Annotated in this window: 55 protein-coding genes (2 of these 55 cut by a window edge); 30 read left to right on the top strand and 25 right to left on the bottom strand. The window is 73.0% G+C overall.

Annotation, left to right across the window (positions count from 1 at the left end; translation table 11 throughout):
- Nucleotides 1-647: the 3' portion of an ATP-binding protein gene (locus IH80_RS0112620; protein ID WP_234432215.1), read on the top strand. It extends 1450 nt beyond the left edge of the window; 647 of the gene's 2097 nt are visible here — the last part of the coding sequence; the start codon falls outside the window, past its left edge; the stop codon is at nucleotides 645-647.
- A 152-nt stretch (nucleotides 648-799) separates the two neighbouring features.
- Here the strand turns inward: IH80_RS0112620 and IH80_RS0112615 are convergent, their stop codons facing one another.
- Complete coding sequence (locus IH80_RS0112615) at nucleotides 800-985, bottom strand: DUF5999 family protein (protein WP_030960139.1); 186 nt, start codon at nucleotides 983-985, stop codon at nucleotides 800-802.
- Nucleotides 986-1140: 155 nt separating this feature from the next.
- Here IH80_RS0112615 and IH80_RS0112610 point away from each other — a divergent pair, with 155 nt between their 5' ends.
- Nucleotides 1141-1578 carry an SRPBCC family protein gene (locus IH80_RS0112610; protein ID WP_030960137.1) on the top strand — a complete coding sequence of 146 codons (438 nt, stop codon included), beginning with the start codon at nucleotides 1141-1143 and terminating at the stop codon, nucleotides 1576-1578.
- A 311-nt stretch (nucleotides 1579-1889) separates the two neighbouring features.
- On the opposite strand, the gene IH80_RS0112605 is transcribed toward IH80_RS0112610, so the two are convergent.
- A complete protein-coding gene (locus IH80_RS0112605) occupies nucleotides 1890-3119 on the bottom strand; it encodes an acyl-CoA dehydrogenase family protein (RefSeq protein WP_030960135.1) in 1230 nt (409 codons plus the stop codon).
- Nucleotides 3120-3334: 215 nt separating this feature from the next.
- On the opposite strand from IH80_RS0112605, the gene IH80_RS0112600 reads away from it, so the two are divergent.
- Complete coding sequence (locus IH80_RS0112600; protein ID WP_030960134.1) at nucleotides 3335-3979, top strand: TetR family transcriptional regulator; 645 nt, start codon at nucleotides 3335-3337, stop codon at nucleotides 3977-3979.
- 197 nt (nucleotides 3980-4176) lie between these two features.
- Here the strand turns inward: IH80_RS0112600 and def are convergent, their stop codons facing one another.
- On the bottom strand, nucleotides 4177-4731 hold the full coding sequence (gene def / locus IH80_RS0112595) for a peptide deformylase (protein WP_030960133.1): 555 nt from the start codon (nucleotides 4729-4731) through the stop codon (nucleotides 4177-4179).
- A gap of 123 nt (nucleotides 4732-4854) precedes the next feature.
- On the opposite strand from def, the gene IH80_RS0112590 reads away from it, so the two are divergent.
- The 6 genes from IH80_RS0112590 (at nucleotide 4855) to IH80_RS0112565 (ending at nucleotide 10135) form a co-directional block, all read left to right on the top strand.
- Nucleotides 4855-6093 carry a MurT ligase domain-containing protein gene (locus IH80_RS0112590; protein WP_030960131.1) on the top strand — a complete coding sequence of 413 codons (1239 nt, stop codon included), beginning with the start codon at nucleotides 4855-4857 and terminating at the stop codon, nucleotides 6091-6093.
- 28 nt (nucleotides 6094-6121) lie between these two features.
- Entirely contained in the window at nucleotides 6122-6850 is a 729-nt protein-coding gene (locus IH80_RS0112585; RefSeq protein ID WP_030660438.1) for a type 1 glutamine amidotransferase, read from the top strand.
- Nucleotides 6851-7065: 215 nt separating this feature from the next.
- Nucleotides 7066-8091, top strand: a complete 1026-nt coding sequence (locus IH80_RS0112580; RefSeq protein WP_030960129.1) for a 6-phosphofructokinase — start codon at nucleotides 7066-7068, stop codon at nucleotides 8089-8091.
- Nucleotides 8092-8192: 101 nt separating this feature from the next.
- On the top strand, nucleotides 8193-9149 hold the full coding sequence (locus tag IH80_RS0112575) for a cytochrome c oxidase assembly protein (protein ID WP_030960128.1): 957 nt from the start codon (nucleotides 8193-8195) through the stop codon (nucleotides 9147-9149).
- A 32-nt stretch (nucleotides 9150-9181) separates the two neighbouring features.
- Nucleotides 9182-9340 (top strand): hypothetical protein, encoded by a 159-nt coding sequence (locus IH80_RS45330; protein ID WP_030960127.1) that lies wholly within the window; start codon nucleotides 9182-9184, stop codon nucleotides 9338-9340.
- A gap of 84 nt (nucleotides 9341-9424) precedes the next feature.
- Complete coding sequence (locus tag IH80_RS0112565; protein WP_030960126.1) at nucleotides 9425-10135, top strand: lysophospholipid acyltransferase family protein; 711 nt, start codon at nucleotides 9425-9427, stop codon at nucleotides 10133-10135.
- 49 nt (nucleotides 10136-10184) lie between these two features.
- Here IH80_RS0112565 and IH80_RS0112560 read toward each other — a convergent pair whose 3' ends face one another.
- The 8 genes from IH80_RS0112560 to IH80_RS0112525 form a co-directional block, all read right to left on the bottom strand.
- Nucleotides 10185-11858, bottom strand: a complete 1674-nt coding sequence (locus tag IH80_RS0112560; protein ID WP_078906477.1) for an alpha/beta hydrolase — start codon at nucleotides 11856-11858, stop codon at nucleotides 10185-10187.
- A gap of 182 nt (nucleotides 11859-12040) precedes the next feature.
- Entirely contained in the window at nucleotides 12041-12826 is a 786-nt protein-coding gene (locus IH80_RS0112555; RefSeq protein WP_234432214.1) for an urease accessory protein UreD, read from the bottom strand.
- A complete protein-coding gene (ureG, locus tag IH80_RS0112550) occupies nucleotides 12823-13518 on the bottom strand; it encodes an urease accessory protein UreG (RefSeq protein ID WP_030960120.1) in 696 nt (231 codons plus the stop codon). Before ureG ends, IH80_RS0112555 begins: the two co-directional genes overlap by 4 nt.
- A 102-nt stretch (nucleotides 13519-13620) precedes the next feature.
- Nucleotides 13621-14295, bottom strand: coding sequence for an urease accessory protein UreF (locus IH80_RS0112545; RefSeq protein WP_030960119.1), 675 nt, complete (start codon nucleotides 14293-14295; stop codon nucleotides 13621-13623).
- 13 nt (nucleotides 14296-14308) lie between these two features.
- Nucleotides 14309-16030: an urease subunit alpha gene (locus IH80_RS0112540; protein WP_030960117.1), complete on the bottom strand. Its 1722-nt coding sequence runs from the start codon at nucleotides 16028-16030 to the stop codon at nucleotides 14309-14311.
- Nucleotides 16023-16334 (bottom strand): urease subunit beta, encoded by a 312-nt coding sequence (locus IH80_RS0112535; RefSeq protein ID WP_030960115.1) that lies wholly within the window; start codon nucleotides 16332-16334, stop codon nucleotides 16023-16025. Before IH80_RS0112535 ends, IH80_RS0112540 begins: the two co-directional genes overlap by 8 nt.
- 16 nt (nucleotides 16335-16350) lie before the next feature.
- Complete coding sequence (locus IH80_RS0112530) at nucleotides 16351-16653, bottom strand: urease subunit gamma (protein ID WP_030960114.1); 303 nt, start codon at nucleotides 16651-16653, stop codon at nucleotides 16351-16353.
- Between the two features lie 352 nt (nucleotides 16654-17005).
- On the bottom strand, nucleotides 17006-17455 hold the full coding sequence (locus IH80_RS0112525) for an ATP-binding protein (RefSeq protein WP_030960113.1): 450 nt from the start codon (nucleotides 17453-17455) through the stop codon (nucleotides 17006-17008).
- Nucleotides 17456-17650: 195 nt separating this feature from the next.
- On the opposite strand from IH80_RS0112525, the gene IH80_RS0112520 reads away from it, so the two are divergent.
- Nucleotides 17651-18535 carry a helix-turn-helix domain-containing protein gene (locus IH80_RS0112520; protein WP_030960111.1) on the top strand — a complete coding sequence of 295 codons (885 nt, stop codon included), beginning with the start codon at nucleotides 17651-17653 and terminating at the stop codon, nucleotides 18533-18535.
- Nucleotides 18536-18548: 13 nt separating this feature from the next.
- Nucleotides 18549-18779 (top strand): DUF397 domain-containing protein, encoded by a 231-nt coding sequence (locus tag IH80_RS0112515; RefSeq protein WP_030960106.1) that lies wholly within the window; start codon nucleotides 18549-18551, stop codon nucleotides 18777-18779.
- Here the strand turns inward: IH80_RS0112515 and IH80_RS0112510 are convergent.
- Nucleotides 18776-19948 (bottom strand): 8-amino-7-oxononanoate synthase, encoded by a 1173-nt coding sequence (locus IH80_RS0112510; protein ID WP_030960104.1) that lies wholly within the window; start codon nucleotides 19946-19948, stop codon nucleotides 18776-18778. The two genes, IH80_RS0112515 and IH80_RS0112510, sit on opposite strands and share 4 nt — an antisense overlap.
- 156 nt (nucleotides 19949-20104) lie before the next feature.
- Here IH80_RS0112510 and bioB point away from each other — a divergent pair, with 156 nt between their 5' ends.
- The 4 genes from bioB to IH80_RS0112485 all read left to right on the top strand — a co-directional run bounded on the left by bioB (nucleotide 20105) and on the right by IH80_RS0112485 (nucleotide 24701).
- The gene (bioB, locus tag IH80_RS0112505; protein WP_030960103.1) at nucleotides 20105-21364 is read left to right on the top strand and encodes a biotin synthase BioB; all 1260 of its coding nucleotides are present in this window, start codon (nucleotides 20105-20107) and stop codon (nucleotides 21362-21364) included.
- Nucleotides 21357-22679, top strand: coding sequence for an adenosylmethionine--8-amino-7-oxononanoate transaminase (locus IH80_RS0112500; protein WP_030960102.1), 1323 nt, complete (start codon nucleotides 21357-21359; stop codon nucleotides 22677-22679). The genes bioB and IH80_RS0112500 overlap by 8 nt, the downstream gene beginning before the upstream one ends.
- A 9-nt stretch (nucleotides 22680-22688) precedes the next feature.
- The gene (bioD, locus tag IH80_RS0112495) at nucleotides 22689-23447 is read left to right on the top strand and encodes a dethiobiotin synthase (protein WP_030960101.1); all 759 of its coding nucleotides are present in this window, start codon (nucleotides 22689-22691) and stop codon (nucleotides 23445-23447) included.
- 696 nt (nucleotides 23448-24143) lie between these two features.
- Entirely contained in the window at nucleotides 24144-24701 is a 558-nt protein-coding gene (locus tag IH80_RS0112485; protein ID WP_030960099.1) for a GNAT family N-acetyltransferase, read from the top strand.
- Between the two features lie 585 nt (nucleotides 24702-25286).
- Here the strand turns inward: IH80_RS0112485 and IH80_RS0112480 are convergent.
- Complete coding sequence (locus IH80_RS0112480; RefSeq protein ID WP_030960097.1) at nucleotides 25287-25709, bottom strand: GNAT family N-acetyltransferase; 423 nt, start codon at nucleotides 25707-25709, stop codon at nucleotides 25287-25289.
- A 230-nt stretch (nucleotides 25710-25939) separates the two neighbouring features.
- On the opposite strand from IH80_RS0112480, the gene IH80_RS0112475 reads away from it, so the two are divergent.
- From IH80_RS0112475 to mug, 5 genes are all read left to right on the top strand, one after another.
- A complete protein-coding gene (locus IH80_RS0112475; protein WP_030960096.1) occupies nucleotides 25940-27283 on the top strand; it encodes a hemolysin family protein in 1344 nt (447 codons plus the stop codon).
- Nucleotides 27280-28305: a hemolysin family protein gene (locus IH80_RS0112470; protein WP_030960095.1), complete on the top strand. Its 1026-nt coding sequence runs from the start codon at nucleotides 27280-27282 to the stop codon at nucleotides 28303-28305. The genes IH80_RS0112475 and IH80_RS0112470 overlap by 4 nt, the downstream gene beginning before the upstream one ends.
- 63 nt (nucleotides 28306-28368) lie before the next feature.
- Nucleotides 28369-29151 carry an SGNH/GDSL hydrolase family protein gene (locus tag IH80_RS0112465; protein WP_030960094.1) on the top strand — a complete coding sequence of 261 codons (783 nt, stop codon included), beginning with the start codon at nucleotides 28369-28371 and terminating at the stop codon, nucleotides 29149-29151.
- Between the two features lie 71 nt (nucleotides 29152-29222).
- Nucleotides 29223-30656, top strand: a complete 1434-nt coding sequence (purB, locus tag IH80_RS0112460) for an adenylosuccinate lyase (RefSeq protein ID WP_030960092.1) — start codon at nucleotides 29223-29225, stop codon at nucleotides 30654-30656.
- A complete protein-coding gene (gene mug, locus IH80_RS0112455; protein ID WP_037879728.1) occupies nucleotides 30653-31207 on the top strand; it encodes a G/U mismatch-specific DNA glycosylase in 555 nt (184 codons plus the stop codon). The genes purB and mug overlap by 4 nt, the downstream gene beginning before the upstream one ends.
- Before the next feature lie 58 nt (nucleotides 31208-31265).
- On the opposite strand, the gene IH80_RS0112450 is transcribed toward mug, so the two are convergent.
- The 4 genes from IH80_RS0112450 to IH80_RS0112435 all read right to left on the bottom strand — a co-directional run bounded on the left by IH80_RS0112450 (nucleotide 31266) and on the right by IH80_RS0112435 (nucleotide 33972).
- Nucleotides 31266-31733 (bottom strand): hypothetical protein, encoded by a 468-nt coding sequence (locus IH80_RS0112450; protein ID WP_234432216.1) that lies wholly within the window; start codon nucleotides 31731-31733, stop codon nucleotides 31266-31268.
- Between the two features lie 71 nt (nucleotides 31734-31804).
- Entirely contained in the window at nucleotides 31805-32242 is a 438-nt protein-coding gene (locus IH80_RS0112445; RefSeq protein WP_030960088.1) for a hypothetical protein, read from the bottom strand.
- Between the two features lie 40 nt (nucleotides 32243-32282).
- Nucleotides 32283-33032 (bottom strand): ABC transporter permease, encoded by a 750-nt coding sequence (locus tag IH80_RS0112440; protein ID WP_030960086.1) that lies wholly within the window; start codon nucleotides 33030-33032, stop codon nucleotides 32283-32285.
- Nucleotides 33033-33060: 28 nt separating this feature from the next.
- Entirely contained in the window at nucleotides 33061-33972 is a 912-nt protein-coding gene (locus tag IH80_RS0112435; RefSeq protein WP_030960085.1) for an ABC transporter ATP-binding protein, read from the bottom strand.
- Nucleotides 33973-34080: 108 nt separating this feature from the next.
- On the opposite strand from IH80_RS0112435, the gene IH80_RS0112430 reads away from it, so the two are divergent.
- The 3 genes from IH80_RS0112430 to IH80_RS0112420 all read left to right on the top strand — a co-directional run bounded on the left by IH80_RS0112430 (nucleotide 34081) and on the right by IH80_RS0112420 (nucleotide 37173).
- A complete protein-coding gene (locus IH80_RS0112430; protein ID WP_030960083.1) occupies nucleotides 34081-35259 on the top strand; it encodes a sensor histidine kinase in 1179 nt (392 codons plus the stop codon).
- A 4-nt stretch (nucleotides 35260-35263) separates the two neighbouring features.
- Entirely contained in the window at nucleotides 35264-35914 is a 651-nt protein-coding gene (locus tag IH80_RS0112425; RefSeq protein ID WP_030960082.1) for a response regulator transcription factor, read from the top strand.
- A 101-nt stretch (nucleotides 35915-36015) separates the two neighbouring features.
- Complete coding sequence (locus IH80_RS0112420) at nucleotides 36016-37173, top strand: ROK family transcriptional regulator (RefSeq protein WP_030960081.1); 1158 nt, start codon at nucleotides 36016-36018, stop codon at nucleotides 37171-37173.
- 131 nt (nucleotides 37174-37304) lie between these two features.
- On the opposite strand, the gene IH80_RS0112415 is transcribed toward IH80_RS0112420, so the two are convergent.
- Nucleotides 37305-38072, bottom strand: a complete 768-nt coding sequence (locus IH80_RS0112415; RefSeq protein WP_030960079.1) for a GntR family transcriptional regulator — start codon at nucleotides 38070-38072, stop codon at nucleotides 37305-37307.
- A 288-nt stretch (nucleotides 38073-38360) separates the two neighbouring features.
- Between IH80_RS0112415 and IH80_RS0112410 the strand changes: the two genes are divergently transcribed.
- From IH80_RS0112410 to IH80_RS0112395, 4 genes are all read left to right on the top strand, one after another.
- Nucleotides 38361-39215 carry an alpha/beta fold hydrolase gene (locus IH80_RS0112410; protein WP_030960077.1) on the top strand — a complete coding sequence of 285 codons (855 nt, stop codon included), beginning with the start codon at nucleotides 38361-38363 and terminating at the stop codon, nucleotides 39213-39215.
- A 304-nt stretch (nucleotides 39216-39519) separates the two neighbouring features.
- Nucleotides 39520-41088, top strand: a complete 1569-nt coding sequence (locus IH80_RS0112405) for an alkaline phosphatase D family protein (protein WP_030960076.1) — start codon at nucleotides 39520-39522, stop codon at nucleotides 41086-41088.
- A 111-nt stretch (nucleotides 41089-41199) separates the two neighbouring features.
- The gene (locus tag IH80_RS0112400; protein ID WP_030960075.1) at nucleotides 41200-42627 is read left to right on the top strand and encodes a GNAT family N-acetyltransferase; all 1428 of its coding nucleotides are present in this window, start codon (nucleotides 41200-41202) and stop codon (nucleotides 42625-42627) included.
- 242 nt (nucleotides 42628-42869) lie between these two features.
- A complete protein-coding gene (locus tag IH80_RS0112395) occupies nucleotides 42870-44573 on the top strand; it encodes a DUF885 domain-containing protein (RefSeq protein WP_030960073.1) in 1704 nt (567 codons plus the stop codon).
- Between the two features lie 133 nt (nucleotides 44574-44706).
- Here IH80_RS0112395 and IH80_RS0112390 read toward each other — a convergent pair whose 3' ends face one another.
- Nucleotides 44707-45222 (bottom strand): rhodanese-like domain-containing protein, encoded by a 516-nt coding sequence (locus IH80_RS0112390; RefSeq protein WP_030960071.1) that lies wholly within the window; start codon nucleotides 45220-45222, stop codon nucleotides 44707-44709.
- Between the two features lie 94 nt (nucleotides 45223-45316).
- Between IH80_RS0112390 and IH80_RS0112385 the strand changes: the two genes are divergently transcribed.
- A complete protein-coding gene (locus IH80_RS0112385) occupies nucleotides 45317-45763 on the top strand; it encodes an Lrp/AsnC family transcriptional regulator (RefSeq protein WP_030960069.1) in 447 nt (148 codons plus the stop codon).
- 85 nt (nucleotides 45764-45848) lie between these two features.
- Here the strand turns inward: IH80_RS0112385 and IH80_RS0112380 are convergent, their stop codons facing one another.
- The 3 genes from IH80_RS0112380 to IH80_RS0112370 all read right to left on the bottom strand — a co-directional run bounded on the left by IH80_RS0112380 (nucleotide 45849) and on the right by IH80_RS0112370 (nucleotide 50738).
- On the bottom strand, nucleotides 45849-48860 hold the full coding sequence (locus IH80_RS0112380) for an AAA family ATPase (protein WP_030960068.1): 3012 nt from the start codon (nucleotides 48858-48860) through the stop codon (nucleotides 45849-45851).
- A complete protein-coding gene (locus IH80_RS0112375) occupies nucleotides 48857-50026 on the bottom strand; it encodes an exonuclease SbcCD subunit D (RefSeq protein ID WP_030960067.1) in 1170 nt (389 codons plus the stop codon). The genes IH80_RS0112380 and IH80_RS0112375 overlap by 4 nt, the downstream gene beginning before the upstream one ends.
- 85 nt (nucleotides 50027-50111) lie before the next feature.
- A complete protein-coding gene (locus IH80_RS0112370; RefSeq protein WP_030960066.1) occupies nucleotides 50112-50738 on the bottom strand; it encodes a YigZ family protein in 627 nt (208 codons plus the stop codon).
- 130 nt (nucleotides 50739-50868) lie between these two features.
- Here IH80_RS0112370 and IH80_RS0112365 point away from each other — a divergent pair, with 130 nt between their 5' ends.
- Complete coding sequence (locus IH80_RS0112365) at nucleotides 50869-51273, top strand: CoA-binding protein (RefSeq protein ID WP_030960064.1); 405 nt, start codon at nucleotides 50869-50871, stop codon at nucleotides 51271-51273.
- 207 nt (nucleotides 51274-51480) lie between these two features.
- Here the strand turns inward: IH80_RS0112365 and IH80_RS0112360 are convergent, their stop codons facing one another.
- Nucleotides 51481-52269 (bottom strand): acyltransferase, encoded by a 789-nt coding sequence (locus IH80_RS0112360; protein WP_037879714.1) that lies wholly within the window; start codon nucleotides 52267-52269, stop codon nucleotides 51481-51483.
- A 148-nt stretch (nucleotides 52270-52417) separates the two neighbouring features.
- On the opposite strand from IH80_RS0112360, the gene IH80_RS0112355 reads away from it, so the two are divergent.
- Nucleotides 52418-52969: a gamma carbonic anhydrase family protein gene (locus tag IH80_RS0112355; protein WP_030960055.1), complete on the top strand. Its 552-nt coding sequence runs from the start codon at nucleotides 52418-52420 to the stop codon at nucleotides 52967-52969.
- A 127-nt stretch (nucleotides 52970-53096) separates the two neighbouring features.
- Here IH80_RS0112355 and IH80_RS0112350 read toward each other — a convergent pair whose 3' ends face one another.
- Nucleotides 53097-53777, bottom strand: coding sequence for a DedA family protein (locus IH80_RS0112350; RefSeq protein WP_030960054.1), 681 nt, complete (start codon nucleotides 53775-53777; stop codon nucleotides 53097-53099).
- A gap of 58 nt (nucleotides 53778-53835) precedes the next feature.
- Nucleotides 53836-55143 carry the 3' portion of a glycoside hydrolase family 3 protein gene (locus IH80_RS0112345; RefSeq protein ID WP_030960053.1) on the bottom strand. The gene runs 1230 nt beyond the window's last position, so 1308 of the gene's 2538 nt are visible here — the last part of the coding sequence; the start codon falls outside the window, past its right edge — the gene reads right to left on this strand; it ends in the stop codon at nucleotides 53836-53838.

Here is a 55143-nt window from a genome sequence, read left to right as displayed (position 1 = left end):
GCGAGCAGTGCGCGCGGAACGCCGCCCATCTCGCCGACCCCGAACGGGAGCTGCGCGCCGCCTATCTGCACGCGGCGGCCGTCCTCATGCCGGGTGACCCGGTACGCGCCCTGGAACTGGCCGGACCGCAGGCCCGGGCCGCGCACGGCGGACGGACGACCGGGCCGGGCTGGCTCCTGTGCAAGCTGTCCACCAGCTACTCGCTGTGCGCCCTGGGGCGCTTCGGGGAGGCGGCCGAGGAGGCGCGGTCGCTGCGCGAGGTCTGCGCGGAGCTGGGCGAACGCTGGATGCGGGCCTACGCGGACTACATCCTGGCGGTGGCCGCGCTGGGCCTGGGCGACCACGGGGAGGCCGCACGCCACGTACGGGCGATGCTGTCCGGGAAGCGGCTCCTCGGCGACAGGCTGGGCATCGCACTGGGCCTGGACCTGCTGGCCGCGGCGGTGGCCGGGCTGGGCGACGGCGAACTGGCGGCGCGCCTGCTGGGCACCGGTCACGCGTGGTGGCGGACCGTGGGCCGTCCGCAGATGGGCTCGCCCTCCCTGAGGGCCGTGCGCGACCAGGGCGAACGGCAGGCCCGGGCGGCTATCGGGGACGCGGCCTTCGAGGCGGCGTTCCGGGGCGGGGCGGCGGCGCCCACGGGCTGATTCCGGCCCGTGGACGGCGCGCTGCGTAACGTTGCCGGGGCTCCCGTCAGTACGGGAGGGGTCTGCCCGACGGTGTGCGCAGATCCAGGTCTCGGGGGGCGGGCTTGGGGACGGGCTTGCGGATCAGCTGCTGGCGCATGCTGCCTCCTCGCTCAGACCAGGGCCGGGCGGCGGGGTTCCACCGCGCGGCTGTCGGGGAGCAGTTCACCGGTGTCGTCGAAGATCACGACTCCGTTGCAGAGCAGGCTCCATCCCTGTTCGTGATGGGAGGCCACAATGCGGGCGGCGTCGTGGTCGGCGCTGTCGGCGGCTGGGCAGGGGGGCTGGTGGGAGCACATGGCGCACCTCCTCGCGATGTGGGGCGGGAGGGCCGGTGGTCACCCGGTCGAATCCGCGATCCACGGTGGCGGCGAGTATTACTGATCGCTGCCCCCGGACGGAACCCATATTCGCCGTCCAGTTCACGGTGTGTATGCCCGATTACCATGCGCTCATGCCCGTTATCCGGATCGTTCACCGTACGTCCGCCCCCGCCGCCGAGGCGTGGTCCAGGCTCACGGACTGGGAGCGCCACGGCGCGCAGGTCCCTCTCACGCGGACGATCATCGAGACGGCGCCACCGACGCAGGTGGGAACGATCTTCACGGCCCGCACGGGTGTGGGCAGGATCACATTCGACGACCGGATGGAGGTCGTCGTGTGGCGGCCGCCCGCGGCGGGCTCGCCGGGACTGGTCCGGCTGGAGAAGCGCGGCCGGCCGGTGACGGGCTGGGCGGAGACCGAGATCCGCCCCCTCCCCGCGGGCGGCGCGGAGATCCACTGGCGCGAGGACCTCCGCCTGCGCGGCCTCCCCCGCGCCCTGGACCCCCTGGTGGCGACAGCCGGCCGCCTCCTCTTCGGCCGCGCCATCACCCGACTGCTCCGCACCTGAGACCGGCAAGCCGGTGCGGGCCGCGCAGCCGACGGCCCGGTACCGCCGCACGCCCGGTACGGCCGCACGCGTACAACCGCACGCACGCCCCGTACGGCCGCAGGCCAGGCACGACCGCAGGCCCGGCACGGCCACACGCCCGTACGGCCGCGGGGCGGTACGACCACAGGGCGGTACGGCCGCAGGGCGGCACGGCCACACGCCCGTACGGCCGCAGGGCGGTACGACCACAGGGCGCCCGGAGCGGACGGGCGGCGCGGGCGGCGCGGGGGTTGCGGGGCCTCGGGCCCCGCGTCCGGTTCGGCTCCGCGCTAGCGGATCGGCATGCCCGAGATCGTGCGCGCGATCACCAGCCGCTGGATCTCGCTGGTGCCCTCGAAGATCGTGTAGATCGCACTGTCCCGGTGCATCCGCTCGACCGGGTACTCGCGGGTGAAACCGTTGCCGCCGAGGATCTGGACGGCCTGGGCGGTGACCTTCTTGGCGACCTCGCTCGCGAAGAGCTTGGACATCGAGCCCTCGGCCGATTCGAAGGGCCGCCCCGCGACCGCCATCCACGACGCCCGCCACACCAGCAGCCGCGCGGCGTCGATCTGCGTGCGCATGTCGGCGAGCTGGAAGGCCACACCCTGGTTGTCGATGATCGGGCGGCCGAACTGCGTACGGGTCTTCGCGTAGTCGAGGGCCACCTCGTACGCGGCGCGCGCCGTGCCCACCGCCATCGCCCCGACGGCCGGCCGCGAGGCCTCGAAGGTCGCCATGGCCGCGTTCTTGACCCGCTCGCCCCCGCCGCTGCGGGCCCGCTCCCGGGCCCGGGCGAGCCGCTCGTCCAGCTTCTCCTTGCCACCCAGCAGGCAGTTGCCGGGGATCCGTACGTCCTCCAGGACCACCTCGGCGGTGTGGGAGGCGCGGATGCCGTGCTTCTTGAACTTCTGCCCCTGGGACAGCCCCGGGGTGCCCGGCGGCACGATGAAGGAGGCGTGCCCCTTGGTGCCCAGCTCCGGGTCGACGACGGCCACGACGATGTGGACGTTGGCGATACCGCCGTTGGTGGCCCAGGTCTTGGTGCCGTTGAGCACCCACTCGTCCTTGGCCTGGTCGTAGACGGCCCGGGTGCGCATCGAGCCGACGTCCGAGCCGGCGTCCGGCTCGGAGGAGCAGAAGGCGGCGACCTTCACCTCGTCGGGAGTGCCGTACATCTGGGGGATCCAGGTGCCGATCTGCTCCTCGGTGCCGTTCGCCACGACGCCGATCGCCGCGAGCCCGGTACCGACGATGGACAGCGCGATGCCGGCGTCGCCCCAGAAGAGCTCCTCCATGGCCATCGGGATGCCGAGTCCGGTCGGGTCGAAGAACTGCTGGGCGTAGAAGTCCAGCGAGTAGATGCCGACCTTGGCGGCCTCCTGGATGACGGGCCACGGAGTCTCTTCGCGCTCGTCCCATTCCGCGGCGGCGGGTCGCATCACATCGGCCGCGAAGCCGTGGATCCAGTCCCGCACCTGCTTCTGGTCGTCGTTCAGCTCCATGGTGAACTCCGCCATGTCCCCTCCACCTGTCGTACGCGTTCGATCCGGAAGTTACCAGCGGTAACCTGCATGGGGGCCACAGTCTGTTACCGGCGAGTAAGCACTGTCAAGCACGAGCGATGCCGTCGACGGCTCTCAGGTCGTGCCCACCGATTCGATCGCCGGGGTGCCTCGGGTGTTACGTTGCGTGGGCGTCACGCACATCGCAAGGGCGGGGAGAGAAACACGTCATGGAGACCACGCAGCAGTCCGGCGAACCGGGAGCGGCCGAACGCCGTCGGCGCGAGCTGCTCGAAGCCGCCGACCGGGTCGTGCTCAGGGACGGCCCCAAGGCCTCCATGAACGCCATCGCGGCCGAGGCCGGCATCACCAAGCCCATCCTCTACCGGCACTTCGGGGACAAGGCGGGCCTCTACCAGGCGCTCGCCGTCCGGCACACCGACGCGCTGCTCGACTCGCTGCGGGCGGCGCTCGACGCCCCCGCCGAGCGCCGCCGACGGGTGGAGTCGACCCTGGACACCTATCTGGCCGCCATCGAGGCGCGCCCGCAGGTCTACCGCTTCCTGATGCACCCGGCGGAGGACTCGCACACCGCCGAGCGCGGCTTCGACGTCGGCCTGCACTCGGCACCGCTGCTGCGCCGACTCGGCGAGGAGCTGGCCCAGGTGATCAGCGAGCGGGTCGACCTCGGCCCGGGCGGGGAGCAGCTGGCCCGGGTCTGGGGCCACGGCATCGTCGGCATGATGCACGCGGCCGGCGACTGGTGGCTGGGTGAACGCCCCTGCGAGCGCGCCGACCTGGTCGCGGGCCTCACCGACCTCCTCTGGGGCCGCCTGTCCACCGCCGGGAACCGCGAGGACGGCCCCGGCTTCTGACCCCTCTGGCGCCGCCGCGCAAGAACAGCCCGCCGGCGTTCGAGGCGCGGGTCCGGGCAGGGCCCGGTGACCGGCGGAGCCGGGCCGGGTGGAGCACCGCCCCGGGCGCCCGCCTCGGCCTCCGGCGAGACCGGAGCCACCCCGGCCGAGGAGAGGCGAGCCGGGGGCGGGCCCCAGCCCGGTGGCCGGGGGCTCCGCTAGCCGCGCAGCGACTCGGCCCCCCACGGGGCCTTGCGGATCGCCCGCCGCAGCCGGCGGGCCCGCATCCCCGTCACGCGGTCCGCGTACACGGTCCCGTCGAGGTGGTCGCACTCGTGCTGGAGGCAGCGCGCGAAGAAGCCCGTCCCGGAAACCCGTACCGGGGCGCCGTCCGAGGTGACCCCCTCCACGACCGCGTGGTCGAAGCGGGCGGTGCCCGCCTCCAGCCCCGGCAGGGACAGGCAGCCCTCGGGCCCGAGGAACTCGTCCCCGTCGGCCGTCACCAGACGTGGGTTGACGATGTGCCCGACGTGCCGTACGTCTTCGTCATCGGGACAGTCGTAGACGAACACCCGCTGGGCGACACCGATCTGGTTCGCGGCGAGGCCGACGCCCTCGGCGGCGTACATCGTCGCGAACATGTCCTCGATGAGCCGGTCGAGGGCCGGGCCGAACTCGGTGACCTCGGGGCAGGGCGAGTGGAGCACCGGATCACCCAGCAGGCTCATGGTGCGGACGAGTCCGGTGGTACCGGGGATGAGGCGCTGTCGCATGGCCGTAAGCGTACGACGGGCGACTATATGAGGAGATCCGCGGCGGGCCGGGGGCGCCGCGGTCAGGGCTCCGGCCGGTACTGGATAGGCTGGGGCCGACCGACGCTAGGAGGACAAGGGACGATGGCAGGCAACACGGAGCCGCTTTCGCCGCGGGCCAAGCTGGCCGTGACGGCGGGCAAGGCCGCGGCGGCGGTGTCGCGGGCCGCGGGACGCGGAAGCGGATCGGTGATCGGCGGCAAGGTCGCACTCAGGCTCGACCCCGATCTTCTCGGCGCGCTGGCGCAACACCTCGACGTCGTCCTCGTATCAGCGACGAACGGCAAGACCACGACGACCCGGCTGATCGCCGAGGCCCTGCGGGCCAGCGGTCCCGTCGTCTCCAACGCCCTCGGCGCCAACATGCCGGCGGGCATCACCTCGGCGCTCGCCGGCGGTTCGGACGCCAAGTACGGCGTCATCGAGGTCGACGAGAAGTACCTGGCCGGAGTGGCCCGGGACGTCACCCCCAAGGTGATCGCCCTGCTCAACCTCTCCCGCGACCAGCTGGACCGCGCCGCCGAGACCCGCATGCTCGCGGAGAAGTGGCGCGAGGGCCTCCAGGGCTCCAAGGCCGTCATCGTCGCCAACTGCGACGACCCGCTGATCGTCTGGTCCGCGTCCTCCTCCCAGAACGTGGTGTGGGTGGCGGCCGGCCAGGAGTGGAAGGACGACGCCTGGTCGTGCCCCTCGTGCGGCGGCGTCATGCAGCGCCCGGGCGACGACTGGTTCTGCGGCGAGTGCGGCTTCCGCCGCCCGACCCCGACCTGGGTGCTCTCCGGCGACCACGTGCTGGACCCGCACGGCTCGGCCTGGCCGATCCACCTCCAGCTGCCCGGCCGCGCCAACAAGGCCAACGCCGCCACCTCGGCCGCCGTGGCCGCCGTCTTCGGCGTCCCGCCGCAGGTCGCGCTGGAGCGGATGTACCAGGTGCAGGCCGTCGCCGGACGCTACGACGTCGTCCACTTCCAGGGCCGTGAGCTGCGACTGCTGCTCGCGAAGAACCCGGCGGGCTGGCTCGAAACGTTTTCGCTGATCGACCCGCCGCCGACCCCGGTGATCCTCTCGGTGAACGCGCGCGGCGCCGACGGGACCGACACCTCCTGGCTGTGGGACGTCGACTACCCGCGGCTGGCCGGCCACCCGATCTTCGTGATCGGCGACCGCAAGCTGGACCTCGCGGTCCGCCTGGAGGTCGCGGGCCTGGACTTCCGGGTGTGCGAGACCCTCGACGAGGCCGTGCAGCTCGCGCCGCCCGGACAGATCGAGCTGATCGCCAACTACACCGCCTTCCAGGACGTGCGCCGCCGCGTCGGCAACTAGTACTCATACCCCCAGAGGACACAAGAGCATGAGCGACAACAGCCTGCGTCTGGTGTGGGTCTACCCCGACCTGCTCAGCACGTACGGAGACCAGGGCAACGCCCTCGTCGTGGAGCGCCGGGCCCGCCAGCGCGGCCTGGACGTGCAGCGCGTGGACGTGCGCAGCGACCAGCCCATCCCCACCTCGGGCGACATCTACCTGATCGGCGGCGGCGAGGACCGTCCGCAGCGCCTGGCCGCGGAGCGGCTGCTGCGCGACGGCGGTCTGGAGCGTGCCGTCTCGAACGGGGCGATCGTCTTCTCCGTCTGCGCCGGCTACCAGATCCTGGGCAAAGAGTTCGTCAACGACCAGGGCCAGCGCCAGGAGGGCCTCGGCCTGCTGGACGTCGTCACCGTGCGCGGTGAGGGCGAGCGGTGCGTCGGCGACGTCCTCGCCGACATCGACCCGCGGCTGGGCCTGCCGCAGCTGACGGGCTTCGAGAACCACCAGGGCGTCACCCACCTCGGCCCGACGGCGAAGCCGTTCGCCCGGGTGACCATGGGCCGCGGCAACGGCACCGGCGACGGCACCGAAGGCGCGTACAACGACACGGTGTTCGGCACCTACATGCACGGGCCCGTGATGGCGCGCAACCCGCAGATCGCGGACCTGCTGCTGAAGCTGGCGCTCGACGTGAACGCCCTCCCGGCCATAGACGACCGGTGGTACGAGGCACTGCGCGCGGAGCGGATCGCGGCCGCGACGCAGCCCGCCTAGCACCCTCGCGGAGCGCTCATCAGGGCGACCCCCGCATCATGTGTTCGGCCCGGTTTTCCCTAGGGGGAACCGGGCCGACGTCGTTTCGCACGACGATCACGACCAGCATGTGGAGGATGGTTCAGCGCACCTCCAAACCGCTTGTAGGGTGGCCGTAGTTCCAACCGGACGACGTGGTCCGGTCGCCGGCCCACGTTGCAAAGGTCTTTTCTGCCATGCGCATAGGTGTGCTCACTTCCGGTGGCGACTGCCCCGGCCTCAACGCCGTCATCCGCTCCGTCGTACACCGCGCCGTCGTCGACCACGGCGACGAGGTGATCGGCTTCCACGACGGCTGGAAGGGCCTGCTGGAAGCGGACTACCGCAAGCTCGACCTCGATGCCGTCGCCGGCATCCTCGCCCGCGGCGGCACCATCCTCGGCTCCTCCCGGGTCCAGCCCGCGCACCTGCGCGACGGTGTCGAGCGTGCCCGCGGGCATGTCGCCGACCTCGGCCTCGACGCGATCATCCCGATCGGCGGCGAAGGCACCCTGAAGGCCGCGAACCTGCTCTCGCAGGCCGGCCTGCCGATCGTCGGCGTCCCGAAGACCATCGACAACGACATCGCCTCCACCGACGTCACCTTCGGTTTCGACACCGCCGTCGGGGTGGCCACGGAGGCGCTCGACCGTCTGAAGACCACCGCCGAGTCCCACCAGCGCGTGATGGTCGTCGAGGTCATGGGCCGCCACACCGGCTGGATCGCCCTGCACTCGGGCATGGCGGCCGGCGCGCACGCGATCGTCGTACCGGAGCGCCCCTTCGACATCGACGAGCTGACGGCGATCGTCGGCGAGCGCTTCTCCGCGGGCAAGCGGTTCGCGATCGTCGTGGTCGCCGAGGGCGCCAAGCCGAAGCCCGGCTCGATGGCCTTCGAGGAGCGCGGCAAGGACATCTACGGCCACGAGCGGTTCGCCGGCATCGGCAACCTGCTGGCCGTCGAGCTGGAGAACCGTCTGGGCAAGGAGGCCCGGCCGGTGATCCTGGGTCACGTCCAGCGCGGCGGCACGCCCACCGCGTACGACCGGGTCCTCGCGACCCGGTTCGGCTGGCACGCGGTGGAGGCGGCGCACCGGGGTGAGTTCGGCATGCTGACCGCGCTGCGCGGCACGGAGATCGAGATGGTCCCGCTCGCCGAGGCCACCTCCACGCTGAAGACCGTCCCGGCCGAGCGCTACGAAGAGGCCCAGACGGTTCTCTGACCGCTCCCCGGCGTCCCATTTGTGGCAGACCGCCCCCGCGCGCACGAGCGTACGGGGGCGGCACTACTGTGGTGGGGCAGCACAGTCGAGGGAGTGAACAGATGGACCACAGCGGGCACGGCATGGACATGCACATGGACTTGCCGCCGTTCACTCTCGGGCGCGGGCTGGAGTTCTCCTTCGACGCGTTCTTCCTGTTCGGCTCCCTGCTGGCGCTCGCCCTGTACGGGTGGGGCGTGCTGCGGCTGCGCCGTCGCGGGGACTCCTGGGCGCTGGGCCGGACGATCGCGTTCACCATCGGCGTGCTCACCGTGATCCTGGTGATGTGCACCAAGCTGAACGACTACGGCATGGTCATGTTCAGCGTGCACATGGTCCAGCACATGGTGATCAGCATGATCACCCCGATCCTGGTCCTGCTGGGCGCCCCGGTGACGCTGGCGCTGCGCGCGCTGCCGCCCGCGGGCCGCGGGCGCACGGGGCCGCGCGAGCTCCTGCTGGCGCTCCTGCACAGCCGGTACATGCGGGTGATCACCCATCCGGCCTTCACGATCCCGATGTTCATCGCGAGCCTCTACGCGCTGTACTTCACCCCGCTCTTCGACTTCCTGATGGAGAGCCGCACCGGGCACATCGCGATGATGGTCCACTTCTTCGCGGTCGGCATGATCTTCTTCTGGCCGATCATGGGCATCGACCCCGGTCCGCACCGTCCGGGCTACGTCATGCGGATGCTGGAGCTCTTCGCGGGCATGCCCTTCCACGCGTTCTTCGGCATCGCCCTGATGATGGCGAGCCAGCCGATGATCAAGACGTACGCGAACCCGCCGGCCTCCCTCGGCATCGATCCGCTGCTCGACCAGCAGTGGGGCGGCGGCATCGCCTGGGCGTTCAGCGAGATCCCCTCGGTGCTGGTGCTGATCGCCCTGATCTACCAGTGGTACCACTCCGAGCAGCGGGCCGCGAAGCGCTCCGACCGGGCCGCGGACCGCAACGGCGACCAGGAGCTGGAGGCGTACAACGCGTATCTCGCCTCGCTCCAGGCGCGTGGCCAGTAGCGCGATCCCGCTCCGGCGCGCGACCATGGGGCATGACCGGATCCGTTAAGGCGATGGCAGTCATGACCTTCGCCGCTCTGGTGGCCGTCGCCACGTACTCGGTGGCCCTCGGCAGCAACGGCTGGCTGTGGTTCGGCTGGGTGGTGCTGGGGCTGCTGACCGCGGGGATGGCCGCCTCGCACAATGCCTGAGGAAGGTCACCGCCGCCCCCTCCATCCCGGGACTCACCGTCCGTAAAATGGCCGTGACGACGGGATACCGACAGGAGCGGCCTGGTGTTCTACCTCTTGCTCAAGCACGTGTTCCTGGGCCCGCTGCTGCGGCTGCTGTTCCGGCCGCGGATCGAGGGTCTGGAGAACATCCCGGCGGAGGGCGCCGCGATCGTCGCGGGCAATCACCTGTCGTTCTCCGACCACTTCCTGATGCCCGCGATCCTGGCGCGGCGGATCACCTTCCTGGCGAAGGCCGAGTACTTCACCGGTCCCGGGCTCAAGGGCAGGCTCACCGCGGCGTTCTTCCGCAGCGCCGGCCAGATCCCGGTGGACCGGTCCGGCAAGGACGCCGGCCAGGCCGCCCTGCGCGAGGGGCTGGGAGTGCTGGCCAAGGGCGAGCTGCTGGGCATCTACCCGGAGGGCACGCGCTCGCACGACGGCCGGCTCTACAAGGGCAAGGTGGGCGTGGCCGCGATGGCCCTGGGCGCCGGGGTGCCGGTCATCCCCTGCGCGATGGTGGGGACCTTCGAGATCCAGCCGCCCGGGCAGAAGATCCCGAACATCCGGCGGGTGACGATCCGCTTCGGCGAGCCGCTGGACTTCTCCCGGTACGCCGGCATGGAGGGCGAGCGCGCCGTCCTGCGGGCGGTCACCGACGAGATCATGTACGCGATCCTGGGCCTGTCCGGGCAGGAGTACGTCGACCGGTACGCGGCCGAGGTGAAGGCCGAGGAGGAGCAGGCGCGGAAGAAGGCCCGGCGCACGACGCGCTGAGCCTCCTCCCTCGTCACCGCTCAGGCGGGGGCTGCCCGTCATCCCGTCCTCAACGGACGGCGGGGAGTTCCTCGCGCTGCGGCCAGCCGGCACCGGTGCCGCGGTCGAGCGACCGCGCGGTGGCCGCCGGGGCCGGGGCCGGGGCGACCGGAGCGGCGTGCGGGGCGCACGTCACGTCCTTGGCGTCGACCTCGCCGGTCAGCAGGTAGGCGTCCACCCGGGTGTTGACGCACGGGTTCGTCAGGCTGGTGACACCGTGCGAGCCGGCGTTCTGCTCGGTGATCAGACGCGAGCCGGCGAGGCGGCGGTGCAGTTCGACCGCGCCCTTGTACGGGGTGGCCGCGTCCCGCTCGGACTGGACGATCAGGACGGGCGGCAGGCCGCGCCCGGCACCCACCTCGACCGGGGTGTGCTGCTTGGACCTCCAGGTGGCGCAGGGCAGGTTCATCCACGCGTTCGACCAGGTCAGGAACGGATACTTCTCGTGCAGCCTGGTGTTGTCCCGGTCCCACTTCGTCCAGCTGGTGGGCCACTTCGCGTCGGCGCACTCGACGGCGGTGTAGACGGCGTTGCTGTTCTCCGCCGCCGCGTTGCCCTTGGTGTCCGACATGTCCGGGGCGATGGCGTCGATGAGCGTCTGCTCGTCACCGGCCGCCCATGCCGCGAAGGTCTGGGCGACGGGCACCCAGGATGAGTCGTAGTACGGGGCGCTCTGGAAGAAGCCGATGAGCTCGGCCGGGCCGACGACCCCGCCGAGCGGGTCGGCCTTGGCCTTGCCGCGCAGTTCCTGCCACTTGGCGTCGACCTTCGCGCGGGTGTCTCCGAGGTGGAAGACGGCGTCGTTCTTGGCGACCCAGTCCTGCCAGTCGTTCCAGCGCATCTGGAAGGCCACGTCCTGGCCGAGGTTGGCCTCGTACCAGATGCTGTCCCGCGACGGGTCCACCACGCTGTCGACGATCATGCGGCGCACATGGGTCGGGAACAGGGTCGCGTAGACCCCGCCCAGGTAGGTGCCGTAGGAGACGCCGAGGTAGTTCAGCTTCTTCTCGCCGAGGGCGGCCCGGATGACGTCGAGGTCGCGCGCGGTGTTCGGCGTGGTCATGTGCGGCAGCATCTCGCCGCTGCGCTCCTTGCAGCCGTCCGCGTATTCGGCGGCGAGCTTGCGCTGGGCGCGCTTGTCGGCCTCGGTGTCCGGGACCGGGTCGGCCTTGGGAGCCTTCACGAACTCCTGCGGGTCGATGCAGGAGATGGGCGCGGAGTGGCCGACCCCGCGCGGGTCGAAGCCCACGAAGTCGTACGCTTTCGCGGTGTTGACCCACAGCGGGCTCCGGGAGGTGGAGCGCCGCGGGAAGCGCATGCCGGAACCGCCGGGGCCGCCGGGGTTGTAGACGAGGGCGCCCTGGCGCTCCTGCTTCGTACCCGTGCTGACGGCGCGGTCGACGGCGATGTCGATCGTCTTGCCGTACGGCTTGGCGTAGTCCAGCGGGACCTTCACCCAGCCGCACTGGATGGGGGCGGCGAGGCCCCAGTCCGCGGGACAGTCCTTCCAGTCGATCCCGCTGCGGGCGGCGCGGGCGGCGGCGATCTGCACGCCCAGCGTCTCCGGGAGGCGGATGTCCCGGTCGGCCGGGGCCGCGGCGGCCGGCGGCGCGAGCAGCAGGCCCGCGGCCAGTGCGCCGGTGACGAATGTGGCGGCGCTCCCCAGCGCCGCGTTGCGTATCACGTGGTGGTTCCCCCTGCGTCAGATGCCGCCGTGGGCGGCCTGGTTGGCTGCTTCCGGTCGTCGGCGTGCAGGGGGATCCTGTCGTCCGGGCGCGTCCCGGCGACAGGGTGGTGCCGGCTTCTTTGCCAACCCGATAACCGGAGAGCCGCGTACCGCTGAGCGGTGCCCGATTCGTCCCGCGTTCAGCGATGGTAGGTACGGCAGGCCTCGTCGAGGACTTCGCGCAGCCGGAGGGCGTCCGCGGCCAGGGCCGTCACGAGGACGGCCGGACCGGCCAGCGGAGTGGCCGCGGCACACTCCCCCAACACCGCCGGCGACGGCGGATCCGTCTCGAAGGCCGGGTCCACGACGAGGAGTTGACCGACGGCCCGGTGTCCGGCGAGGCCGGCCGGTCCGTCCCAGCCGCCGGGAGCGCCGGGGCCGCAGGCGAGCTCCTGGTCCAGCAGCGGCCGGCCGCCGCGGGTGACGGTGAGGCGGCTGCGCAGCAGACCGGACGGCTCACCGTGCCGTCCGAGGACCTGCTCCTCGCGCAGCAGCAGGCGTGCGGTCGGGGCGAGGCGGACGCGGGTGCGCACCCGCAGGTCGCTGCCGCGGACCGAGACGAGCGGCTCCGGCAGCCACCGCACCGAGGCGCGGTCCTCCACGTCCAGCTCCACGTCGTAGCGCGCGGGCTCGCCCGCCCGGCCGGGCAGGGCCAGGGTGGCCGCCGCCGAGGCCAGGGCCAGCCGGGCCCCGGGCCCGGCGGTGGCACGGACGGTGAGGTGGTCGCCGCCGAGCGGGGCGCTCATCGCGCCGACGAGCACGACGCCGGCCTCGGTCTCCCCGCCGCGGGTGCGGCGCAGCGCGAGCGGCCCCTCACCGGCCAGCAGGGGCAGTGCGGTCCCGCCCCGCCCGTCGGCCACGGCGTGGATGCGGGCGGTGGCCCGCACCCCCGTGGCGGGCGGGGCGGCGGGGGGCGCGGTGGTCACCGTACGGTCCAGGCGGCGATCCGCGCGCGGACCCAGTCGGCCACCGGGGCCACGCCCTCGGGGCCGCGCAGCGACTGGAAGGCGACGGGCAGCTCGCCGCGCTGCTCGGCGGCGTCGCGGGCCATCCGGTCGAGGTCGGAGCCGACGTGGGGGGCGAGGTCGGTCTTGTTGACGATGAGCAGGTCGGCGGTGGTGACGCCGGGACCGCCCTTGCGCGGGATGTCGTCCCCGCCGGCGACGTCGATGACGAAGATCTGGGCGTCGACGAGCCCCCGGGAGAAGGTGGCGGTGAGGTTGTCCCCGCCGGACTCGACGAGGATCAGGTCGAGCGGCGCGTGCTCGCGGAAGGCCTCCTCCAGTTCTTCGACGGCCTCCAGGTTGGCGGAGATGTCGTCGCGGATGGCGGTGTGCGGGCAGGCTCCGGTCTCGACGGCGGTGATCCGCTCCGGCGGCAGGACCGCCTCGCGGAGCAGGAACTCGGCGTCCTCGCGGGTGTAGATGTCGTTGGTGACCACCGCCATGGACAGGTCGGTGCGCAGGGCTCGGCAGAGGGCGGCGACGGTGGCGGTCTTGCCGGAGCCGACGGGTCCGCCGAGGCCGATGCGCAGGGCGCGCCGGGTGCCGTCGGCGCGCAGCGGTTCGGCGCTGTGGGTGTGCCGGTGGGTGTGGGCGACGGCGTGGTCGAGGTGCATGGGGGTGCTCCCGGGGTCGTAGGGGTGCGGTGGTGCGGTCCGGCGCGGGTCGGAGGGCGGCGGACGGACGGCGCCGGTCGGAAGTCGTCGGGCGGTGGGCGGTCAGGAGGCGAACAGGCGTACCGGCCAGTCGGCATGGGCCTCGGCCGCGATCTCCAGCAGGGGCGAGGAGGCCGCGGGGAGTGCCTCGGGACCGTCCAGGAGCGCCCGGCGTCCGGCCTCGGCGGCCCGGGCCGCGACGGCGTCGAGCTCGGGGGCGAGCCGGGCCAGGACCCCGCTCGCCTCGAAGGGGTCCAGGCCCAGCAGCCGCACGGTGGCGGTCGCCGGTCCGCCGACGCTCTCGTACGCCGCCACGTGCGCGGCGTCGAGCGGTCCGAGCCTGGCCGCCCGGGCGGTGAGGCCGAGCACGACGGGCTGGTGGGCTCCGCGCGGGAACGCGGCGGCGAGCCGCTCCAGTCCGGGGTCGGGCCAGGTCGCCCGCGCGGCCCGCAGCAGCTGGCGGCCCAGCCGCCGCGCCGCGGTGCGCAGCGCGGGCGACGGGGTGCGGGCGTCGGCCGCGGCGTCGAGTACGGCCGGGTCCAGCCCGAGGACCGCCGCGGCGGCGAGTGCCGCTGCGGTGAGCCCGGAGGTGTGCAGCCTGCCCCGGCAGAAGTCCTCCAGGGTGGCGGCGTCGTGGATCCGGCCCGCCTTGCAGGCGGCCTCGGCCCCGCCGGAGTGGGCGTGACCCCCGGCGGGGAACCGGCCGTCCGCGAGGACGAGCAGGGCGGCGAGGCTCATGTGAGGGGGCCCATCAGAAGAGGAAGTAGCGCTGGGCCATGGGCAGTTCCGCCGCGGGTGCGGGCTCCACCGGCTCGCCGTCGATGGTGACGGTGAAGGTGTCGGCGTCGACCTCGACCCGGGGCATGGCGTCGTTGTTGCGCATGTCCGCCTTGGTCACCTTGCGGGTGGTCTCTATGGCGGTGAACCGCTTGCCGAGTCCGAGCCGTTCGGGCAGGCCGTCGTCGAGCGCGGCCTGGGCGGTGAAGTTCAGCGAGTTCAGGCCGGGCGCGCGGCCGTGGCTGCCGAACATCGGCCGGGGGAGGACGGGCTGGGGGGTGGGGATGGAGGCGTTGGCGTCGCCCATCTGCGCGTAGGCGATCTGGCCGCCCTTGATGACGAGCTCGGGCTTGACCCCGAAGAAGGCCGGGTTCCACAGCACCAGGTCGGCGAGCTTTCCGGTCTCGACCGAGCCGACGTCGCGGGCGATCCCCTGGGCCACGGCGGGGTTGATCGTGTACTTGGCGACGTAGCGGCGGGCCCGGTGGTTGTCGGCGGGTCCGTCGCCGGGGAGGAAGCCGCGGCGGCGCTTCATCACGTGGGCGGTCTGCCAGGTGCGCAGCACCACCTCGCCGACGCGTCCCATGGCCTGGGAGTCGGAGGAGATGATGGAGATGGCGCCGAGGTCGTGCAGGACGTCCTCGGCGGCGATCGTCGAGGGCCGGATGCGGGACTCGGCGAAGGCGAGGTCCTCGGGAACGGCGGGGTTGAGGTGGTGGCAGACCATCAGCATGTCGAGGTGTTCCTCGACGGTGTTGACGGTGTGCGGCCGGGTGGGGTTGGTGGAGCTGGGCAGGACGTTCGGCTCGGAGACCACGGTGATGATGTCGGGGGCGTGCCCGCCGCCCGCGCCCTCGGTGTGGTACGAGTGGATGGTCCGGCCGGCGATGGCCGCGAGGGTGTCGGCGACGAAGCCCGCCTCGTTGAGGGTGTCGGTGTGGATGGCGACCTGGGCGCCGGTCTCGTCACAGACGCTCAGGCATGCGTCGATGGCGGCGGGGGTGGCCCCCCAGTCCTCGTGGATCTTGAACCCGAGGGCTCCGCCGCGCAGTTGGGAGTGCATGGCCTCGCGCGAGGTGGTGTTCCCCTTGCCGAGGAGGCCGATGTTGACCGGGTAGGCCTCCAGCGCCGCGAACATCCGGGCCAGGTGCCATGGTCCGGGGGTGACGGTGGTGGCCTTGGTTCCCTCGGCCGGTCCGGTGCCGCCGCCGACCAGGGTGGTGATCCCGGAGGCGAGGGCCTCGTCGACGACCGTCGGGGAGATGAAGTGCACGTGGGCGTCGATGGCGCCGGCGGTGACGATCTTCCCGTTGCCCGCGATGATCTCGGTCTCGGGGCCGATGACCAGGGCGGGGTCGACGCCGTCCATGGTGTCGGGGTTGCCGGCCTTCCCGATGCCGCAGATACGGCCGTCGCGGATGCCGAGGTCGGCCTTGACGATGCCCCAGTGGTCGAGGATCACGACTCCGGTGATCACGGTGTCGGCCGCGCCCTCGGCCCGGGTGGTGCGGGCCTGGCCCATGGATTCGCGGATGACCTTGCCACCGCCGAAGACGGCTTCGTCGCCCGAGCGGCCGGGGCCGCCGGCGAGGTCCTGCTCGATCTCGACGAAGAGGTCGGTGTCCGCGAGCCGGAGCCGGTCGCCGGTCGTCGGGCCGAAGAGGTCGGCGTACACCTGGCGGGAGATCTCAGCCATCCAGCGGCCCTCCGGTCTCCCCGCGCAGTCCGGGTACGGTCCGCGAGCCCGCCAGCGGGACCAGTTCCACCGCCGCCGGGATGCCCGGCTCGAAGCGGACGGCCGTGCCGGCGGCGATGTTGAGCCGGAGCCCGTGCGCCGCCGCGCGGTCGAAGTCGAGGCCGGGGTTGGCCTCGGCGAAGTGGTAGTGGGAGCCGACCTGGACGGGCCGGTCGGCGGCGTTGAGCACGGTGAGACGGGTGACGGGGCGGCCCTCGTTGAGGAGCACCGGGCCCTCCCCGAAGGCGATTTCGCCGGGGATCATGCGGTGGTGCTCCTTGTCAGACGATGGGGTCGTGGACGGTGACGAGTTTGGTGCCGTCCGGGAAGGTCGCCTCGACCTGCACGTCGTGGATCATCTCCGGGATCCCCTCCATGACGTCCGCGCGGCTCAGCACGGTGCGGCCGGAGGCCATCAGCTCGGCCACCGTGCGGCCGTCGCGGGCCCCTTCGAGGATGTGCGACGTGATCAGCGCCACCGCCTCGGGGTGGTTGAGGAGCACTCCGCGCGCCTTCCGCTTCCCGGCCACGTCCGCGGCCACGTGGATGAGCAGCCGCTCCTGTTCGTGCGGTGTCAGTTGCACTCGTATCACCAAGCTTCCGGGACAAGATCGACTTCGCGCCGAGGCGACCCTAGCGGCCTTCAACACTCTGTTGACCTGCGCATTTCCGACCCGAGCGTCTCTTGCCCAACGCAAGGGAAGGCTTTCCGTTCCGCCCACCGCAGCTTTACCGGCTCATGGGTGATCATTGGTGGTCGCACGTGACCGCCACGCTAAGGTCCGCTCTTTTCCGCTGGGTTAACCCAGGTTTCGGGAAGGCGCCCGGTTCGGGCCCGCGTCACCCGGAGGCCGCCTTCCGTATACGGCAACAGCCGGGCGCCCGGTCATCGGGGCCGCCCGGCCTTCACGGGGGTCCGGCGGTGCAGTGGTGCGGTCAGCAGCCGCCGGCCGCCGCGGCGGGAGTGCCCGCGGTCCAGGGCAGGGCGATCCAGACCGTCTTGCCGCCCTCCTCGGTGGGGGTGACCGAGAGCCGGCCGCCCGCCTCCGCGGCGAGCCAGCGGATGATGACCATCCCCCGGCCGTTGTCCTGTTGGACGGCGGCCGGAAGCCGCCTGGGCCAGCGCGGGTGGCTGTCGGTCACCCCGACCCGCAGCCACTCCTCGCGCTCCAGGAGGATGTCGACAGTGAAGGTGGGCGACTGGCCGAAAGTGTGCTGTACGGCGTTGGTGGCGAGCTCCGAGACGATCAGCCGGACGCTGTCCGCGGTCTCGGCGTCATCGGGCAGTCCCCATTCGCACAGCACCTCCGCGACGTAGCGCCGGGCAGCGGCCACCGAGGCGGGATCGCTCGGCAGAGTGACGGATGCTTCCTGGTGGTCTGCCATGGCGACGTCCCTTTCCCACCGGGTCGGAAACTCCCCGGATCTGTGCTGGACGCCAGAGTGCCACCCATCGTGGCGCCGCACCTGCCTTTCCCCAAAGATGTGCATATATCTGTCGCCCGTTGCGGTGAACTCTGCTACGGAAGAGCGTATTTGGACGGCAGACTGGTGCGACCTGTGCCGGTGGAAGGAGGCGGTGTGCAGCACGGTCCCGCGGTGCGCCGGCGCAAGCTCGGCGAGGAACTGCGTGCCCTGCGTGACCGGTCCGGACTCACCAGTGGTGAGGCCGCCCGGATCATGGGATGGCACCAGTCGAAAATCAGCCGCATCGAGACGGGCCGGAGCGGCGTGAAACCGGAGGACATCCGGCTGCTTCTCGACGCCTACGGGGAGCTCGTGAGCCCGGAGCAGCGGGCGCTGCTGGAGGCCCTCTCGGCCTCGGCCGCCGGCCCCGGACCGGGCGGCGGCACCGGGCGGGGGCGCCAGTGGTGGCACGACTACCGGGGGCTGCTGCCCCAGGAGTACCGGGACTTCATCAGCCTGGAGGCGGGGGCCCGGTCCGCCCGTACGGTGGAAGTGTCCGTGGTGCCGGGACTGTTGCAGACCGCGGACTACGCGCGCGCCGTGACCCGGGCCGCCCTCGGCGGGCTTCCGGAACCGAAGGTGGACGCGCTGGTCGACGTACGGCTCGCCCGGCAGGCGGTGCTGCGGGCCGATCCGCCGCTGGAGCTGAGCGCGGTGCTGGACGAGGCGGTGCTGCGCCGCCAGATCGGCGGGCCGGGGGTGATGGGCGAGCAGCTGCGGCACCTGGTCCGGGTGGCACGACTCCCCCAAGTGACCTTACAGGTACTGCCGTTCAGCGTGGGTGGTCATCTCGGCCTGACAGGACCGTTCGTCATTTTCTCATTTACGAACATCGCCGATCTGGATGTGGTGGTACTCGACCATTTGACGAGTAGCCTCTATCTGGAGCGGAAGGAAGACCTTGAGGCGTACGGCGCCGCGTTCCGCACCATCCAGGCGCACGCCCTCCCGCCCCAGGACTCGTCTGAACTCATCAGCTCACTCGCTGACGACGCGTAGAGGAGGCACCCCCGTGTCCGCAACCCCCTTGAGCCCCAGCGGACTTCTGATCAGAGCTGCGCGGTGGCGGCGGAGCACCCGCAGCACCGGAATGAACAACTGCGTGGAAGCGGCCGTCCTCGGCGACGGTCTGCTGGCCGTCCGCGACTCCAAGCGGACGGACGGCCCGGCCGTGCTCTTCACCGGGCCGGCCTGGAACGGCTTCCTCGCCTCCGTACGGGCGGACGACCGCGCGCCCGTCTAGCGGTCCACGGCTCCGGCGGGCGCGGTCGCGACGATCGTCGTGACCGCCCGGTCGATCTCGTCCCCCGTGAGGTCGGCCCGGGCGGTCAGCCGCAGCCGGGAGATGCCGTCCGGCACCGACGGCGGGCGGAAGCATCCCACGGACAGACCTGCCTCGCGGCAGTCGGCGGCCCAGCGCAGTGCCGCCGAGGCCGACGGGGCCCGTACCGACACCACGGCCGCGTCCGGCCGGGCCGCGGTCAGGCCGGACGCGGTGAGCCGCCCGTACAGCCGGCCGGCCACCTCGCGGGCGCGGTCGGCGCGGTCCGGCTCCCGCCGGAGCAGGCGCAGGCTCGCCAGTGCCGCGCCCGCGGCGGCCGGGGCCAGCCCGGTGTCGAAGATGAACGTGCGCGCGGTGTTGACGAGGTGCCGGATCACCTTGGCCGGGCCGAGCACGGCGCCGCCCTGGCTGCCCAGTGACTTCGAGAGCGTCAGGGTGGCGACCACGTGGGGCGCGCCGGCCAGCCCGGCGGCGTGCAGGGCGCCCCGGCCGCCCTCCCCCAGCACGCCCAGTCCGTGGGCGTCGTCCACGAGCAGGGCCGCGCCCTCGTCGCGGCACACCGCGTCGTACCCGGCGAGCGGTGCGGCGTCCCCGTCGACGGAGAACACCGAGTCGCTGACCAGCAGGGCCCGGCCGTCGTGCGCGGCGAGCGTCTTGCGCGCGGCGTCCGGGTCGGAGTGCGGGACCACCGCCGTACCGGCGCGCGAGAGCCGGCAGCCGTCGACGATGGAGGCGTGGTTGCCGGCGTCGGAGACGACGAGCGTGCCGCGGTCGCTGAGCGCCGTGACTGCGGCGAGGTTGGCCGCGTACCCGGAGGACAGGACGAGCGCGGCCTCGAAACCGCAGAAGGCGGCGAGCTCCCGCTCCAGTTCCGCGTGCAGCTCGGTGGTGCCGGTGACGAGACGGGAACCGGTGGCTCCGGCTCCCCAGCATGCGGCCGCCTCGCGGGCCCCCCGGACCGTCTCGGGGTGCCGGGACAGGCCGAGGTAGTCGTTGCTCGCGAGGTCCAGCAGCGGCGACACCGGCGGCCGGGGGCGCAGGGTGCGGACCAGTCCGGCCCGCTCCCGCACGCTCTCCGCGACGTCGATCCAGGCGAAGACGTCCGCGGGGTCGGCAGTGTGCTGGGGCATCGGCGAGTCCTCATGTTTTGTCGGCAGTCCACAGACCTGCCCGACCCTAGCGGCCGCGGCCGGTCCACCAGGTGTGGTGATACACACACACCCATCCGGCCATGTTGTGCGATCTCTCCTTGGCCGCGAGCGGTGGTGTGGGACAGGATCTGGTCCATGGACCTGCTGAACACCCTGGTGGACAAGGGGCTGCGGCGCGAGCTGCCGACCCGCGAAGAAGCACTCGCCGTACTGGCGACTTCTGACGACGAACTGCTCGACGTGGTGGCCGCGGCCGGCAAGGTGCGCCGCCAGTGGTTCGGGCGTCGGGTCAAGCTGAACTACCTGGTCAATCTGAAGTCGGGCCTGTGCCCGGAGGACTGCTCCTACTGTTCCCAGCGCCTGGGCTCGAAGGCCGAGATCCTCAAGTACACGTGGCTCAAGCCGGAGGAGGCCTCCCAGGCCGCCGCCGCGGGCGTCGCGGGCGGGGCGAAGCGGGTCTGCCTGGTGGCGAGCGGGCGCGGTCCGACGGACCGTGACGTCGAGCGCGTCGGCAGGACGATCGAGGCGATCAAGGAGCAGAACGAGGGCATCGAGGTGTGCGCCTGCCTCGGTCTGCTCTCGGACGGCCAGGCGGAGAAGCTGCGCGAGGCGGGCGCCGACGCCTACAACCACAACCTGAACACCTCCGAGGCCACCTACGGCCAGATCACCAAGACCCACACCTACGCCGACCGCGTGGACACCGTGGAGAAGGCCCACGCGGCGGGCCTGTCGGCCTGCTCCGGCTTGATCGCGGGCATGGGCGAGACCGACGAGGACCTCGTCGACGTGGTCTTCTCGCTGCGCGAGCTGGACGCCGACTCGGTCCCGGTCAACTTCCTGATCCCCTTCGAGGGAACTCCGCTGGCCAAGGAGTGGAACCTCACCCCGCAGCGCTGCCTGCGCATCCTGGCGATGGCGCGGTTCGTGTGTCCCGACGTCGAGGTACGGCTGGCAGGCGGACGCGAGGTGCACCTGCGCTCGCTGCAGCCGCTGGCCCTGAACATCGTCAACTCGATCTTCCTGGGTGACTACCTCACCAGCGAGGGCCAGGCCGGCCAGGCCGACCTCGACATGATCGCGGACGCCGGTTTCGAGGTGGAGGGCGCCGGTACGACGACCCTTCCCGCGCACCGCTCCGACGCGGCGGCCCCCGCCGGCGGCGGCTGCGGCTCCGCCGGTGGCGCCTCGCTGTGCGGCTCGGGCGCGGGTGCGGCGTCGGACGCGGACGCCACGGGTTGCGGTTCGGCGTGCGGCGGTTGCTCGGGGCACGCGCACGAGGAGGCCGCCCCCGTGGCGGCGCAGCCGGCCCAGGCCGAGCCCGGCGCGCTCCGGTCGGACCTGGTGGCGGTACGCCGCCGCGGCGCGGGGACGGACATCGCCCCCAATGCCTGAGCAGCCGCTCCCGCCGTCGGCCGGCGCGGACCTGCTCGCGCTGGACCGGCAGCACGTCTGGCACCCGTACGGCCCGATGCCCGGGCGGCAGGAGCCGCTGGTCATCGCGTCCGCGTCGGGGGTGCGGCTGAGGCTGGCCGACCCGTCGCAGGGGGAGGGCCACGACGAGCTGGTCGACGGCATGTCCTCCTGGTGGTCGGCCATCCACGGCTACAACCACCCGGTGCTCAACGAGGCCGTGACCGCGCAGCTCGGCCGCATGTCGCACGTGATGTTCGGCGGTCTCACCCATGAGCCCGCCGTCCGTCTCGCCGCGAAGCTCGTCGAGATCACACCGCCGGGACTGGAGCACGTCTTCCTCGCCGACTCCGGTTCGGTCTCCGTCGAGGTCGCCGTCAAGATGTGCCTGCAGTACTGGCGTTCGCTGGGTCGCACCGGCAAGACCAGGCTGATGACCTGGCGCGGAGGCTACCACGGTGACACCTGGCAGCCCATGGCCGTCTGCGACCCCGAGGGCGGGATGCACGAGCTGTGGCAGGGTCACCTGCCGCGGCAGGTCTTCGCGGACGCGCCGCCCGGCGGCTTCGACACGCCCGTGGATCCCGCGTACGCCGACCACCTGCGCGAGGTGATCGCCGCGCACGCGGACGAGCTGGCCGCCGTGATCGTGGAGCCGGTGGTGCAGGGTGCGGGCGGCATGCGCTTCCACAACCCCGGCTACCTGCGGGTGCTGCGCGAACTGTGCGACGAGTACGGGGTCCTGCTGATCCTGGACGAGATCGCCACGGGCTTCGGCCGCACGGGCGCTCTCTTCGCGGCCGACCACGCGGGGATCACCCCGGACGTGATCTGCCTGGGCAAGTCCCTGACCGGTGGTTACCTCACGCTGGCGGCGACCCTGTGCACGGCACGGGTGGCCGACGGGATCTCCCAGGGCGAGGTCCCGGTGCTCGCGCACGGACCGACCTTCATGGGGAACCCGCTGGCCACGGCGGTGGCGCTGGCCTCCGTGGAGCTGCTGCTCGGCCAGGACTGGGCACTGGAGGTCAAGCGGATCGAGGCGGGGCTGCGCGCGGGCCTGTCCGCCGCGGCCGACGTCCCCGGCGTGCGGGACGTACGCGTGCTGGGCGCCATCGGCGTGGTCCAGCTGGACCACGAGGTCGACGTGGCGGCGGCCACGCGGGCGGCGGTGCGCGAGGGCGTGTGGCTGCGGCCGTTCCGGGACCTGCTCTACGTGATGCCGCCGTTCGTCTCGGGCGACGCGGATGTGGCCCGTATCTGCCGCGCGGTGTGCGCGGCGGCCCAGGAAGGCTGAGGAACTGGGATGACCGTACTGATCGTGTCCGGGACGGGCACGGAGATCGGCAAGACCGTGGTCACCGCGGCCGTCGCGGCGGCGGCCGTGGCGGCGGGCCGCTCGGTCGCGGTGCTCAAGCCGGCGCAGACCGGCGTCGGCCCGCACGAGCCGGGGGACGCCGCGGAGGTGGTGCGGCTGGCCGGTTCCGCCGTCACGGCGATGGAACTGGCCCGCTATCCGGAGCCGTTGGCCCCGGACACGGCCGCCCGGCGGGCGGGTCTGCCGACGCTGGCCCCGGCGCAGATCGCGGAGGCGGCCCGGCGGCTGTCCGAGGACCACGACCTGGTCCTGGTGGAGGGCGCGGGCGGGCTGCTCGTGCGGTTCGACGAGGCGGGCAACACCCTGGCCGACGCGGCGCGCCTGCTGGACGCCCCGACGCTGATCGTCGCCCAGGCGGGCCTGGGGACCCTCAACTCCACGACCCTCACGGCGGAGGGGCTGCGGGCCCGGGGCCTGGCCCCGCTGGGCGTGGTGGTCGGGAGCTGGCCTCAGTCCGCGGACCTTGCGGCCCGGTGCAACCTGGCGGACCTCCCGAAGTCCTCGGAGGTGCCGCTCCTGGGCGCGGTCCCGGAGGGCTCGGGCACGCTGCCCCCGGAGCGCTTCCGCGCGGCGGCCCCCTCCTGGCTGGCCCCGTCGCTGTCGGGCACCTGGTCGGCGGAGACCTTCCTCACCACCTGGTCCCCCCCGCCCTATCCCGCCACCTCTCCCAGCCCCGCCGGCGTCTGAGCGCGGGGTCCGGGGCGGAGCCCAGGCCGAGCCCAGGCGGAGCCCAGGCGCGGGGTCCGGGGCGGAGCCCCGATCGGTGGCGCCCCGGACCCCGCGCCTCCCCTCCCGGAGGGAAGCGACGGCGGCTCCTCGCAGGACTGCTCCGGCCGATCATGGCTGTAGGCAGTCGGGCATGATGCCCGGTGAGCACCATCGAGGTCCTCGGCACGGAGATCGCCGAGGCGAGCGTGGGTGATCTGGCTGCTCTCGTCAGCAGCGCCCGGCGCCAGAACCAGGGCGTCTAGTGCTGGGTCGCGTAGCAGTTCCACGCTGACCTGGCGTGACGACCAGGGACAGCGGGCGGCAGCGGCCGTCCGCGCTCGGACGGAGCTTGCTGGTAAAGCCGCCGCGAGGGCCCCAGGCCCTCGCCTCCCGCACCACCTCCACCAGGCGGGCGAGAAGCGCTCTGCCACGGCGTCTCGTCCGGGTGTTCCGTCCCTGCGGCCCCTTTTGATCCCGGGGCCGGGGGCGAATCTGCGCGGGCGCCGGCCGCGTGCTGATGCGCGCGGACGATGGTGGAGTGGACCGAGATGTCCCAGTCGGTCTCGCCGCCGGCTCAGCGCCGCCCTCACCGGCGGGTGAGCGGGCCCGCCCCGGACCCTGCCGGCCGCCGAAAATCAAGATCACCGACAGTGCGTCCGCCCTACGATCATGTGCATGATCGAAGGAAAGCTGGTGAGGCTGCGCGCGCTCCGCGCGCAGGACGCGGAGCAGCACCTCAAGTGGCGCAACGACCCGGAAGTGGTCCACTGGGCCACGGGGGGCGATCCGTGCTTCGGCCCGGTCACGGCCGAGGCCGTGGGCCTCGGATTCGAGACGATGCTGAGGCTGAACCCGAGGGAGTCGGCCGTCTTCACGGTAGAGGACCTGGCCGACGGCACGGTGATCGGCATGGTGGACTACCGCGATCTGGATCCGGTCGCCGGGCTCGCCACGGTGGGCGTCACCATCGGAGAGCGGGACCGCTGGGGCCGCGGCCACGGCTCCGACGCGCTGCGCCTGCTGGTGGGGCATCTGTTCGGAGCCCTCGGACTGCACCGGGTCGAACTCGACACCTGGAGCGGCAACGAGCGCGCCGTCCGCGCCTTCACCAGGGCCGGGTTCCGCGAGGAGGGCCGCCGCCGGTCCGCCGTCCTGGTCGCGGGCGAACGCTACGACAGCGTGCTGTTCGGGATGCTGCGCACGGAATGGCCGGGTGCGCAGTACGGCGCCTGACGTCCGGCGGCCGGGCCCGCCACACGGTGGTGCGGCCGGGCCCGGCTGCGGTTCAGGGCAGCGGGAGCAGCGGGGCGTCGCAGCCGAGGAGCCTGCGCAGGGCCGGAGCGTCCGTCCGGCCGAGGCCGAGGGCTCGGGCGGCGAACCGGGGGGTGACGTGGCAGGCGCCGTCGGCGGCCTCATGGAGGGGCTTGACGGGCCGTGTCCCGGCCGAGGAAGGCGATCCCGCCCGTCGGCCGGTCCTGCCGGGGCGTCCGGGCGTGCCCGGCGCCGGCCCGTGGATGCGGGTCAGCCGGTGGGAGAGGCCGGCCGCCTCCTCGAGGGTGGCGGGCCGTTCGCCGAGGAGTCGCGCGCGACCGGGTCGTGGCCGATGGCTACCGCCAGATCGCGCCACTGCACGCCGGTCCGCACCCGGCGCAGCAGTCGGTGACCTGCCGGTGGTCCTGCCACTGGCCGCACCGACCGTTGCTGACCGGGACGAACGGCCGCAGCCGTTCCCCCCTGCATCACTCGGATCACCCACCCCGCCCCCGCACGGGGCGAAGATCCTGCCGGGCGACCGTCACACGGTCGGCCGGACAGCTCCTAGCCGAGCCGCTTCACCCAACGCGTCCACTGCTCCTGCGGCCCGTACCCGGCCGCCTTCCACGCCGGGTGCGCCCGCTCGTTGCGGTCGAGCACCATCGCGTCGGCCCGCCGCCCGCCGAGGCCGGCGAAACGCTCCTCGGCAGCGGCCAGCAGTGCGGCGCCTATCCCCTGCCGCCGGTGCCCGGGGTGCACGGCGAGCCGGTAGAGGTGGCAGCGCCAGCCGTCGAACCCGGCGATCACGGTCCCGACGAGCTCACCGTCGCGGCGCGCGAGCAGCAGCGCCTGCGGGTCACGCTCGTGGAGCCGCTCGACGCCCGCGAGGTCGTCGCTGATACTCGTCCCCTCTGCGGCGGTCTTCCAGAACTCCAGTACGTCACCGAGGTCGCCGGCCGCCGCCGGGCCGATATGAAGATCACTCATGCCCGGATCCCATCATCCGGCCGCGCTCCGCCGAAAGGATGATCCGCCTGCTTTGCTCGTCCTTTACCATGTGGGGACAGATCCCTCTCGAGTGAAAGGTGTGAGCGTCCGCCCATGGGCGAGCCTCCCAGTCCACGACACAGCACTCCGCGACCCCCGCGACGTCTCCGTTCGCGACACCGCGCGATCCCCCTCCTCCTGGCCGATCATGGGACGGAGGTGATCGACCGATGACCGAGGTGCTCCTGCTCGTCGTGGCACTGCTGCTCTGCCTTGCCTGCGGAGTCTTCGTCGCGGCCGAGTTCTCCCTCACGACCGTCGAGCGCAGCGAGCTCGAGCGGGCCGCCGAGAGCGGTGAGCGCGGCGCCGACAGTGCCCTGTCGGCCGTCCGTACCCTGACGTTCCAGCTTTCCGGCGCCCAGCTCGGCATCACCGTGACCGGCCTGGTCATCGGCATGATCTCCAAGCCCTCGATCGCCGCCCTGCTCCAGGGGCCGTTCGAGGCCATGGGGCTGTCGGCGGGCGCCGCGTCCTCGACGGCCCTGGTCCTCGGAACGGTCCTGTCCACCGTCGTCCTGATGGTCGTCGGCGAGCTGGTGCCGAAGAACTGGGCCATCTCCTCGCCACTGGCGATCGCCAAGCGGGTGGCGACCTTCCAACGGGTCTTCAGCCGGGCGTTCCGGCCGCTGATCAGCCACCTCAACACCACCGCGAACCACCTGGTGCGCCGCTTCGGCATGGAGCCGACCGAGGAGCTGGCCTCCGCGCGTACCCCGCAGGAGCTGGTCGCCCTGGCCCGGCACTCCGCCAAGCAGGGCGCCCTGGAGAAGGACACGGCCGAGCTGTTCGTCCGGACCCTGAACCTGGCCGATCTGACCGCGGAGAACGTGATGACCCCGCGCGTCCAGGTCACTGCCCTCGACGTGCAGGCCACCGCCGAGGACGTCGCGAACGCGACGATGGCCACCGGCCTGTCCCGCTTCCCGGTCTACCGCGGAAGTCTCGACACCGTCGTCGGCACGGTCCACATCAAGGACGTGCTGGCGCTGCCCGCCGAGGAGCGGCGCCGCCGACCGGTGTCGCAGCTGCTCCGCGAGCCCCTCCTCGTACCGGAGTCGCTGACCGTGGACCGGCTGCTGGACCGCCTGTCGGGCAAGCAGACCATGGCCGTGGTCATCGACGAGTACGGCGGCACGGCTGGTGTGGCCACGCTGGAGGACATCGTCGAGGAGGTCGTCGGCGAGGTGCGCGACGAGCACGACCCGCACGAGACCCCCGACCTCGCCCCGGCCGGCAGGGACGACTCCGGGCGTCAGCTCTACTCCGCCGACGGCGCCGCGCGCACCGACCAGCTCGGGCGGATCGGGCTGCGCGTGCCGGACGGCCCGTACGAGACCCTGGCCGGCCTGATAGCGACCGAGCTGGGCCGGATCCCGGCCGTCGGCGACAGCCTGGAGCTGGACGGCTGGCGGCTGGACGTGGTGGACGACATCGGGCGCCGGGCGGCGCGGGTGCTGCTGCACGCGCCCGTCGGGGCCGCGGGTTCGGCCGACGGGACGGAGGACGCGCGATGACCGTGATCCAGTTGTTGATCGGCCTGGCGACCCTGGTCGTGAACGCCTTCTTCGTCGGCGCGGAGTTCGCGCTGATCTCGGTCCGGCGCAGCCAGATCGAGCCGTACGCCGAGCAGGGCGACCGGCGCGGCCGCGCCGTCCTGTGGGGCCTGGAGCACGTGTCGGCGCTCATGGCGGCGGCACAGCTCGGCATCACCCTCTGCACCCTGGTGCTGGGCGTGGTGGCCGAACCGGCCATCGCCCATCTGCTGACCCCGCTCTTCGACCTGGTCGGGGTGCCGTCCGGGCTGACGCACGCCATCTCCTTCGTGGTGGCGCTGGCGCTGGCGACGTACCTGCACATGCTGTTCGGCGAGATGCTGCCGAAGAACGTGGCGCTGTCCGAGCCGGTGCGCACGGCGCTGCTGCTGGGACCGCCGCTGGTGACCCTCACCCGTGCGCTGCGACCGGTGATCTTCGCGATCAACGCCTTCGCCAACGCCCTGCTGCGGCTGCTGCGGGTGGAGGTCAAGGACGAGGTCTCGGCGACGTTCACGGACGACGAGCTGGCCCGGATGGTGAAGGACTCCAGCGACGCCGGGCTCCTCGACGACCGGGCGAGCGAACGCCTGCACGACGCCCTGGAACTGGGCCGGCGGCCCGTGACCGACGTGGTGCTGCCCGCGGAGCGGGTGATCTCGGCCCGTGAGGGCATCACTCCGACCGGGCTGGAGCGGCTGTCGGCGGAGAGCGGGTACTCCCGCTTCCCGGTGGTCGACGCCCAGCAGGGCATCCTGGGCTACCTGCACGTGAAGGACGCCCTGGACGCGGACGCCGAATCGCGCGACGAGCCGTTCCCGGCGTCGGCGCTGCGCCCGATCGCGCAGGTCCGGGCGGAGACGCCGCTGGACGACGTGCTGACCGCCATGCGGCGCAGCCGTACCCACCTGGCGGCGGTCCTGGGGGCGGAGGGTGCCATGACGGGTCTGGTGACGATGGAGGACGTCCTGCGGGAGCTGTTCGGAAGGCCGGCCTCCGCGTAGTGCTCAGCGGCGTGGCCCCCGGCCCTGCGGGGCCGGGGTACCGCGCGGTAACATCGCTCCGCCATGGAGATCAATGCGTCTTACACCAGTTTCGTCGCGGTCGGTGACTCCTTCACCGAGGGCATGTCCGACCTCCTGCCGGACGGCTCCTACCGCGGCTGGGCCGACCTGCTGGCGGCCCGTCTCGCAGCACGCGAGCCGGACTTCCGTTACGCGAACCTCGCGGTCCGCGGGAAGCTGATCGGCCAGATCGCCGAGGACCAGGTCCCGGTGGCGGCCGCGATGGGCGCGGACGTGGTGACCCTGGTGGGCGGGCTGAACGACACCCTGCGCCCCAAGGTGGACATGGGCCGGGTGCGCGCCCACCTGGAGACGGCCGTGGAGCTGCTCGCGCCCTCGTGCAAGCAGCTCGTCCTGATGCGCTCCCCGGGGCGCAACGGGCCGGTGATGGAACGCTTCCGTCCCCGCATGGAGCAGCTCTTCGCCACCCTCGACGAACTCGCCGCCCGGCACGGCGCCCTGGTGGTGGACCTCTACGGCGCGCCCGTCCTCGCGGACCCCCGGATGTGGGACGTCGACCGGCTGCACCTGACGCCCGAGGGCCACCGCCGGGTGGCGGAGGCCGTCTGGCAGACACTGGGCCTGCCCGCCGAGCTGGACTGGCGCACCGAGCTGCCCGTCGCCGAGCCGCCCGGCTGGACGGCGCGCCGGTCCCAGGACCTGAGCTTCGCCCGGCAGCACCTGCTCCCCTGGATCGGCCGCCGTCTGACGGGCCGCTCCTCCGGGGACGGCCGCCCGGCCAAGCGCCCCGAACTGCAGCCCTACGGGGACGCACCGCTCTCGTAGCAAGGCACAATCACGAGCGGTGGCCCGACCTGCGTAAACACACAGCTGCGGCCCAAGTAGAATCCCTACACGTGACTGCCAAGCCCCGCATCCCCAATGTCCTGGCCGGCCGCTACGCCTCCGCGGAGCTCGCCGTCCTGTGGTCCCCCGAGTACAAGGTGACGCTGGAGCGGCGGCTGTGGCTCGCCGTGCTGCGCGCCCAGAAGGACCTCGGTATCGAGGTCCCGGACGCGGCCCTCGCCGACTACGAGCGCGTCCTGGAAGACGTGGACCTCGCCTCCATCGCCGAGCGCGAGAAGGTCACCCGGCACGACGTGAAGGCCCGGATCGAGGAGTTCAACGACCTCGCCGGCCACGAGCACGTCCACAAGGGCATGACCTCCCGCGACCTCACCGAGAACGTCGAGCAGCTCCAGATCCGCCTCTCGCTGGAGCTGGCCCGCGACCGCACGGTCGCCGTGCTCGCCCGCCTCGGCAAGCTGGCCGGCGAGCACGCCGAGCTGGTCATGGCCGGCCGCTCCCACAACGTGGCCGCGCAGGCGACGACCCTGGGCAAGCGGTTCGCGACGGCGGCCGACGAGCTGCTGGTGGCCTACGACCGCCTGGAGAACCTCCTCGAGCGCTACCCGCTGCGTGGCATCAAGGGCCCCGTCGGCACCGCCCAGGACATGCTCGACCTGCTCGGTGGCGACGCCGCCAAGCTCGCCGACCTGGAGCAGCGCATCGCCGCTCACCTCGGCTTCGCGCACGCCTTCACCTCGGTCGGCCAGGTCTACCCGCGCTCCCTCGACTACGACGTGGTCACCGCGCTGGTCCAGCTGGCCGCCGCCCCGTCGTCGATCGCCAAGACGATCCGCCTGATGGCCGGCCACGAGCTGGTCACCGAGGGCTTCAAGCCCGGCCAGGTCGGCTCCTCCGCGATGCCGCACAAGATGAACACCCGCTCCTGCGAGCGCGTGAACGGCCTGATGGTCATCCTGCGCGGCTACGCCTCGATGACCGGCGAGCTGGCCGGCGACCAGTGGAACGAGGGCGACGTCTCCTGCTCCGTGGTCCGCCGCGTGGCCCTGCCGGACGCCTTCTTCGCCTTCGACGGCCTGCTGGAGACCTTCCTGACGGTCCTCGACGAGTTCGGTGCCTTCCCTGCGGTCGTCGCCCGCGAGCTGGACCGCTACCTGCCCTTCCTCGCGACCACCAAGGTCCTGATGGGCGCGGTGCGTGCGGGCGTGGGCCGCGAGGCCGCCCACGAGGTCATCAAGGAGCACGCGGTGGCCTCCGCGCTCGCCATGCGCGAGCAGGGCGCCGAGCGCAACGAGCTGCTCGACAAGCTGGCCGCCGACGAGCGGATGCCGCTGGACCGCGCCCAGCTCGACGCGCTCATGGCGGACAAGCTCTCCTTCACCGGCGCCGCGGGCGACCAGGTCTCGACCGTGGTCTCCCGTATCGAGGCGATCGCCAAGCAGCACCCGGAGGCCGCCGGGTACGCGCCGGGGTCGATCCTCTGACCCCCGAAGAGCTGGCCGCCGCCCGCGACCGCGTCCTCCCGGACGTGGTCGCGGGCGGTCTGCGTGTCCTGTTCTGCGGAATCAACCCCGGTCTCCTCTCCGCCGCGACGGGCCACCACTTCGCCCGCCCCGGCAACCGTTTCTGGCCGGTCCTGCACCTCTCGGGCTTCACCCCGCGCCGCCTGGCTCCCGCGGAGCAGGAGGAACTGCTGACCTACCGCCTCGGCATCACCAACGTCGTGGCGCGCGCCACGGCCCGCGCGGACGAACTGAGCGCCGAGGAGTTCCGCGAGGGCGGCCGCATCCTGACGGCCAAGGTGGAACGGCTGCGCCCCCAGTGGCTGGCGGTGGTCGGCGTCACGGCCTACCGCACCGCCTTCGGCGAGCGGACGGCGCAGATCGGCCCCCAGGAACGCACGATCGGCTCCACGCGCATCTGGGCCCTCCCCAACCCGAGCGGCCTCAACGCCCACTGGACCGCCGAGTCCATGGCCCAGGAATACGCCCGCCTCCGCGAGGCCGCGCATTCCCCCGACGACCAGCGCCCCTGAACGCTCGCTCCGGCCGCGGATCCGGCGGCGAGCAGGGAGACAGCACCCTGGCGGGTGCTCAGGCCGGCCAGCCGACCTTCCCGCTCTCCACCCGGAGCACTTCGGGGACCTCGTCCTCATGGAACCTGAGGAATCCGATGGCGACCGCGCCGTCCTCCCGGAGGTGCGTCGGGTGGGCCCTTGCCGCCAGCCAGCGGAGCAGCTCACCGACCTCGTCGAACTCGTCGGGGTGGATCTCCTGCCGGGACATCAGCGCCCAGCCCTTCGTCGTCAGGGCCGCACGACTCGCCAGGGCCGAGCAGAGCACACCGCCCACCCGCCACGCCGCGCCCCTTCCGGCGAGCAGTGGCCGGGGGTCGTCCTCCACCCGCGGGATCTCCGAGTCGTCCGTCACCACGACCGGGAACCGTGTGACGATGGACAGGCGTTCCGGCTGCGGCCCGACCCCCAGATGCCAGCTCAGCTCGGCGAGTTCCGACTCGGAGATCTCGTCCCGCAGGTCGACGGCAATCATCAGCTCGTACATGTCACTCACGCGCGGCACTCTAGTGCGGGCCACCGACACGACCCTCCTGGCCGGTACCGCGGTGCCCTGCCCTACGGCGGGTCCACGACGGTGACCCCTGCGGTCAGCAGGTAGGGGTCATCGCGGTCCCACTGAGCCACGCACACCACCAGCCAGCGCTCTCCGGCCCGCCACAGATGGACGTGGTCGGTGCAGTTGCTCAGCTCGCTCCACGGCTCCTCTATCCCCTCCCCCTCGAATCCACGCTCCAGCACCGTCCCCAGACTGAAGACCTGCGGCTCCCCCCACCGGTCGGTCATGGCCTGGGTGATCGCCCCGTACTCGGCACTGATCTGGTCGGCCGCCTCGATCCGGCCCGAGCCGTCGTCGTCCCAGAAGTGCCGTGTCCGGGAAAGACGCACCAGGTGGAAGCCCGGACCGCCGCTGCTGTCGACGGTCCTGACCGGCTCCCTCGGGAATTCCTGCGCCAGGAGCCGGTCGATCGTCTCGAGGTGCTCTGCCGTGGTCATGCCGCCAGTATCCCGAGCAGCACTGACAACTGGCCTGTTGTCACGCGTCCCTGCGGTGCACCGCCAGCCAGCCGCCGACCACCGCGGCCGTGGCCCACAGGGCCATCACACCCAGCCCGGTCCAGGGGCCGAGATCGCCCTGCGTCTGGGCGTGCAACACCAACTGCCCGGCGCGGTCCGGCAGGTACTGGGCCGCGCCCCCCGCGGCCTCGCCGACGACGAAGGAAACGAGCAGCACGAAGGGTATGAGCAGGCTCAGCACGACCGTCCCACTGCGCAGTACGGCGGTCAGCCCGGCCGCGAGCAACGCCATGAGGGTGAGGTAGAGCCCACTGCCGACGACAGCACGGTAGGTACCCGGGTCCCCTACCTCGAGGGCGTACCGGCCCATGAACGCCTGACCCGCGACGAAGGTGACCAGCCCGGTGACCTGACCCACCAGCAGGGCGAGGACACCCACTGTGGCGATCTTCGACAGGTAGAAGCGGGTGCGGTTCGGCACCGCCGCCAGCGAGGTGCGCAGCGCGCCGTTGTGGAACTCGCTGGACACGGCGCCCGCACCGAAGACCATGGCTGCGATCTGCCCGAAGGAAATGCCGTAATAGGCCGCGAAGAGCGGATCGTCACCCATGCTGCCGTCCTCGGACTGGCCGAAGGCGGCTGCCGTCAGCGCCTGGATGCCCGCGGTGGCGACGACGACGGCCATCAGGCCCCCGAGGGTGCCGCGCAGGGACCGTATCTTGATCCATTCCGAATGCAGGGTGGGGACGGTGGGCAGAGCGGCGCGCATGGCGGGGCCTCCTGAAGGTTCGGGGAAGTCAGCGGGTAGCGGTGAACTGCGCGTGATCGGCGGTGAGATCGAGATAGGCCTGTTCGAGCGAGGCGCGCTCGTCGGACAGTTCCAGCACGGGGATGCCTTCACGGGCGGCCAGGTTTCCGAGCTGCTCGGCGTGTATGCCCTCGACGGTCCATCGCCCCTGCTCCGCGGCGGCCAGTTCTAAGCCGTCCCGGGCCAGGGCGGACCGCAGCCGGCCCGGGTCGGAGGTGCGCAGGCGCACCCGCCGGGTGCTGCGGGCCTCGATGAAGTCCGCCATCGAGGTGTCGGCAAGAAGCCTGCCGTTGCCGAGTACGACCAAGTGGTCGGCGAGAGCGGAGGTCTCGGACATCAGGTGGCTGGAGACCAGCACGGTGCGCCCTTCGGCGGCGAGGCCGCGCATCAGCTCGCGGATCCAGATGATGCCCTCGGGGTCGAGGCCGTTGGTCGGCTCGTCCAGGAGCAGCACCCCGGGGTCGCCCAGCAACGCGGCGGCTATGCCGAGGCGCTGACGCATGCCGAGTGAGAAGGACTTGATCCGCCGCTTGGCCACCGACGCTATCCCGGCCTGCTCCAGGACCTCGTCCACCCGTCGCACCGGAATGCCGCCGGCGGCGGCGAGGAAGCGCAGGTGGTCGCGGGCGGTTCGCCCGCCGTGGGCAGACTGCGCGTCCAGCAGGGCGCCGACCCGTTGCAGCGGGTCGGCCAGGTCCAGGTAGCGTCGGCCGCCGATGGTCGCCGTACCGGAGGTGGGCCGGTCCAGGCCCAGCAGCAGGCGCATGGTGGTGGACTTCCCGGCGCCGTTGGGGCCGAGGAACCCGGTGACCCGCCCGGGCAGTACATCGAAGGTGAGGCCGTCCACCGCACGGTGGGCGCCGTATGCCTTGGTCAGTTCTCGGATCTCGATGCTGTTCATGGCTCAAGATTCGCCGCCGGCCCCACCCCCTTCCCTCCCCCGCGCGAGGGTGCCGTCTCCCCCACACGGGGGAGACGGACCCGAGCAGGGCACTGACACGATGGGGGCATGTACCGACTGCTGCGGGCTCCGTTGCGACCAGTGACCTACTCACGCTGGTTGCACCTCTGCGTGCCCCTGCTGCTGCTGGCCATATGGATGTTCGTGGTTCCGGAGTGGCCGTGGGGGCCGCTGCTCATCGTCCTGCCCTTCGGCCTGGTGCCCTGGGTGCGGCTCGCCGAGGGCCTGCAGGCACAGTTCCTGCTCACGCCGTACGACCGCGGCTCGGCCGACGGCGCCATAAGCCTGGCTCCTTCGGCACATTGGGGAGACCGATGGCGGACGGTGCTGTGGCTGGAGACGCGGATGGTCATCGCCTTCGGCGCGGTGGCCGCCACCGTCTGGATGCCCACGTTGACGGTCGATCTCATCGCGAGCGCGCTCGGCCATTCCCTGGATCCGGGTCCGCTGGCGCCGTTGGTACCCGAGCAGCGCTGGGTCGCCGCGCTGCTGGCACCCGTTCCCCTCCTGGTCCTGATGGTCGTCGTGGTCCTGCTCGGCGAGCTGATCACCGCAGCCGCCACCCGGCTGCTCAGTCCCTCGGCCGCCGAGCGGCTGAGCGCGCTGGAGGCGCGTACGGAGCAGTTGCTGGAACGGACCCGGATCGCGCGGGAACTGCACGACTCGATCGGGCACGCGCTGACCGTGGCCGTCGTGCAGGCGGGGGCGGCGCGCGCCGCGGGCGATGCCGCCTTCACCGACCGGGCGCTGTGCGCCATCGAGGAGACGGGCAGGGCTGCGCTGGAGGACCTGGAGCGGGTCCTCGGAGTGCTGCGGGAGTCCGGTCAGCCGCCGTCGCAGCGGCCGACGCTGGCGGAGGCCGACCGGCTCCTGGAGTCGGCCCGGGCCTCCGGCTCGGAGGTGGACGCGCAACTGACCGGACCGCTGGAGAAGTTGCCCGGGCCGGTCACCCGGGAGGGGTACCGGATCCTGCAGGAGTCGCTCACCAACGTGCTGCGCCACTGCGGGCCCGTACCGGTCCGGGTGCGGGTGGAGATGACCGCGGACCGATTGGAACTGGAGGTGACGAACACGCTGCCGGAACGGCCCGTCGTCACGGTGGGCAGCGGCAGCGGACTGCGCGGGATGAAGGAGAGGGCCGCGCTGCTGGGCGGGGAGGCCGAGACCGGACCGTACGAGGGTGGCTGGAGGGTGCGCGCCCGACTTCCGCTGGAGCGAATACGCTGACCGGATGCCGGTTACCGTACTGCTCGTCGACGACGAACCCCTGGTCCGCGCGGGTCTGCGCGCCGTCCTGGACTCCCAGCCCGACATCGAGGTGGTGGGTGAGGCGGCCGACGGCGCCTCGGTGATCCCGCTCGTGCGGCAGCTGCGGCCGGACGTGGTGGCCATGGACGTACGGATGCCGCTGCTCGACGGGATCGAGGCGACCCGCGCGGTGCTGCGGACGGTGGACTCCCCGCCGAAGATCCTCGTGGTGACCACCTTCGAGAACGACGAGTACGTCTACCAGGCGCTGCGGGCCGGCGCGGACGGGTTCCTCCTGAAGCGGTCCCGGCCTTCGGAGATCGTGCACGCGGTACGGCTGGTCGCGGAGGGCGACACGCTGCTCTTCCCGGCGGCGGTGCGGGCCCTGGCCGCGGAGTACGGCAACCGGCAGGCGCGGGCGGTGCTGGAGCGGGCCGCTCTGACCGAGCGGGAGGAGGCGGTCCTGCGGCTGATGGCGCGGGGGCTCACCAACGTGGAGATCGCGTCCGAGCTGATCATCGGCACGGAGACGGTCAAGTCCCATGTCAGCGCGATCCTGGCGAAGCTGGGGGCGCGGGACCGCACCCAGGCGGTGATCACGGCGTACGAGTCGGGCTTCGTCTCCCCCGCCTGAGAGGAAGGGCCTGCTCCGGCCGATGGGGGGCTGCTTCTCGCCGCCGTACCCGGTGCGCAGTACGATCCGGCTGACAAGCTCGCTAGCTGGGAGGACACACGTTGGGGCAGCTGACCGGCGGGGACCCCTCTCTGCTCCGGCGGATCAATTCCGCGGTGGTGCTGCGGGCACTGCGCACGGCCGGGTCGCCGACCCTCACCGACCTCACACGGCTGACCGGGCTCTCCCGGCCGACCGTCGAGGGGGTCGTGGAGGGGCTGATCGGGACCGGGCTCGTCGTCGAGGCCGAGGCGGAGGAGGGCGCGCGGCGCCAGGGGCGGCCGGCCAGACGGTTCCGGTTCCGGGCCGAGGCGGGCCACCTGCTCGGCATTGAGATCGGCTCGCACCGCGTCGCGGTGCTGCTGTCCGGGCTGGACGGCCGGATCATCGGCGCCGGCACCAAGGAGGTCGCCGAGACGGCCTCGGCCGACCAGCGGCTGGAGCGGGTGCGGGCGGCCGTCGCCGATCTGCTGCGCCGGGCCGGCGTGCCGCGGGACTCCTTGCGGGCGGTCGGGGTCGGCAGCCCCGGGATCGTGGAGGCGGACGGCACCGTGCGCCTCGGCACGGCCCTGCCCGGCTGGACCGGGCTGCCGCTCGGCGACCGGCTGCGGCGCTCGTTCCGCTGCCCGGTGCAGGTGGAGAACGACGCCAACGCGGCGGCGGTCGCCGAGCACTGGAAGGGAGCCGCACGGGACACCGGGGACATGGTCTTCGTGATGGCGGGCCTCAGTCCCGGCGCGGGCTCGCTCATCGGCGGCCGGCTGCACCGGGGCTTCGGCGGAGCCGCCGGGGAGATCGGTGCCCTGCACCTGCTGGGCCGTGAGGCGACGCCCGAGCGGCTGCTGTCGACGACGGGCGAGCCGCTGCACCCGCTGGACGAGCCGGCCGTCGCCGAAGTCTTCGCGATGGCCAAGCGGGGCGACGAGCAGGCGATCGCCGCCGTGGACCGCTTCCTGCAGCGGCTGGTCCACGACGTGGCGGCGCTGGTCCTGGCGATGGATCCGGAGCTGGTGGTCGTCGGCGGTTGGGCGGCCGGCCTGGACGGGGTCCTGGATCCCCTGCGCCGGGAGCTGGAGCGCTACTGCCTGCGCCCTCCGCGGGTGGCCCTGTCACTGCTCGGCGAGGCGGCGGTGGCGACCGGTGCCCTCCGGCTCGCGCTCGACCACGTCGAGGGGGAGCTCTTCGCCGTGGAGAAGACCGTCACGGCCCGCCGCCGCTGACGCACTTCCTCCCCCGGCACCCGGAAAGCCCGAGAGCCGGTACGGCCGTGTTCTGCCGTCCCGCACCTGCGGGATGACGACCACGGCCGTACCGGCTCGGGCGGTTCAGGAGCCGGGTGGGGCGGGGCGGCTCAGGAGGCGACGGGCTCGTGCGTGATCTCCACGCCGCCCGAGTCGCCGAAGGTGAGACGGCAGGTGTCGGCGCGGTAGGTGGCCACCGAGACCGCTGCCGTGCCCGCCGCGGTGAAGTACCGGGTGGTGACCAGGAGCACCGGTGCCCCGGGCAGCCGGTCCAGCTCCTTGGCGTCGTCGGCCCGGGCGGAGCCGAGCTCCACCGAGCGGTCCTGACCGTCGAGGACCAGCCGCTGCAACTCGCGCAGGACGGCACGGGCGCGGGCCGGTCCCGACGGGGCCTCGATGGCGGGCAGCCCGGGCACCGAGGCGGCCGGGACGTACAGCAGCTCGGCGGCGACGGCCTGACCGTTCGTCATCCTGGTCCGGCGCACGGTGTGGACCGGCTGGTCGGCGGCGAACGCCCCACCGGTGCCGAGGAGCTTCACCACCGCGGCGGACGGCAGGGACTCCGAGGCGTCCTGCGGCTCCCAGCCGTCGACGCCCTCCCCGGGCCAGCTGTGCTGCGCGCTGCCGACGGCGACGCCCACGCGCGGCGGGGCGACGGTGGTGCCGACACCCCTGCGGCGCTGCAGCCGGCCTTCGAGCTCCAGCTGCTCCAGCGCTTGGCGCAGGGTCGCGCGGGCGACTCCGAAGCGGGCCGCGAGTTCACGCTCGTTGGGCAACACCTCGCCGACGGCGAAGTCCTGGTCGAGCGCCTCGCTGAGGACGGTCTTGAGGTGCCAGTACTTCGGCTCCGGCACCGTTTCGAGCTGCGTGGTCCCCACCCTGAGTCCTCCTGCCATCGCTGCACTCGCCGTGTGTTCCAGCGGCAGTTCCGCGCCTTTGTTTATTAAAGGTTCCTGCACTATCCCTGCGACGATAGGACGGTGCACCCCCTTGGTCAAGACCAATGCTCGTACCTTTGCCGGGCAGATCGGGCATATGTAGCAAGCCGTTCACGGGATGTTCTCGTAGCCCACAAAGGCTTGTAGTCAAGGGCTACCCGACGGTAATCATGGCGGTGGGCACTCCTGACAGCCTGTCTCGCAGCAGTCCAACCGACGAGGAGCAGCATGACCGCCACGGTCTCCTTCACGATCGATTCGCCGCTCGGCCCCCGCGCCACCACCGTCGCCTACGAACGCAAGGGATCGGGCGAACCGCTTCTCCTGCTGCACGGCATAGGCCATCACCTCCAGGCCTGGCACCCGGTGACCGACATCCTGGCCGCCGAGCACGACGTGATCGCCGTCGACCTGCCCGGTTTCGGCGCCTCGGAGCCGCTGCCGCAGGGGTTGCCGTACTCCCTGGACACCGTGGCCCCGGCGCTCGGAGCACTCTGCACGGCCCTCGGCGTCGAGCGCCCGCACGTCGCGGGCAACTCGCTCGGCGGCCTGCTCGCCCTCGAAATGGGCCGGAGCAATCTCGTACGCTCCGTCACGGCCTTCTCCCCCGCCGGGTTCTGGACCGAAGGTGAACGTCGCTACGCCTTCGCCGCGCTGCTCGCCATGCGGGCCGGCGCCAGGGCGCTGCCCCTGCCCGCCGTCCACCGGCTCTCGCGCAGTGCCGCCGGCCGGACCGCACTCACCGGCACCATCTACGCCCGTCCGTCGCGCCGTTCGCCCGAGGCCGTGGTCGCCGAGACCCTCGCCCTGCGCCACTCCACCGGGTTCGAGGAAACCCTGGCCGCGGGTGGCTCCGTACGCTTCACCGACGACGTGCCGGGGCTGCCGGTCACCATCGCGTGGGGCACCCGCGACCGCCTGCTGCTGCGCCGCCAGGGCATCCGCGCCAAGCACACCGTCCCCGGCGCCCGGCTGGTCCGCCTCCCCGGCTGCGGCCACGTCCCGATGAGCGACGATCCGGCGCTCGTCGCCCGCGTGGTGCTCGACACGGCCCGTAGCGCCGCGGTTCCGGTCGTCGCGTGAGCGCACCGCTCGCTGAGCGTGCGGGAAGGGCCGGGTACGGGAAGTGCCGGTGCACGGGACCGGCCGGTGCACGGGACCTGCCGTAGCACGGGACCGGCGAACGCACCGGACCGGCGAACGCACCGGACCGGTGAACGCGCCGGACCGTGAGGGCGCGGAACCGGTCCGAGTCAAGAGGTCGGACGTCTGAACGGATGAGCGGCTGGCGGCTGTTCACCCGCGGTTCGCGTGGGCGACGCGGCCGGGCCGGTGCGCGACGGCACGCTGGTCCGACCCGTCCTCGCCACCCCCTGGAGACGCACCGATGGCTTCGACCCCGCACACCCGACGGTCCCTCATCGGCGGTTCCCTCGCCCTGTCCTCCGCGCTGCTCGCCGCGCCGGCGCTCGCCGCCCCCGCCTTCGCCCGCTCCGGCCGGCCCAACGCGCACTGGGGCGTCCAGTCCGGCGAGATCACCGCGCACGCGGCCACCGTGTGGGCCCGTTCCGACCGCCCCGCGCGCATGTACGTCGAAACCTCGCCGAGCGAGGCGTTCCGCTACGCCGTACGCCGCCACCGCGGCCCGCTGCTCGGCCCGTCGAGCGACTTCACCGCAACCACCGTCCTGCGCGACCTCCCGCCCGGGCAGCAGATCCACTACCGGGTCGTCCTGGCCGACCCCGACGACCCCCGCCGCACCGCCGAGCCGGTCCACGGCACCTTCCGCACCACCCCGGTCTCCCGCCGCCGCGACGTGCGGTTCCTGTGGTCCGGGGACCTGGCGGGCCAGGGCTGGGGCATCAACCCCGATGTCGGCGGCTACCGCGTCTTCGACGAGATGCGGCAGCGCGACCCCGACTTCTTCCTCTTCAGCGGCGACACGGTCTACGCCGACGGCCCGATCAAGGCGGCCGTGCCCCTGCGCGACGGCACCGTCTGGCGCAACATCACCACCTCGGAGAAGTCGAAGGTCGCCGAGACCCTCGACGAGTTCCGCGGGAACTTCCGCTACAACCTGCTCGACCGCAACCTGCTCGGCTTCAACGCCCAGGTCCCCGTCCTCGCCCAGTGGGACGACCACGAGGTGCGCAACAACTGGTACCCGGGCCAGCTGATCGACGACCCCCGCTACACGGTCAGGGAGGCCGACGTCCTCGCCGCCCGCGCCCGCCGGGCCTTCGGCGAGTACTTCCCGGTCACCGACCTGCGCGGCGGCCGCGCCGAGGGCCGGATGTACCGCGTGATGCGGTACGGCCCGCTCCTCGACGTCTTCGTCCTCGACATGCGCACCTACCGCAACGCCAACTCCCCCGGCGGCCAGGCCGAGGACCCCATCGGCATCCTCGGCACCGAGCAGCTGGCCTGGATCAAGCGCGAACTCGCCCGCTCCCGGGCCACCTGGAAGGTCATCGCCGCCGACATGCCCCTGGGCATCGTCGTCCCCGACGGGGCCGCGGACTTCGAGGCCGTCGCCCAGGGAGATCCGGGCGCCCCACTGGGCCGGGAACTGCAGATCGCCGAGCTGTTGCGGCACATCAAGCACCGGCGCATCACGGGCACCCTGTGGCTCACGGCCGACGTGCACTACACCGCCGCGAACCACTACGCGCCCGAGCGGGCCGCCTTCACCGACTTCGCTCCGTTCTGGGAGTTCGTGTCCGGCCCCATCGGGGCGGGCGGCTTCCCGGCCGGGCGGCTCGACGCCACCTTCGGCCCCGAGACGGCCTTCGTCCAGTCGGCTCCCTTCGCCAACATGTCGCCCTCCGAGAACCCGCCGTACTACGGGGAGGTCGACATCGACGGCGGCAGCGGGGACCTCACCGTCCGATTGCGGCGCCAGGGAGGGGGCGTACTCTTCACCAGGACCCTGCAGCCCGGCCGGGTGGGCCAGTAGGACGTCCGGAAAGAGCCCCGAAAACTGGGTGAAATCGGCCAGATGGACACTTAACCAGTCGGTCACAGATCGTTCGTGATCACGCAACACCCTTGAGCAACAGTGGTGTGCATGACTGACCGCATCCACGCCTCCGCCCAGCGTCCCCACCGTCACCACTGGCGCCGCGACGTCGTCGAACTCGCCGCACTGTTCTGCGCCGTCGCGGTCGCCGACGGCATCGCCAATCTCGTCGTGCACGGCCCCAGGGGCCCGGTCCTGCTGGTCGCCTCGGCCGTCGCGCTGCTGGTGACCGCCGCCTTCCACACCTGGTGGGCGCGGCGCCACAGCCATGCGCCGCCGCCCAGCACACCGCCGCCCGGCGATCCGGCGGCGTCGGAGCCCGCCGCCCCCGGCGAGGCCGGGGCCACCGCCCTGTGGCGGATGCGCACGACCGTACGGGACCAGCCCGGCTCCCTGGCCGTCCTCTGCACCGCCCTCGCCCACCACGGCGTGGACATCCTGACGCTGCAGACGCACCCGCTGCCCGAGGGCGGCACGGTGGACGAGTTCCTGCTGCGCGCCCCGCAGCAGCTTCCCTCCGCCGACCTCACCCGGGCGGTCTCCCGGGCCGGCGGCCACAGCACCTGGATCGAGCGCGCCGACGCCCACGACCTCGTCGACACCCCGACCCGGCTGCTGGGCCTGGCCACCCGCACTGCGCTGGACGCCGCCGAGCTCCCCCTCGCCCTGCGCCAGCTCCTCGGCCGCTGCACGATCCACTCGATCCCGGCGACCACGCTCTCCGGCCGCCCGAACTCCGGTGCGGACGCCCCGGTCGAGGGGGTCCTCGAGGCCACGGTCATGCGGCTGCGCGACCCTTCGGGCGGCGCGATCACCGTGGAGCGGCCGTACCTGCCCTTCACCCCCACCGAATTCGCCCGGGCCCGCGCCCTGGTCGAGCTCGACGCCCGGCTCGGCCCGCGCGTCCCGCGCAGCCAGGACGTACTGACGCTGCCCGAGGGCAACGAGATCACCGTGCGCCGCGCCGACGGCTCCGACCTGCCCGCGGCCCGCGCCATGCACGACCGCTGCTCCGAGCGGACCCTCGGGCTGCGTTACCACGGCCCGGTCGCCGACGCCGACCGCTACCTGGGTCACCTGCTCAGCCCCCGCTTCGGCCGCACCCTGGCCGCCACCACCGCGTCCGGGAAGCTCGTCGCCCTCGGCCACCTGCTGTGGGACGGTGACGAGACCGAGGTCGCCCTGCTCATCGAGGACGACTGGCAGCGCCGCGGCATCGGCTCCGAACTGCTGCGCCGGCTCCTCGCCATGGCCGTCGAGGCCGGGTGCGACAGCGTGTACGCCGTCACCCAGGCCGCCAACACCGGCATGGTCGCCGCCATGCGCGGCCTCGGCCTCCCCCTCGACTACCAGATCGAGGAGGGCACCCTGGTGATCACGGCCCGGCTGGACGCCACCGCCGTCGGCTCACGGCTCGCCTACGAGCTCCCCGTCGGGCTGCCGCACGAGCACGGGGCCCAGCGACGCCCGTACTGAACCCTGGCCGGCCACGGCACCCGCGGGCGCCCGCTCCCCCGGAGCGGGCGCCTCCGCTCGGATCCGGCCAAACTCGGATCCGCGCCGCCGGCCACAGATCCACCTCCGCGCCGTGAAGTCGCTTGTGCACGCGGGTGGTTGACCTTCAACGGGTGAGTGCGACAGCCGTGCTCCAGCCCGTGTCAGGAGGCTGACGACAATCGGTGATGACGGGAGGACGCGTCACATACGAAGATGGCCGCATGTCAGAGACCCTCCACACCGGCAGCGCCCCCCGGCTGCCCCGCCAGGTGGCCGACGCCTACGTCGACGGCCTCATCGCCCTCGACCCGATCACCGGCACCTACCTGGGTGTAGCCGAGAGCTCCGCCAAGCTCCCCGACTTCTCCCCGGCGGGCCGCGCGGCCGTCGCCGACCTCGCCCGCGAGACCCTCGCGCGTCTCGACGCCGCCGAGGCGCTCCCCGGTGCCGACATCGACGCCGAACGGCGGTGCGGCCGTCTGCTCCGCGAGCGGCTCACCGCCGAGCTCGCGGTCCACGAGGCCGACGAGGACCTGCGCGCGGTCAGCAACATCCACAGCCCCGTGCACTCGGTCCGCGAGGTCTTCTCCCTGACCCCGACCGACACCGACGAGGACTGGGCGGCGGTCGCCGAGCGGCTGCGCGCCGTCCCGGCCGCCTTCGCCGGCTACCGCGAGAGCCTCGAACTCGGGCTGGAGCGCGGCCTGTACGGCGGCCCGCGCGCCACCGAAACCATGATCGGCCAGCTGACCACCTGGGCCGGCCAGGACGGCACCGCCCCGGCCTTCTTCGAGGACTTCGCCTCCGGCGGCCCCGAGGCCCTGCGCACCGAGCTGGACACGGCCGCCGCCGGCGCGACCGCCGCCGTCGTCGAACTGCGCGACTGGATGACCGCGGTGTACGCCCCCGCGGTCGAGGGCCGGCCCGACACCGTGGGCCGCGAGCGCTACGCCCGCTGGTCGCGGTACTTCAACGGCACCGACCTCGACCTGGACGAGGCGTACGCCTACGGCTGGTCGGAGTACCACCGGCTGCTCGCCGAGATGAAGACCGAGGCGGCCAAGATCCTCCCGGGGGCCGGCCCCTGGGAGGCCCTGGCGCACCTGGACGAGCACGGCACCCACATCGAGGGGGTCGACGAGGTCCAGGCCTGGCTGCAGGGCCTGATGGACGAAGCCATCGAGAACCTCGACGGCACCCACTTCGAACTCGCCGAGCGCGTCCGCAAGGTGGAGTCCCGCATCGCCCCTCCGGGCGGCCCCGCGGCCCCGTACTACACCTCCCCGTCGGAGGACTTCTCCCGTCCGGGCCGCACCTGGCTGCCCACGATGGGGCAGACCCGCTTCCCGGTCTACGACCTGGTGTCCACCTGGTACCACGAGGGCGTTCCGGGCCACCACCTGCAGCTCGCGCAGTGGACGCACGTGGCCGACCAGCTCTCCCGCTACCAGGCCACCGTCGGCTGGGTCAGCGCCAACTGCGAGGGCTGGGCGCTCTACGCGGAGCGGCTGATGGACGAACTGGGCTACCTCAAGGACGCCGAGCAGCGTCTGGGCTACCTGGACTGCCAGATGATGCGCGCCGCGCGGGTCATCGTCGACATCGGCATGCACCTGGGCCTGGAGATCCCGGCGGACTCGCCGTTCCACCCGGGTGAGACGTGGACCGTGGACCTGGCGCAGGAGTTCTTCGGGCTGCACAGCGGCCGGCCTGCGGAGTTCGTGGAGAGCGAGCTGACCCGCTACCTGTCGATGCCGGGGCAGGCGATCGGTTACAAGCTCGGCGAGCGGACCTGGCTGCTGGGCCGGGACAACGCGCGTGCGGCGCACGGCGACTCCTTCGACCTGAAGGCCTGGCACATGGCGGCGCTGTCCCAGGGTTCGCTGGGGCTGGACGACCTGCTGGACGAGCTCTCGAAGCTCTGACGGCACCGCGGCGGCGCGGCGGCACCACGGCGCGACGGCACCACGGCGCGGCGGCACCACGGCCGCACGACCTCGTCGTACGGGCCGCTCGTCTCCCCGGGGGCGAGCGGCCCGTACGCGTGGGGCGGGCGCGTCAGCAGCCGCAGTCGTCCGACTCGGTCGGCGCGGTCAGCGGGTCGGCCCCGTCGCGCTGCCTGGTGCCCTGCCAGGTCTCGACCTCGAAGCCCTCGCGGATCCAGTACTCGATGCCGCCGAGCATCTCCTTGACCTGGAAGCCGAGTTCGGCCAGGGCGAGGGCGGAGCGGGCGCCACCATTGCAGCCGGGTCCCCAGCAGTACGTCACCACGGGGACGTTCTTGTCGAGGAGGCGCTCGGCCTGCTCGGGTACGAGGGCGGTGGGCAGGTGGATCGCGCCGGGCACGTGCGCCTGGTCCCAGGAGGGCGTGGAACGGGAGTCGACGAGCTGGAAGCCCAGCTCGGCGCCCGACTCGCGGTGGGCCTTGAAGGCGCTCGCGACGTCCGAGACGTCCGCGTGGAAGGCGAGGCTCGCGGCGAAGTGGGCGGCGGCCGCGGCCGGGGAGGCCGGGGGCACGCGGAGCACGGGGTTGACGGCGGCCGGGGCGGAGGAGGCGTTCTGCGCTGTTGTCATGGCCAGAAATCTACGATCTGTTGATCTTCCCTGAAAGCGATGTTCCCCGGCCCTTTCCTTGTCCCACCGGGGAATCCCCTGCTAGACCTGCCTCATGACCGACGATTCCCCTGACGCCACTGACTGGCGGATCCTCGAAGCGCTCCAGCGGGACGGCCGCGCCAGTTTCACCGAGCTCGCCCGCTCCGTGTCCATGTCCGCGAGCGCCGTCACCGAGCGGGTCCGCCGGCTGGAGGAGGCCGGTGTGATCACCGGCTACACGGCCGTGGTGGACCCCGAGAAGCTCGGCAAATCGATCCTCGCCCTGGTGCGGCTGCGCTACCCGCACGGCAACTACAAGCCGTTCCACGACTTCCTGGAGGCCACTCCCGAGATCCTGGAGGCCCATCACGTCACGGGCGACGACTGCTTCGTCCTCAAGGTCGCGGCCCGCTCGATGCGGCACCTGGAGGAGGTCACCGGCCGGATCGCCGGACTCGGCTCGGTGACGACGAGCGTCGTCTACTCCTCGCCGCTGCCCCGCCGCCCGCTCAGTCCGTGACCGCGCACGCCCGTCGCCCGCCCAGTCCGTGAGCGCCGCCGTGCGGTGCCCGCCCGGTCCGTGACCGCGCACGCCCGTCGCCCGCTCAGTCCGTCAGCGCCGCCGTGCGGTGCCGCACGACGGAACCGCCGCGCTGCTTGACGATCTCCAGCTGGGCCTGGACCCGGGTCCGCAGGTCGGCGACGTGGCTGACGATGCCGACGCTGCGGTCCCGCTCGCGCAGGGAGTCCAGGACGTCGAGCACCTCGTCCAGTGCCTGGTCGTCGAGGCTGCCGAAGCCCTCGTCGATGAAGAGGGTGTCGAGGCGGGTGCCGCCCGCCTCGTCGGTGACCACGTCGGCGAGACCCAGCGCGAGGGCGAGCGAGGCGAAGAAGGTCTCGCCGCCGGACAGGGTGGCGGTGTCCCGCTCGCTGCCGGTCCACGCGTCGACCACGTGCAGCCCGAGGCCGGAACGCCCGCGTCCGCTCGCCCGCGCATCGGAGTGCACCAGGGTGTACCGGCCGCCGGACATGCGCAGCAGCCGTACCGTCGCGGCGGCCGCCACCTGCTCCAGACGGGCGGCCAGCACGTACGCCTCCAGCCGCATCTTGCGCTCGTTGTCGGCGGAGGTGCCCGCGGTCAGGCCGGCCAGCCGGGCCACCCGGTCGTACGCCTCCCGCAGCGGGCCGAGGGCGCGCAGTTCCTGCTCCATCTGCCGGGAGAGCCGGTCCAGCTCCGCGCAGCGGACCCGGGCCGCGTCACAGGCGGAACCTGCCGTACGAAGCTTCGCCGCGGCCCGGGCCGCGTAGGCCTCGGCGGCGTCCGGTGCGGCGGGGGGCAGCGCCGCCGCCTCGGCGGTGCCGGTCTCGCCGAGGCGGTCCGCGAGGAGGGCCTCCTCCGCCTGCCAGGCGTCCAGCCGGTGCTGAAGAGCGGTGCGTTCGTACTCGGGGAGGACGGCGTCGGCGGCGGCCTCGACCGTGTCGAAGCCGGCCTTGAAGGCGGCGTCGGCGAGCTGGTCGTCGGCCTCCTTCAGCCGGGCGGCGGCCGTCTCCGCCCGGCGCAGTGCGGTGGCGGCCCCGGCGACGATCCGGACCCGGTCCTCCAGGGTCCGGGCGCGGGCCGCGACGGTGGGCGCGTCCCGCCGCACGAGGGCGAGTTCGGCCTCCAGCGAGGCTTGTTCCCGGTCCAGGGCCTCACGGCGGGAGGCCCGGGCGGCGGCCCGGGTCTCGGCGTCGAGCCGGTCGGCGCTGCGCGCGGAGTGCTCGCGCTCGGCCCGGGCGAGCTGCTCCCGGGCGGCGTGCAGGCCGGCGGCCGCGGCGTGGGCGGCGGCGTGCCGGGCACTCAGGTCCGCGGTCAGGGCGAGGAGTTCGTCGGTGGTCGCGTCCCCGGCGGCGGACGCGGCCTCGGCGCGGGCCTCCCGGGCGGCGGCGAGGCTGCGCTCGACGGCCGCCCGGGCCTGCTCGGCCCGTTCGAAGGCGGCGTGAGCGGCGTCCTCCGCGGCCCGGTCGACGTGGCCGGGTGCGGGACGGGCCGGAGCCGGGTGGTCCGCCGATCCGCACACGGTGCAGGCTTCCCCGGCCACCAGCGCCTCGGCGAGTTCGGCCGCGATGCCGCGCAGCCGGGCCTCCTTGAGCTCCAGCCAACGTTCGCGCGCGGCGGCCGACTCCTCGCGCAGGTTGAGCAGTTCGCCCTCGGCGCGCTCGGCGTCGGCGGCGAACTCGTCGCGCCGGCGGGCGGCGTTCAGGTTCATCCGGGCCGGTTCCAGCCGGCCCGCGAGCTGCTCGGCCAGGGTGGCGGCCTGCTGGGCGGCGTCCGCCCGCTCCTGCAGGGCGCTGCGGGTCTCCTCCCAGCGCTCCAGCCACTCGGCGGACTCCTGGCGCTGCTCCTCGGCGGCTCGGGACTCCCGTTCCAGGTCGGCCCGTTCGCGGCCGATCTCGGCGCTGCGCTGCTCGGTACGGTGGGCGGCGCCGAGCGCGCCCAGTTCCTCGCGCAGCCGCTGTTCGACGGTGGCGAGCTGTTCGGCGCCGGCCTCCCGCAGCGGGGGCGGCAGTTCCGCGCGCGCCGTCGTCTCGGCGTGGGCTGCGGCGAGGTGGGCCGAGCCGGCCGCGCCGCGCAGTTCCAGGGCGGGGGCCACCAGGGCTCCCCGCCGGGCCCGGTCCAGCAGGCCGCGTACCCGCTCGCGCTCGGGCTCGGCCTCGGCGAGCAGGGCTGCCCGGCGGGTGGTCTCCGCGTGCCGGCGCTGGAGCCGGTCGAGCTCCCGTGCGTCCTCGGCGGCCCGCCGGGCGGCGGCGTACCGGCTCTCGACCGCGGCCAGCGCGTACTCGGCGACGTCCAGCCGTTCCCGCGCCGAGCACCGGGCGACGGCCGCCCAGGCTCGGACCGCCCCGGCGAGCCCGGGGTCTCCCGGCTGGTGCCCGGGCAGCGGCCAGGCCCGCAGGTCCGCGCTGTCGCCGGCGGCCTGGGCGAGCCGCTGCGCGGTGTGGAGCACCTTCTCGTCGCCGGCCCGGACCCGGGCCTCGGCGGCCCGGCGCCGTTCAGCGAGGAGGGTCTCGACGGCGGCGAAGCGGCGGGTGTCGAAGAGCCTCCCGAGGAGCCGGCCGCGGGCCGCCTCGTCGGCGCGCAGGAACCGCGCGAACTCCCCCTGCGGCAGGAGCACGACCTGGCAGAACTGCTCGCGGCTCATGCCGAGCAGCTGCTCGATCTCCTCGCCGATCTCCTGGTGGGAGCGGCTGAGCGGCTCCCAGCCCTCTCCGGTGTGCTCGCGCAGCCAACTCTGCGCCTTGTCCTTGGTGGTGCCCGTGCCCCGCTTCTTCGGCCGTTCCTGTTCGGGGCGCCGGGTGATCTCCAGGCGGCGGCCGCCCGCCGTGAGTTCGAGGGTGACCTCGGTCGGGGTGCCGGCGGCGGCGTGGTCGCTGCGCAGGGTGGTGCCGGGGGCCTGGCGGGCGCCGGGCACGGAGCCGTAGAGGGCGTAGCAGACGGCGTCGAGGACGGAGGTCTTGCCCGCGCCGGTGGGGCCGTGCAGCAGGAAGATGCCGGCGCCGGAGAGGGCGTCGAAGTCGATCGTCTGGGGTTCGGCGAAGGGGCCGAAGGCGGTGACGGCCAGCCTGTGGAGCCTCATCGGTGGTTCTCCCGGACGCTGTCGTCGGCGCGTACGTCGTCGAAGGCACCCTGGAGGACGGCCCGTTCGGCCTCGTCCGGGAGGCCGCCGCCGCGCACGTGGGCGACGAAGTCCTCGGCGATCTGCTGGTCGGTCCGGCCGCGCAGCCGCTGGGCGTAGGAGGTGCCGGTCTCCTCCTGGCGGCCCTCGGGGTCGAAGGCCAGGGTGAGGGTGTGCGGGAAACGGGTGGCGAGGCGGGCCATGGGGTCGTCGGGGCGGACCGGGTCGGTGAGGGTGGCCTCCACCCATGCGTCCTCGTGCACGGCGTGGGCGGGGTCCGCGAGCAGATCGTCGAGGCGTCCGCGCAGCCTCGCGAGGGCGCGGGGTACGGGGGTGTCGATGCGCTCGGCGCTGGTGATCGAGCCCTCCGCGCCGAGCTCGATCAGCCACATGGTCTTGCGGTGGTCGGCTTCCGAGAAGGAGTAGGCGAGCGGGGAACCGGAGTAGCGGACCCGTTCGTTGATCGTCTGGCAGCCGTGGAGGTGGCCGAGGGCGGCGTAGTCCACCCCGTCGAAGACGGAGGCGGGTACGGCCTCCACGCCGCCGACGCTGATGTCGCGTTCGCTGTCGCTGGCCTGCCCGCCGGTGACGAAGGCGTGCGCCAGGACGACGGAGCGGGTGCCGGGCGGGCGGGTGGCGAGGTCGGCCCGGATCCGGTCCATGGCCGCGCCCAGGACCGCTTCGTGGCTGACCCTCCGTGTGCTGAACTCGTCCTTGACCAGGGCGGGCTCCAGGTACGGCAGCCCGTACAGCGCCACGTCACCGTGTACGTCGGCCAGTACGACGGGGTCGGCGCAGCCGGCCGGATCGGTCCGCAGGTGGATCCCGGCTCGGCCGATCAGCCCGGCCCCGACGCCGAGCCGGCGGGCGGAGTCGTGGTTGCCGGAGATCATGACGGTGGGCACCCCGAGTTCGGCGAGCCGGTGCAGGGCCCGGTCGTACAGCTCGACGGCGGGAAGCGGGGGCACTGCACGGTCGTAGACGTCGCCGGCGACGAGGACGGCGTCGACCTCGTGCGCGCGCACCGTCTCGACGAGGTGGTCGACGAAGGCGGCCTGGGCACCGAGCAGGTTCACCCGGTGGAAGGCGCGGCCGAGGTGCCAGTCGGAGGTGTGCAGGAACTTCACTCGCCGGCCCCGCCGCACATGCCGTCTCCCCCTGGTCGTCTCCTGCTCGCTGGTGCCCTCTACGCTAACCCGTCCCCGGGGTCGCTCAGGGCGCGTACGTCTCCCCGCCCAGGGTGAGACCGGCCGTACCGGCCGTGCTGTCGGCGAGCCAGGCCTCGAAGGCGGGCAGGTCCGCCTCCGGGAGGGCGACCTCGATCTCCACGGCGGCCCCGTAACGCAGGTCCACCACGGTCCGCCCGGTGGAGCGCAGGTCGTTCTGCGTCTTGCCGGCCCGCTGGTGGTCGACGGTGACGGTGGCGAGCCGGTAGCGCCGCCGGGTGACGGTGCCGAGTTCGTCGAGGGCCTCGCCGACGACGCCGCCGTACGCCCGGATCAGCCCGCCGGCGCCGAGCTTCACGCCGCCGTAGTAGCGGGTGACCACGGCGACCGCGTAGCGGACGTCCCGGCGCATGAGCATCTGCAGCATGGGCACCCCGGCGGTGCCGCCGGGCTCCCCGTCGTCGCTGGCCTTCTGGACGGCGGCGTCGGCGCCGATGACGTAGGCGTAGCAGTTGTGCGTGGCGGTGGGGTGCTCCTTGCGGATGCGCGCGATGAACTCCTGCGCCTCCTGCTCGGTCGCGGCGGGCGCGAGCGAGCACAGGAAGCGCGAGCGGTTGATCTCCGACTCGTGCGCGCCCTCACGGGCCACCGTCACATACTGGTCTGCCTTCACTGCTCCACCCTAAGCCGTACCGCAGAACGCCCCGGCGCCCCGGACCCTGCGGGAATCGGGGGTGCGGGTTTGCGGTTGATGCGGCTGAGCAGCACATGACGACGGCAGACAGCAGCAGGAGGCGGCACGCGTGTATTGCGATCCGGCAACCATTCGCAAGATCCTCACCGAGCTCGGCGACACCTGGGCCGTGGTGGGCCTCTCGAACAACCGGGACCGGGCGGCCTACGGGGTGGCCCGCGTGCTGCAGCAGTACGGCAAGCGCGTGGTCCCCGTGCACCCGAAGGCCGAGACCGTGCACGGCGAGCCCGGTTTCGCCTCGCTGGAGGAGATCCCGTTCAAGGTGGACGTGGTGGACGTCTTCGTGAACAGCGAGCTGGCCGGCGCGGTCGCCGACCAGGCGGCCGCGGTCGGCGCCGAGGCCGTGTGGTTCCAGCTCGGGGTGATCGACGAGGCCGCCTACGACCGGACCCGGGAGGCCGGGCTGACGATGGTCATGGACCGCTGCCCGGCGATCGAGATCCCCGCTCTCTAGGCTTCCGCGCCCGCCGCGGCGCCGCCGTGCGGGTGCGCGGTGGCGGCCGCGGGGACCGGCGCGGACACCCGCCGAGTCGTCGACCGCCAGCACGGCACTCGCCGCCTTCGCCGTCCTCAGGGAACGGCTGCGCACCGCCCGGGCGGCGGGCGGCGGCCCGGCCCTCGCGGGAACGGTTCTGCCGGCCGCGGGCTGCACGGCGGGGCGCTACTTGTCGGCCTCCGCCAGCCCGGCCTCCGCCAGTTCGACCTCGGCCAGTTCGGCCTCGGTGAGCTCGGCCAGCCCCCGCAGCTGCTCCGACGTCATGCCGTCCGGGATCGGCACGGGCGCCGGGGTCCGCAGCGGCGGCTGCCACCCCGTCTCCGGCGTCCAGCGCCGTACGATGCGTGCCGGCGCCCCCGCCACCACGGCGTGGTCGGGCACCTCGCCCCGTACGACGGAACCCGCGGCCACCACCACGTTGCGGCCCAGCCGTGCGCCCGGCAGGATCACCGCGCCCGTGCCGAGCCAGCATCCGGGGCCGATCTCCACCGGCGCGCTGCGCGGCCACTGCCGGCCGATGGGCTCGTGCGGGTCGTCGTAGCTGTGGTTCGTGGACGTGATGTAGACACCGGGACCGCAGAAGGTGTTCGAACCGATCTCGATGCGGGCGTCGGCGATGACGTGGCTGTCCCGCCCGATGACGACCCCGTCGCCGAGCACGAGCATCGGCTCCGCGCCCAGGTCGAGTCCGGGCATCATGCCGGCGGTGAGGGTGACCTGCTCGCCGATGATGCAGTGCCCGCCGAGCCGGATCCACCGCTCGCCGAAGACGGTGCCCTGAGGGAAGGCGAGCCGGGTGCCGTCCCCGATCGCGCCGAACCGCAGCCGGCCCGGCGTCTGCGCGGTCACCGCGCCGGCCTGCTGCATCCAGCGCCAGCCGGTGTGGACCACGCGGCTCGCCAGCCTGCGGCGCAGGGCCGCCACAGATGAGAACGTGTTCTGTTTCTTCGGCACCCGGCCACGGTAATGCGCCGGGCCCCGGTCGTCCGGACGACGATCCTGTGATCTTCACCCCATCGCGGGCACGGATGCCCGCGTGCCCTACGGTGCTGTTGGCGCGGCGACCGACGGCAGACAGACCACTGACGACAGAGGAACAGACATGACGCACCAGGCGGCCCAGGCCACGGCACTCGTGGCGGGTGTCGGCGGAAAGACCCCGGACATCGACCCCACGGCCTTCACCGCGCCCACCTCGGTCGCGCTCGGGGAGGTCACCCTCGCCGCCGGGGCCAGCATCTGGTACTCGGCGGTACTGCGCGCCGACTGCGGCCCGATCACGCTCGGCGCCGACAGCAACGTGCAGGACAACTGCACCCTCCACACGGACCCTGGCTTCCCCGTGTCCATCGGCGAGCGCGTCTCCATCGGCCACAACGCCGTCGTGCACGGCTGCACCGTCGAGGACGACTGCCTGATCGGCATGGGCGCCACCGTCCTGAACGGCGCGGTGATCGGCGCCGGTTCCCTGGTCGCCGCGCAGGCGCTGGTCCCCCAAGGGATGGTGGTCCCGCCCGGCTCGCTGGTCGCGGGCGTCCCCGCGAAGGTGCGCCGCGCGCTGACCGACGAGGAGCGCGAGGGCATCAAGGTCAACGCCCAGATGTACGTGGAGCTGGCCAAGCAGCACCGCGCCTCGGTCACCCCGGACGCCTAGAACGCCCAGGCCGCCTGGAACGCCCGGGCCGCCCGGGAAGCCGTCCCGCCGGACTCCCGTGCGGCCGGAGCGACGCCCGGACCCGGGCCGCCGGTGCGGTGCGCGCCGGGGCCCGAGCGCGCCGCCGTCACTCGGCGACGGTGGCGCGGGCCGCCGGCTGCGCGGGGATGTCCGCGTCGGCCGCGCCCTCCGCGCCGGCGGCCTCGGCCGCCTTCTTCATCCGGCTGCGCACCACCAGGGTCACGACGAGGCCGAACGCCACGGCGAGGCCCAGGGCCAGCCAGGAGAACCGCTTCAGCCAGGGCTCCGCGACGATGCCGACCGAGTAGATGACGGCCGTGGTCCCGCCCGCCCAGAGGATCCCGCCGAGGACGTTGGCGACGAGGAAGCGCCAGTACGGCATGTGCAGCACGCCGGCCAGCGGCCCGGCGAAGATCCGCAGCAGTGCCACGAACCGGCCGAAGAACACGGCCCACATGCCCCACTTCTCGAAGGAGCGTTCCGCCAGCGCGACCTGCTGGGGCCCGAAGTGCTTCGGGAAGCGCCGGCCCAGCCGCTCCAGCAGCGGCTTGCCGCCCCTGCGCCCGATGGCATAGCCGATCGAGTCGCCCACGATCGCACCGGTGATGGCGCACAGCCCCAGTACGACGGGGTCGACCTCACCGTGCTGCGAGGCCAGCAGTGCGGAGCTGACCAGGATGATCTCCCCGGGCAGCGGGATGCCGAGGCTCTCCAGGCCGATGACCAGACCCACCAGGAGGTAGATGCTGACCGCCGGAATCGTCTCCAGCCATTCCTGGATGTGCACCGGTGCGTCCTCCCGAATCGTCCTCGGCGCGCCCCCTGTGACACGTCGAACGGGCAGCCTATCGGCTCTCCAGCACGACCTCCGACCTCAGAGGCAGTTCGCGCGAGGAACGGCCAGCGAACACCTCGCGGCGGCCGGGCCCCAGCACCCAGGCGTGCTGCTCCGGGTCCCAGGACGACAGCGTCCGGGTGTCGATGTCGACGGTGACGCGCTGCGCCGCGCCCGGCGCCAGGGTGATCCGCCGGTAGCCGGCGAGCGCGCGCACCGGCTGGTCGAGCCGGAGCTCCGCGGAGGGGCCCACGTACACCTGGGCCACTTCGGTGCCCTTGCGCCGGCCGGTGTTGCGCACGGTGAACTCCACGCGCAGCCCCCCGCGCTGCGGCCGGACCGTGAGCTTCTCGTACTGCCAGGTCGTGTACGACAGGCCGTGGCCGAAGGGGAAGAGCGGGGTCTCCCGCTTGGCGTCGTACCAGCGGTGGCCCACGTGGACGCCCTCGGAGTACTCCTGCCGGCCGCCCACCCCCGGGTAGCGCGAGCGGTCCGCCCCGACCGGGGTCCTGCGCTCGTCGGCCGGGAAGGTCTGGGTGAGGCGGCCACCGGGATCCACGTCGCCGAAGAGGACGTCGGCGGTGGCTCCGGCGCCCTCCTGACCCGGGTAGTACATCTGGAGGACCGCTCCGGTACGGGAGAGCCACGGCATCGTCGTGCCGGAGGGGGTGTTGAGCACGACCGTCGTACGGGGGTTGGCGGCGGCCACGGCCTCGATCAGCCGCTCCTGTCCGCCCGGGAGGGCCAGGGAGGTCCGGTCCCGGCCCTCGGTGGAGTCCTCGTAGGCGAACAGGACCACGCTGCGGGCCGCCTTCGCGGTCCGCACCGCCTCGGCGAGGTCCGCGGCACGGATCGCCCCGGTGATGTGGCGCAGCCGCAGGCGCTGGCCCTTGTCCCCGCCGTCGGCGGTCACGGCGAGCCGGTGGGCGCCGGCCTCGAGGGCGAGGGTGCGGCGGCGGACGGCCATGCCGTCCGGGGCGGAGCCGAGCAGTCCGCCCTCGTGGTGCTCGGCCGTGCCCTGCCGGACGGGGAAGAGTTCCTCCCCGTCGAGGCGTACAGCGGGCCGCTTCCCGGTGTAGTGGACCAGGAGGGTCCACTCGTCGTCCGCCGCGAGGCGGAACTCCCCCTCGTACGTCCAGGTGCGCCCGGGGCCGACCTCCCGGTCCTCCAGGTCGGCTGCCGGGGTCAGCAGCTTCGCCGGGAGAGGCCGCCCGTACAGGTCCTCGCCGAGGGCGTGGCGCACGGCCGCGCCCTTCCCGGCCCGCCGCCGGATGGCGGTGAGCGGGGCCGTGGCGCCGTCGGGGACCACGTGCGAGCT

Source organism: Streptomyces sp. NRRL S-378, assembly GCF_000720645.1.
In the GTDB taxonomy this organism is placed as follows: domain Bacteria; phylum Actinomycetota; class Actinomycetes; order Streptomycetales; family Streptomycetaceae; genus Streptomyces.
This window is presented reverse-complemented; position numbering and strand designations above follow the sequence as displayed.

Excerpts from the sequence above, each read along its gene's own strand:
- IH80_RS0112615 (WP_030960139.1), bottom strand. The coding sequence starts at position 985 with ATGTGCTCCCACCAGCCCCCCTGCCCAGCCGCCGACAGCGCCGACCAC.
- IH80_RS0112610 (WP_030960137.1), top strand. The coding sequence starts at position 1,141 with ATGCCCGTTATCCGGATCGTTCACCGTACGTCCGCCCCCGCCGCCGAG.
- IH80_RS0112605 (WP_030960135.1), bottom strand. The coding sequence starts at position 3,119 with ATGGCGGAGTTCACCATGGAGCTGAACGACGACCAGAAGCAGGTGCGG.
- IH80_RS0112600 (WP_030960134.1), top strand. The coding sequence starts at position 3,335 with ATGGAGACCACGCAGCAGTCCGGCGAACCGGGAGCGGCCGAACGCCGT.
- def (WP_030960133.1), bottom strand. The coding sequence starts at position 4,731 with ATGCGACAGCGCCTCATCCCCGGTACCACCGGACTCGTCCGCACCATG.
- IH80_RS0112590 (WP_030960131.1), top strand. The coding sequence starts at position 4,855 with ATGGCAGGCAACACGGAGCCGCTTTCGCCGCGGGCCAAGCTGGCCGTG.
- IH80_RS0112585 (WP_030660438.1), top strand. The coding sequence starts at position 6,122 with ATGAGCGACAACAGCCTGCGTCTGGTGTGGGTCTACCCCGACCTGCTC.
- IH80_RS0112580 (WP_030960129.1), top strand. The coding sequence starts at position 7,066 with ATGCGCATAGGTGTGCTCACTTCCGGTGGCGACTGCCCCGGCCTCAAC.
- IH80_RS0112575 (WP_030960128.1), top strand. The coding sequence starts at position 8,193 with ATGGACCACAGCGGGCACGGCATGGACATGCACATGGACTTGCCGCCG.
- IH80_RS45330 (WP_030960127.1), top strand. The coding sequence starts at position 9,182 with ATGACCGGATCCGTTAAGGCGATGGCAGTCATGACCTTCGCCGCTCTG.
- ureG (WP_030960120.1), bottom strand. The coding sequence starts at position 13,518 with ATGCACCTCGACCACGCCGTCGCCCACACCCACCGGCACACCCACAGC.
- IH80_RS0112545 (WP_030960119.1), bottom strand. The coding sequence starts at position 14,295 with ATGAGCCTCGCCGCCCTGCTCGTCCTCGCGGACGGCCGGTTCCCCGCC.
- IH80_RS0112540 (WP_030960117.1), bottom strand. The coding sequence starts at position 16,030 with ATGGCTGAGATCTCCCGCCAGGTGTACGCCGACCTCTTCGGCCCGACG.
- IH80_RS0112535 (WP_030960115.1), bottom strand. The coding sequence starts at position 16,334 with ATGATCCCCGGCGAAATCGCCTTCGGGGAGGGCCCGGTGCTCCTCAAC.
- IH80_RS0112525 (WP_030960113.1), bottom strand. The coding sequence starts at position 17,455 with ATGGCAGACCACCAGGAAGCATCCGTCACTCTGCCGAGCGATCCCGCC.
- IH80_RS0112510 (WP_030960104.1), bottom strand. The coding sequence starts at position 19,948 with ATGCCCCAGCACACTGCCGACCCCGCGGACGTCTTCGCCTGGATCGAC.
- bioB (WP_030960103.1), top strand. The coding sequence starts at position 20,105 with ATGGACCTGCTGAACACCCTGGTGGACAAGGGGCTGCGGCGCGAGCTG.
- IH80_RS0112500 (WP_030960102.1), top strand. The coding sequence starts at position 21,357 with ATGCCTGAGCAGCCGCTCCCGCCGTCGGCCGGCGCGGACCTGCTCGCG.
- bioD (WP_030960101.1), top strand. The coding sequence starts at position 22,689 with ATGACCGTACTGATCGTGTCCGGGACGGGCACGGAGATCGGCAAGACC.
- IH80_RS0112485 (WP_030960099.1), top strand. The coding sequence starts at position 24,144 with ATGATCGAAGGAAAGCTGGTGAGGCTGCGCGCGCTCCGCGCGCAGGAC.
- IH80_RS0112480 (WP_030960097.1), bottom strand. The coding sequence starts at position 25,709 with ATGAGTGATCTTCATATCGGCCCGGCGGCGGCCGGCGACCTCGGTGAC.
- IH80_RS0112475 (WP_030960096.1), top strand. The coding sequence starts at position 25,940 with ATGACCGAGGTGCTCCTGCTCGTCGTGGCACTGCTGCTCTGCCTTGCC.
- IH80_RS0112470 (WP_030960095.1), top strand. The coding sequence starts at position 27,280 with ATGACCGTGATCCAGTTGTTGATCGGCCTGGCGACCCTGGTCGTGAAC.
- IH80_RS0112465 (WP_030960094.1), top strand. The coding sequence starts at position 28,369 with ATGGAGATCAATGCGTCTTACACCAGTTTCGTCGCGGTCGGTGACTCC.
- IH80_RS0112450 (WP_234432216.1), bottom strand. The coding sequence starts at position 31,733 with ATGTACGAGCTGATGATTGCCGTCGACCTGCGGGACGAGATCTCCGAG.
- IH80_RS0112445 (WP_030960088.1), bottom strand. The coding sequence starts at position 32,242 with ATGACCACGGCAGAGCACCTCGAGACGATCGACCGGCTCCTGGCGCAG.
- IH80_RS0112440 (WP_030960086.1), bottom strand. The coding sequence starts at position 33,032 with ATGCGCGCCGCTCTGCCCACCGTCCCCACCCTGCATTCGGAATGGATC.
- IH80_RS0112435 (WP_030960085.1), bottom strand. The coding sequence starts at position 33,972 with ATGAACAGCATCGAGATCCGAGAACTGACCAAGGCATACGGCGCCCAC.
- IH80_RS0112430 (WP_030960083.1), top strand. The coding sequence starts at position 34,081 with ATGTACCGACTGCTGCGGGCTCCGTTGCGACCAGTGACCTACTCACGC.
- IH80_RS0112425 (WP_030960082.1), top strand. The coding sequence starts at position 35,264 with ATGCCGGTTACCGTACTGCTCGTCGACGACGAACCCCTGGTCCGCGCG.
- IH80_RS0112410 (WP_030960077.1), top strand. The coding sequence starts at position 38,361 with ATGACCGCCACGGTCTCCTTCACGATCGATTCGCCGCTCGGCCCCCGC.
- IH80_RS0112405 (WP_030960076.1), top strand. The coding sequence starts at position 39,520 with ATGGCTTCGACCCCGCACACCCGACGGTCCCTCATCGGCGGTTCCCTC.
- IH80_RS0112400 (WP_030960075.1), top strand. The coding sequence starts at position 41,200 with ATGACTGACCGCATCCACGCCTCCGCCCAGCGTCCCCACCGTCACCAC.
- IH80_RS0112395 (WP_030960073.1), top strand. The coding sequence starts at position 42,870 with ATGTCAGAGACCCTCCACACCGGCAGCGCCCCCCGGCTGCCCCGCCAG.
- IH80_RS0112390 (WP_030960071.1), bottom strand. The coding sequence starts at position 45,222 with ATGACAACAGCGCAGAACGCCTCCTCCGCCCCGGCCGCCGTCAACCCC.
- IH80_RS0112385 (WP_030960069.1), top strand. The coding sequence starts at position 45,317 with ATGACCGACGATTCCCCTGACGCCACTGACTGGCGGATCCTCGAAGCG.
- IH80_RS0112380 (WP_030960068.1), bottom strand. The coding sequence starts at position 48,860 with ATGAGGCTCCACAGGCTGGCCGTCACCGCCTTCGGCCCCTTCGCCGAA.
- IH80_RS0112355 (WP_030960055.1), top strand. The coding sequence starts at position 52,418 with ATGACGCACCAGGCGGCCCAGGCCACGGCACTCGTGGCGGGTGTCGGC.